General features: G+C 59.4%; 51 protein-coding genes and 2 pseudogenes (2 of these 53 cut by a window edge). 28 read left to right on the top strand and 25 right to left on the bottom strand.

Annotated elements, in window-relative coordinates; translation table 11 throughout:
• The 9 genes from ABIB95_RS28420 to ABIB95_RS28380 all read left to right on the top strand — a co-directional run.
• Position 1 carries a 1-nt sliver of an NADP-dependent oxidoreductase gene (locus ABIB95_RS28420; RefSeq protein ID WP_354244191.1) on the top strand. 944 nt of this gene lie to the left of the window's left edge, so a 1-nt sliver of its 945-nt coding sequence is all that appears in the window; its start codon lies off the left edge, out of view; the stop codon is cut by the window's left edge — 1 of its three bases falls inside, at position 1.
• Positions 2-74: 73 nt separating this feature from the next.
• Positions 75-1,061: an AraC family transcriptional regulator gene (locus ABIB95_RS28415; RefSeq protein ID WP_354244188.1), complete on the top strand. Its 987-nt coding sequence runs from the start codon at positions 75-77 to the stop codon at positions 1,059-1,061.
• Between the two features lie 184 nt (positions 1,062-1,245).
• Entirely contained in the window at positions 1,246-1,785 is a 540-nt protein-coding gene (locus ABIB95_RS28410) for a carboxymuconolactone decarboxylase family protein (protein ID WP_354244185.1), read from the top strand.
• A gap of 138 nt (positions 1,786-1,923) precedes the next feature.
• Positions 1,924-2,559, top strand: coding sequence for a nitroreductase family protein (locus ABIB95_RS28405; RefSeq protein ID WP_354244182.1), 636 nt, complete (start codon positions 1,924-1,926; stop codon positions 2,557-2,559).
• 284 nt (positions 2,560-2,843) lie between these two features.
• Entirely contained in the window at positions 2,844-3,518 is a 675-nt protein-coding gene (locus ABIB95_RS28400) for a nitroreductase family protein (RefSeq protein ID WP_502917882.1), read from the top strand.
• A gap of 152 nt (positions 3,519-3,670) precedes the next feature.
• Positions 3,671-4,216, top strand: coding sequence for a carboxymuconolactone decarboxylase family protein (locus tag ABIB95_RS28395; RefSeq protein WP_354244179.1), 546 nt, complete (start codon positions 3,671-3,673; stop codon positions 4,214-4,216).
• 92 nt (positions 4,217-4,308) lie between these two features.
• Positions 4,309-5,277 (top strand): AraC family transcriptional regulator, encoded by a 969-nt coding sequence (locus ABIB95_RS28390; protein ID WP_354244177.1) that lies wholly within the window; start codon positions 4,309-4,311, stop codon positions 5,275-5,277.
• Between the two features lie 1,367 nt (positions 5,278-6,644).
• Positions 6,645-7,436 (top strand): hypothetical protein, encoded by a 792-nt coding sequence (locus ABIB95_RS28385; protein WP_354244174.1) that lies wholly within the window; start codon positions 6,645-6,647, stop codon positions 7,434-7,436.
• A 17-nt stretch (positions 7,437-7,453) separates the two neighbouring features.
• Positions 7,454-8,653, top strand: coding sequence for a hypothetical protein (locus ABIB95_RS28380; RefSeq protein ID WP_354244172.1), 1,200 nt, complete (start codon positions 7,454-7,456; stop codon positions 8,651-8,653).
• A 355-nt stretch (positions 8,654-9,008) separates the two neighbouring features.
• On the opposite strand, the gene ABIB95_RS28375 is transcribed toward ABIB95_RS28380, so the two are convergent.
• The 10 genes from ABIB95_RS28375 to ABIB95_RS28330 all read right to left on the bottom strand — a co-directional run bounded on the left by ABIB95_RS28375 (position 9,009) and on the right by ABIB95_RS28330 (position 18,313).
• Positions 9,009-9,617 carry a glutathione S-transferase gene (locus ABIB95_RS28375; RefSeq protein ID WP_354244169.1) on the bottom strand — a complete coding sequence of 203 codons (609 nt, stop codon included), beginning with the start codon at positions 9,615-9,617 and terminating at the stop codon, positions 9,009-9,011.
• 2 nt (positions 9,618-9,619) lie between these two features.
• On the bottom strand, positions 9,620-11,341 hold the full coding sequence (locus ABIB95_RS28370) for an FAD-dependent oxidoreductase (protein ID WP_354244166.1): 1,722 nt from the start codon (positions 11,339-11,341) through the stop codon (positions 9,620-9,622).
• A 2-nt stretch (positions 11,342-11,343) separates the two neighbouring features.
• Positions 11,344-12,054 (bottom strand): SDR family NAD(P)-dependent oxidoreductase, encoded by a 711-nt coding sequence (locus ABIB95_RS28365; protein WP_354244163.1) that lies wholly within the window; start codon positions 12,052-12,054, stop codon positions 11,344-11,346.
• A 32-nt stretch (positions 12,055-12,086) separates the two neighbouring features.
• Entirely contained in the window at positions 12,087-12,923 is an 837-nt protein-coding gene (locus tag ABIB95_RS28360) for an SDR family NAD(P)-dependent oxidoreductase (RefSeq protein WP_354244161.1), read from the bottom strand.
• Positions 12,924-12,925: 2 nt separating this feature from the next.
• On the bottom strand, positions 12,926-13,639 hold the full coding sequence (locus ABIB95_RS28355; protein WP_354244158.1) for an ABC transporter ATP-binding protein: 714 nt from the start codon (positions 13,637-13,639) through the stop codon (positions 12,926-12,928).
• Entirely contained in the window at positions 13,632-14,393 is a 762-nt protein-coding gene (locus ABIB95_RS28350; RefSeq protein WP_354244155.1) for an ABC transporter ATP-binding protein, read from the bottom strand. The genes ABIB95_RS28355 and ABIB95_RS28350 overlap by 8 nt, the downstream gene beginning before the upstream one ends.
• Entirely contained in the window at positions 14,386-15,312 is a 927-nt protein-coding gene (locus ABIB95_RS28345; protein ID WP_354244153.1) for a branched-chain amino acid ABC transporter permease, read from the bottom strand. Before ABIB95_RS28345 ends, ABIB95_RS28350 begins: the two co-directional genes overlap by 8 nt.
• Before the next feature lie 6 nt (positions 15,313-15,318).
• Positions 15,319-16,221, bottom strand: coding sequence for a branched-chain amino acid ABC transporter permease (locus ABIB95_RS28340; RefSeq protein WP_354244150.1), 903 nt, complete (start codon positions 16,219-16,221; stop codon positions 15,319-15,321).
• 73 nt (positions 16,222-16,294) lie between these two features.
• On the bottom strand, positions 16,295-17,515 hold the full coding sequence (locus ABIB95_RS28335) for an ABC transporter substrate-binding protein (RefSeq protein WP_354244148.1): 1,221 nt from the start codon (positions 17,513-17,515) through the stop codon (positions 16,295-16,297).
• Between the two features lie 30 nt (positions 17,516-17,545).
• Positions 17,546-18,313, bottom strand: a complete 768-nt coding sequence (locus tag ABIB95_RS28330; protein ID WP_354244147.1) for an SDR family NAD(P)-dependent oxidoreductase — start codon at positions 18,311-18,313, stop codon at positions 17,546-17,548.
• Between the two features lie 126 nt (positions 18,314-18,439).
• Between ABIB95_RS28330 and ABIB95_RS28325 the strand changes: the two genes are divergently transcribed.
• The 3 genes from ABIB95_RS28325 (at position 18,440) to ABIB95_RS28315 (ending at position 20,391) form a co-directional block, all read left to right on the top strand.
• On the top strand, positions 18,440-19,129 hold the full coding sequence (locus tag ABIB95_RS28325; protein ID WP_354244144.1) for a GntR family transcriptional regulator: 690 nt from the start codon (positions 18,440-18,442) through the stop codon (positions 19,127-19,129).
• An 831-nt stretch (positions 19,130-19,960) separates the two neighbouring features.
• Complete coding sequence (locus ABIB95_RS28320) at positions 19,961-20,185, top strand: hypothetical protein (protein WP_354244142.1); 225 nt, start codon at positions 19,961-19,963, stop codon at positions 20,183-20,185.
• Positions 20,182-20,391, top strand: coding sequence for a hypothetical protein (locus ABIB95_RS28315; RefSeq protein WP_354244139.1), 210 nt, complete (start codon positions 20,182-20,184; stop codon positions 20,389-20,391). The genes ABIB95_RS28320 and ABIB95_RS28315 overlap by 4 nt, the downstream gene beginning before the upstream one ends.
• Positions 20,392-21,185: 794 nt before the next feature.
• Here ABIB95_RS28315 and ABIB95_RS28310 read toward each other — a convergent pair.
• Positions 21,186-21,590, bottom strand: a complete 405-nt coding sequence (locus ABIB95_RS28310) for a YybH family protein (protein ID WP_354244136.1) — start codon at positions 21,588-21,590, stop codon at positions 21,186-21,188.
• Between the two features lie 291 nt (positions 21,591-21,881).
• On the opposite strand from ABIB95_RS28310, the gene ABIB95_RS28305 reads away from it, so the two are divergent.
• The 6 genes and pseudogenes from ABIB95_RS28305 to ABIB95_RS28280 all read left to right on the top strand — a co-directional run.
• Positions 21,882-22,820, top strand: a complete 939-nt coding sequence (locus ABIB95_RS28305; RefSeq protein ID WP_354244133.1) for a hypothetical protein — start codon at positions 21,882-21,884, stop codon at positions 22,818-22,820.
• 999 nt (positions 22,821-23,819) lie between these two features.
• Positions 23,820-24,305 (top strand): Rid family hydrolase, encoded by a 486-nt coding sequence (locus tag ABIB95_RS28300; RefSeq protein ID WP_354244131.1) that lies wholly within the window; start codon positions 23,820-23,822, stop codon positions 24,303-24,305.
• 31 nt (positions 24,306-24,336) lie between these two features.
• Complete coding sequence (locus ABIB95_RS28295; protein WP_354244128.1) at positions 24,337-24,990, top strand: hydrolase; 654 nt, start codon at positions 24,337-24,339, stop codon at positions 24,988-24,990.
• Between the two features lie 128 nt (positions 24,991-25,118).
• Positions 25,119-25,418 carry a hypothetical protein gene (locus tag ABIB95_RS28290; RefSeq protein WP_212102407.1) on the top strand — a complete coding sequence of 100 codons (300 nt, stop codon included), beginning with the start codon at positions 25,119-25,121 and terminating at the stop codon, positions 25,416-25,418.
• Positions 25,419-27,121: 1,703 nt separating this feature from the next.
• The gene (locus tag ABIB95_RS28285; RefSeq protein WP_354244125.1) at positions 27,122-27,664 is read left to right on the top strand and encodes a cytochrome b; all 543 of its coding nucleotides are present in this window, start codon (positions 27,122-27,124) and stop codon (positions 27,662-27,664) included.
• Between the two features lie 247 nt (positions 27,665-27,911).
• Positions 27,912-28,474, top strand: a pseudogene (locus tag ABIB95_RS28280) (P-loop NTPase family protein); the annotation flags it as partial.
• Between the two features lie 342 nt (positions 28,475-28,816).
• On the opposite strand, the gene ABIB95_RS28275 reads toward ABIB95_RS28280, so the two are convergent.
• The 5 genes and pseudogenes from ABIB95_RS28275 to ABIB95_RS28255 form a co-directional block, all read right to left on the bottom strand.
• Entirely contained in the window at positions 28,817-28,963 is a 147-nt protein-coding gene (locus ABIB95_RS28275) for a hypothetical protein (protein ID WP_354244123.1), read from the bottom strand.
• Positions 28,964-29,053: 90 nt separating this feature from the next.
• The gene (locus tag ABIB95_RS28270; protein ID WP_354244120.1) at positions 29,054-29,500 is read right to left on the bottom strand and encodes a hypothetical protein; all 447 of its coding nucleotides are present in this window, start codon (positions 29,498-29,500) and stop codon (positions 29,054-29,056) included.
• 830 nt (positions 29,501-30,330) lie between these two features.
• Positions 30,331-30,666, bottom strand: a complete 336-nt coding sequence (locus ABIB95_RS28265) for a hypothetical protein (RefSeq protein WP_354244117.1) — start codon at positions 30,664-30,666, stop codon at positions 30,331-30,333.
• A 96-nt stretch (positions 30,667-30,762) separates the two neighbouring features.
• Positions 30,763-31,308 (bottom strand): carboxymuconolactone decarboxylase family protein, encoded by a 546-nt coding sequence (locus ABIB95_RS28260; RefSeq protein ID WP_212102412.1) that lies wholly within the window; start codon positions 31,306-31,308, stop codon positions 30,763-30,765.
• 30 nt (positions 31,309-31,338) lie between these two features.
• Positions 31,339-31,817 (bottom strand): annotated as a pseudogene (locus ABIB95_RS28255) (nitroreductase family protein).
• 1,103 nt (positions 31,818-32,920) lie between these two features.
• Here ABIB95_RS28255 and ABIB95_RS28250 point away from each other — a divergent pair.
• Complete coding sequence (locus ABIB95_RS28250; protein ID WP_354244114.1) at positions 32,921-33,607, top strand: peroxiredoxin-like family protein; 687 nt, start codon at positions 32,921-32,923, stop codon at positions 33,605-33,607.
• Positions 33,608-33,706: 99 nt separating this feature from the next.
• Here ABIB95_RS28250 and ABIB95_RS28245 read toward each other — a convergent pair whose 3' ends face one another.
• Together ABIB95_RS28245 and ABIB95_RS28240 are read right to left on the bottom strand one after the other, a co-directional pair.
• Entirely contained in the window at positions 33,707-34,753 is a 1,047-nt protein-coding gene (locus tag ABIB95_RS28245; RefSeq protein ID WP_212454489.1) for a LysR family transcriptional regulator, read from the bottom strand.
• Between the two features lie 1,356 nt (positions 34,754-36,109).
• Positions 36,110-40,945: a trifunctional serine/threonine-protein kinase/ATP-binding protein/sensor histidine kinase gene (locus ABIB95_RS28240; protein ID WP_354244110.1), complete on the bottom strand. Its 4,836-nt coding sequence runs from the start codon at positions 40,943-40,945 to the stop codon at positions 36,110-36,112.
• 393 nt (positions 40,946-41,338) lie between these two features.
• On the opposite strand from ABIB95_RS28240, the gene ABIB95_RS28235 reads away from it, so the two are divergent.
• A complete protein-coding gene (locus tag ABIB95_RS28235; protein WP_354244107.1) occupies positions 41,339-41,890 on the top strand; it encodes a PAS domain-containing protein in 552 nt (183 codons plus the stop codon).
• A gap of 233 nt (positions 41,891-42,123) precedes the next feature.
• A complete protein-coding gene (locus ABIB95_RS28230; RefSeq protein ID WP_354244105.1) occupies positions 42,124-42,690 on the top strand; it encodes a sulfite oxidase-like oxidoreductase in 567 nt (188 codons plus the stop codon).
• Between the two features lie 99 nt (positions 42,691-42,789).
• On the opposite strand, the gene ABIB95_RS28225 is transcribed toward ABIB95_RS28230, so the two are convergent.
• From ABIB95_RS28225 to ABIB95_RS28210, 4 genes are all read right to left on the bottom strand, one after another.
• The gene (locus tag ABIB95_RS28225; protein ID WP_212102504.1) at positions 42,790-43,182 is read right to left on the bottom strand and encodes a response regulator transcription factor; all 393 of its coding nucleotides are present in this window, start codon (positions 43,180-43,182) and stop codon (positions 42,790-42,792) included.
• A gap of 360 nt (positions 43,183-43,542) precedes the next feature.
• Positions 43,543-44,196: a response regulator transcription factor gene (locus ABIB95_RS28220; RefSeq protein WP_212102511.1), complete on the bottom strand. Its 654-nt coding sequence runs from the start codon at positions 44,194-44,196 to the stop codon at positions 43,543-43,545.
• Positions 44,197-44,844: 648 nt separating this feature from the next.
• A complete protein-coding gene (locus tag ABIB95_RS28215; RefSeq protein WP_354244102.1) occupies positions 44,845-46,062 on the bottom strand; it encodes an AraC family transcriptional regulator in 1,218 nt (405 codons plus the stop codon).
• Between the two features lie 669 nt (positions 46,063-46,731).
• A complete protein-coding gene (locus tag ABIB95_RS28210; protein WP_354244099.1) occupies positions 46,732-47,778 on the bottom strand; it encodes a LysR family transcriptional regulator in 1,047 nt (348 codons plus the stop codon).
• A gap of 600 nt (positions 47,779-48,378) precedes the next feature.
• Between ABIB95_RS28210 and ABIB95_RS28205 the strand changes: the two genes are divergently transcribed.
• The 7 genes from ABIB95_RS28205 to ABIB95_RS28170 all read left to right on the top strand — a co-directional run bounded on the left by ABIB95_RS28205 (position 48,379) and on the right by ABIB95_RS28170 (position 55,450).
• The gene (locus tag ABIB95_RS28205; protein ID WP_354244097.1) at positions 48,379-48,972 is read left to right on the top strand and encodes a helix-turn-helix domain-containing protein; all 594 of its coding nucleotides are present in this window, start codon (positions 48,379-48,381) and stop codon (positions 48,970-48,972) included.
• Positions 48,973-50,013: 1,041 nt separating this feature from the next.
• Positions 50,014-50,787 (top strand): heme ABC transporter permease, encoded by a 774-nt coding sequence (locus ABIB95_RS28195; RefSeq protein ID WP_212102334.1) that lies wholly within the window; start codon positions 50,014-50,016, stop codon positions 50,785-50,787.
• A 7-nt stretch (positions 50,788-50,794) separates the two neighbouring features.
• A complete protein-coding gene (gene ccmD / locus ABIB95_RS28190; RefSeq protein WP_212102333.1) occupies positions 50,795-51,568 on the top strand; it encodes a heme exporter protein CcmD in 774 nt (257 codons plus the stop codon).
• 215 nt (positions 51,569-51,783) lie between these two features.
• Complete coding sequence (ccmI, locus tag ABIB95_RS28185) at positions 51,784-52,482, top strand: c-type cytochrome biogenesis protein CcmI (protein WP_354244093.1); 699 nt, start codon at positions 51,784-51,786, stop codon at positions 52,480-52,482.
• A gap of 3 nt (positions 52,483-52,485) precedes the next feature.
• Positions 52,486-52,938 carry a cytochrome c maturation protein CcmE gene (gene ccmE / locus ABIB95_RS28180; protein ID WP_212102331.1) on the top strand — a complete coding sequence of 151 codons (453 nt, stop codon included), beginning with the start codon at positions 52,486-52,488 and terminating at the stop codon, positions 52,936-52,938.
• Between the two features lie 41 nt (positions 52,939-52,979).
• On the top strand, positions 52,980-54,977 hold the full coding sequence (locus tag ABIB95_RS28175) for a heme lyase CcmF/NrfE family subunit (protein ID WP_354244090.1): 1,998 nt from the start codon (positions 52,980-52,982) through the stop codon (positions 54,975-54,977).
• Positions 54,974-55,450, top strand: coding sequence for a cytochrome c-type biogenesis protein (locus tag ABIB95_RS28170; protein ID WP_354244087.1), 477 nt, complete (start codon positions 54,974-54,976; stop codon positions 55,448-55,450). Before ABIB95_RS28175 ends, ABIB95_RS28170 begins: the two co-directional genes overlap by 4 nt.
• An 88-nt stretch (positions 55,451-55,538) precedes the next feature.
• Here the strand turns inward: ABIB95_RS28170 and ccmB are convergent, their stop codons facing one another.
• From ccmB to hemA, 3 genes are all read right to left on the bottom strand, one after another.
• Positions 55,539-56,201, bottom strand: coding sequence for a heme exporter protein CcmB (gene ccmB / locus ABIB95_RS28165; protein WP_212102328.1), 663 nt, complete (start codon positions 56,199-56,201; stop codon positions 55,539-55,541).
• A gap of 130 nt (positions 56,202-56,331) precedes the next feature.
• Positions 56,332-56,958, bottom strand: a complete 627-nt coding sequence (ccmA, locus tag ABIB95_RS28160) for a heme ABC exporter ATP-binding protein CcmA (protein ID WP_441256822.1) — start codon at positions 56,956-56,958, stop codon at positions 56,332-56,334.
• A 464-nt stretch (positions 56,959-57,422) separates the two neighbouring features.
• A protein-coding gene (hemA, locus tag ABIB95_RS28155; RefSeq protein ID WP_354244081.1) for a 5-aminolevulinate synthase crosses the window boundary here: on the bottom strand, positions 57,423-57,671 show its end. It continues 1,110 nt past the right edge of the window; only the last 249 of its 1,359 coding nucleotides appear in the window; its start codon lies beyond the right edge, outside the window — the gene reads right to left on this strand; its stop codon occupies positions 57,423-57,425.

Here is a 57,671-nt window from a genome sequence, read left to right as displayed (position 1 = left end):
AGGACTCGGGAAGGGAGGGCGATTCTTCACCTTCCCGCCTTTCGCACGTGGAGATTAGTGAAGGTACTTCTCGTATGTCCCAAATCGACTGGCTAAGCCATCTCCTGCAAATGATGACGGTCACTGGCCAGGTGGAGGCCCGCTGCGTTTATGGCTCACCATGGCGTGTGGATTTCGCGCAGTCCGCGGCACACGAAATTCCCTACCACGTTGTGCTAAAAGGCAGTGCCATTATTGAGGATCCGGAAACGGGGACGGCGAGGGAATTGCTGGCCGGGGATATTGTGTTGTTGCCTCGCGGGTCAGCACACGCCTTGCACGATGGCAGCGGACGTATGCCGGGTCGAACCTACGAGCGCCAAGTTTCCGCAGGATGGATGCTCAGAGAGAACGATGCCGGAGGCGAGCAGCTAGACATGTTGTGCGGGCGATTTTTCGTCGGACCGCCCCATGATCGGTTGATCCGCGATTATCTACCCAAGACTCTAATGGTACGCGCCATGGCCGGTCGTGGTGAAGCGGGCATCGGGTCAGCTTCGAACCACTTGGCCAGTCTGGTGAGCATGATGCGCATAGAGTCCGCTGGCGAAAGACCAGGAGGGCACGCAATCCTCAACGGACTGACGCTAACGCTGTTCACACTTGCACTGCGCGCGGCAAGTGAGTCTGAACAGGCGCCTGTAGGCCTATTGGCACTTGCCGGCCATTCGCGATTGGCACCAGCCATTTCAGCCATGTTCGACAATCCGGCGCGCCCCTGGAATCTTCAAGATCTGGCCGACTTGTGCAACATGTCTCGCGCAACCCTCGTGCGGCACTTTCAAGACAGGCTGGGCCGTTCTCCTATCGATCTTCTGACAGACATCCGCATGAGCATAGCCGCCAACGAACTGAAGAAGCCGGGAATGTCGACCGAGTTCGTGGCCGATGCAGTCGGGTATCAATCCGTGTCAGCATTCCGGCGTGTTTTCACCGACAAGGTGGGGATGGGGCCGGGGCAATGGCGTCGCTTGGCGCGCGAGGGCGAGGACGCGTTCGCTCTCGGTGTACATCCCGAATAAAAGACCCGAATATCGAGCTCAACTCGGCGGAAAAACGTCCGCCGTCCCGCGCCTCAATCGGGCGGATCGATCGTCTCGTTGTCTTGATACTTTTAGGTCTTTTATTGAGCAGACCTAGTCTCGAAATCGGTATCGGCTGAGCTTAAAGCGGCAGGTCTTAACTGCGTGACGAGAGAGCCGAACCATGAGCCGCATCGCTATCCCCGCCGTCGAGTCCGCCACCGGCGCTACTGCCGATATTTATGCGCGCGTGAAAAAACTTTCCGGTGGGCGCGTTCCCAATACGTACGCCGCATTGGGCCACCTTATACCGGCGTCTTTGGCTGCCGTGCTCGACACCCAAGCTACATTGAACTCGGGCAACCTGAGCCGGCAAGAGCACGAAACCATCAAACTGCTAATCAGTGAGAAGACCGGTTGCGACGTTTGCGTGGCTGCGCACAGCTTCGTCGGCAAACTGGTGGGTCTACCGGTCGACGCGCTGCATGCCATTCGCGCAGGGCAGCCCACGGGTGATGCCAAGCGTGATGCCTTGGTGCGTTTCGTATCCAACCTGCATGCCACGAGCGGCACTATCAGCGACGACGAGTTCAATGCTATCCGTGAGGCCGGCTACACCGACGCTCAATTGGCGGAAATCTCGCTGACCATTGCACTCGGTATCTTCACCAATACCTTCAACCGTATCAACGGCACCGACGTCGACTTTCCGTCCGTCGAGTAAACCGCTTCGCCGGGCGGATAACGCATCGCTCAACCAAGTTTCTTCTGGCTGCTTATACAGGCGGTGAGTGAGAGCAAGTCCGCACAGAGCGAAAGCACTCGTGTACCTCAATCTATCCCGTCATCCATAGAGATAGTTGTGACCAACGCAACCACCAAGATCAATCCGGTCATCGAATGTATCTTGAGCCGCCGCTCTAGCAAATTCTACGATCCAGCCGCGACTCTGAGCGACGATCAGATTCGCGAGCTAGTGCGCATCGGCACGAGCGCGCCCGCATCCTTCAACTTGCAGAATTGGCGCTTCATCGCCCTACGTACGCCTGAAGCCAAGGCTCGCCTCAGTCCGATCGCTTGGAGCCAGCCGGCGATCATGGATGCAGCGGTCACCTTCATCGTCATTGGCAGGTTGGCCGATGCGAGCACTCTCCCTCAGCGCCTGGCACCTGTCGTGGAAGCAGGGATCATGCCGGCACATATGGTGCCGGAGAGCGAACGTCGGGCACGCAGTCTTTATGACGACCAACCGCAGCGCCAGCGTGACGAAGCCATGCGGACCGCAACCTTTGGCGCAGCGGCGATGATCTATGCCGCCCACTCCTTTGGCCTGGGTTCCACACCGATGATCGGTTTTGACGCCGACGCGGTGCACCGCGAGTTTGGCCTCGGCGAAAACGAAGTGCCCGCGATGTTGTTGACCGTCGGACCGGAGCGAGCCGGGAACTGGCCGCAGAAGCCGCGCACGCCGGTGGCCGACGTGCTTGATCTTCTCTAACCATTTGCAAAAGCGATTCCGGATGTCGCCGGGCGCGCCATAGCTGTCCAGCAGGCAGCGCCTCGCACTGTCCTGCTCCATTTACGACAATCAGTTTGATCTCTGTAACGCTAGAGGCGCGAACCGCGTGTCTGCAACTGCGCCATGCAACACGGGGGGGCGAGCGCATCGTCGGTTCGGAGAAACATGAGCATATTGAGCCTTTAATTGAGCCGAGTTCGTCTCGAACCAACTGCTGCGTGGCCGTATCTAAACGTCTCCAACACATCGATCAAAGGACCGTTATGACCACCGCCATCGCCGAAACCACTCAAACTCGCAATGCTAACGAAGGTCTCGTCATGACCAATGCAGTCATCGAAACCATGCTGAGCCGCAGTGCTACGAAGTATTATGATCCTGAGGCTGTTCTGACTGACGAACAGATCACCGCCCTAGTGGAGATCGGGACCTCGGCGCCGACCTCGTTCTACTTCCAGAACTGGCGTTTCGTTGCCGTGCGTTCACCCGAGGCGAAGGAGCGGCTACGCCCGATCGCCTGGAACCAGGCGATTAGTTACGAAGCGGCGGTGACATTCATCATAATCGGCCAGCTCGCTGATGCGAGCACCGTACCCGCGGTCTTTGGCCCGATGGTGAAAGCGGGCTACATGCCGGCAGACCAGCTTCCTGAAGCGGAAAAGGGTGCCCGCGGCATTTACGACGATAACCCCCAGCAGCAACGAGATGAGGCGATGCGCAGTGCCACTTTCGGCGCGGCCGCGATCATTTACGCTGCCCGGTCGATGGGCTGGGGCTCGACCCCGATGATCGGTTTTGACCCCGCCGCGGCGAGAAAGGAATACGGCCTCGCCAACAACGAGATCCCCGTGATGCTTCTCGCGGTCGGGCCGATGCGCGATGGGAATTGGCCGTCGAAGCCACGCCGGCCCGTGCTCGACGTCCTGAGCTTCCGTTGAACCATGGAGCGTGTCGGGAACTGGCTACAAGAACCGACTCGTCTGAGGTCGTTGACTTCATCTAATCACCCTTGAACCCGATAACGCGCGTGCCGCGTAACGCCGTTGGTGCGTCCCATAGCGGTGACGCACCAACACATACGGAGTTATTGATGTCCAGAATTACAGCACCTAAGCCGGAACAGGTCCCGGCGGATTCGAAACCGACGCTCGATGCGTTCACCAAGAATATTGGATTCACCCCCAACATGCTGGCGAGCTTCGCGCAGAGCCCGATTGCGTTCAACGCGTGGGCCAACCTGCTCGGCTCCTTGAGCAGGGCGCTTGACGTGAAGACCCGCGACAGCATCGGTCTCGCGGTCTCGGAGGTGAATGGCTGCAACTACTGCCTGACCGTGCACAGCTATACGGCCGAGCACATGGCCAAGCTGCCGGCCAATGACATCATCCTCGCGCGCCAGGGTCATGCCTCCGACCCGAAGCGTGACGCCGCCCTCCAGTTCGCGCGCAAGGTTATCCAGTCGCGCGGACAGGTCAGCGACACCGACCTGAAGACCGTGCGCGATGCTGGCTACACCGATGCGAACATCATGGAGATCATCGCCCTGGTGGCCATGTACTCCCTGACGAACTTCTTCAACAACGTGTTCGATCCAGACAAAGACTTCCCTCCCGTAAGCCCGGCTGGGTCGATCTGAGCTAGCGAGCGTAACGTTCGAGTCTGGATGCGCCTCAAGAAAAGTCGTTAAGAGCGCATCCAGGCGGGAGCAGTTAATTTTCCGGAGGAAATGTGCCCCAGGCCGATTGGCTGAGCCGGCTCCTGCAAATTATTACCGTCACCGGGCAGCTAGAGATTTGCTGCTCGTATGGTGCGCCGTGGCGTTTGGCCAAGTCTCAGTGTGCGGCACATGAGATTCCATACCATATCGTGCTTAATGGCCGGACTGTAATCGAGTTTCTTGAGACGGATACTGAAACGGCCAAAGAACTGGTAGGCGGTGATATCATCCTGTTACCTCATGGGTCGGCCTATGTGCTGCACGATGGCAGTGGAGCTCCAGCGGGGCCGACGGTTGTTCGGCAAGGTTCTGGAGGATGGGCCTTCAAAAAGAACGGTGGCTCAGGCGAGCGTCTGGACATGTTGTGCGGGCGATTTTTCATTGGACGGCCCCATGATCGGCTGATTCGTAACTGCCTCCCCGCGAAGCTGGTAGTGCGGTCCATAGAGGGGCTTGCTGGGGACGATACTGGGTCAGCTTCGAACCATCTGGCCAATCTCGTGGCGCTGATGCGGATGGAGGCAACAAGCGACAAACCGGGAGGCGATGCCATCCTTCGCGGGCTTTCCTCGGTGCTGTTCACGCTGGTGTTACGTGCAGCGAGCGAATCTGAGTCAGCTCCAGAAGGACTGCTGGCGCTGACGGGTTATTCGCGACTTACTCCGGCTATTGCAGGAATGTTCGGCGATCCGACGCGACACTGGAATCTGATCGATCTCGCTGACTTGTGCGGCATGTCGCGGGCCACCTTCGCGCGTCATTTTCAGGACAAGCTGGGGCGTTCGGCCGCCGATCTGTTGACGGATATCCGGATGAGCTTGGCCGCCAACGAGCTGAAGAAGCCGACGATGAGCATCGAAGCCGTGGCCGAATCGGTCGGGTATCAGTCTGTGGCGGCGTTCCGGCGCATGTTCATCGACAGAACGGGGACGACACCGGCGCAGTGGCGCCGTTTGGCGCGCGAGAGAGCGAGTAAATAAGTTCGCGTTCGCTGTGCTGATCGGATCAGGCGTCCGGGAGAGCATGAATTGCCCGCGGTGCTTTGATGCTTTCGGCGGGTGAACCGGTTTTTCTTCCGCCACCCTACATTTCAGCGTCGGTCATCGTGCGGCTCCACTGTGATCGCCGTTTCGCTACCTTCTGCGGTGCCTTTTCACCAGTTGACGCTAAACCAACGCTCAACGATTCGCAGCGTTGCGGACTTCTGTAAAAGGGCCGCCCGGACCGCATTTGCGGGATGAATGTCTGATTTTCTTACTCTGAGTGCCTGCTTCGCCATTTTTGCCTCAAAACATCTGATTTGAGATCCGCTACATAGCGAATGGAGCCCGCCCTTCGGCGCGCCACTGAGCGCGCGCTCGCAGTGTGCTAAGCGATTGATTTTTACTGGTGGGCCCGGCAGGACTCGAACCTGCAACCAGAGCGTCGGTCTTCAACGGACGGCTTGCAAGCCCTAGTGTACGAGAGATTCTGCCCTTGCGAGATTACCGATAAGCTTGGCCTCAAACGGAGGTCGCCGATTTTTCGAACCTCGCAACGACGCGGTGATTGAGGCCACTAGAGGCAGGAAGATTTGCCAATCGGCCCACGAGGGCCGCGATTGCCTGACGGTAAGCGTAGCGGCGAGACTTCCGGATTTGGTGCATCCCCTACCACGACCAGGGCTGGACACCCCGCCGATATCGTCCCGCACGGGCGGGGGCACGTCATCGCGGTTACCGATAACTGCACGTTTGACGCTCAATCCGATCAGCCGTACCGGGCGAGTCCGTAGGTTCGGACGACTTTTCCAAATTTTGGACAGCGGTTTCGGTAGTCTCCGCAAGGTCGCCGCCGTTGGCTGCATAACTATCTGAAATTGCTAGCGGAAAAGGCGCGTTCAGAGGCGGTGCGTTGCTGGTGCGTTGCGGTTTGATGCATAACAATTGGTGTTGGAAGAAGCGGCAAAGAGGATTTTCCAAACGGCAAACCGCGTGGGTTCAGTCGTGGTGCGTTGCTAACGGTTGACGGCTGGGAAACGGTCTTACGCTACGAGCCGGGGATATCCCGGAGGCTCACTTTCGGAGACGGGCATGGCTAAAGCCACGCAAAAGCATGAACCGACCCCAGCGAGGTTCGCGATAGGTATGGGTGGAATCCTATCCCAGTCCGAGACCGTCGTTAGAGCCTTTGGCCGGGACAGGGGGTTTATCCTCATGCTCTTTGCTGTGCTGGCCGGAGTGTTGGTGCCTCTAGGCACGCCCGACATATCGGTTGAGTAGTGGGGATAGTGGGTGATGTATCCCCTTGATCGATCCGTGTTTGATAGGTTGTCATGGTGATTTGCTGCAGCCTCTAGGGTCAGACGATGAAACCTCGCGAAGTCCGCTTGCGTGAATTTCTCAGCAACTCGAATATAGCCACCCCTAAAAGCCCGCCATGGGTCCATAGCGCCCCGTCTAGCAAGCTCATCAAGATCATCCAGGATGAGAAGCTCGTCGCCATGCAGTGCGATGTCTTCAAGGGCGAAAAGCTTTGTTACCTGTTCGTGGGTCGGGCCGCATACAAGGGCAGGGACGCGCTGAACCCGGAGGCCTGGCAGCTTCCGTCTGTGTTCGTCATGAGGTTTGCGACTCCGCCGGCCATCAAGCGCATCTATCCCTTCGATACCGGCGCCTTCGATCGCAACAGGATGCCATCATATCTGACGGCCTTCGACATGCAGAACTTCGAGCTCGGGTCCGATGATGCTTTAATCGGGAGACTGATCTCTCTGTATTTCGACACCCCACGGAGGTACGTGGATCGCAAGTCGGTCGATGAAGACAAGATCAAGGAAGAGCACGTTCTGGACATGAGCCATGCCGAAATCTTGGCTCTCGGGAAATTGTACCGCGAGGGCTCGACCAAGAACTACGATGATCGCGCCGCTGCCATCGAGGTGCAGGTCGGCGAGGACATTCCTCTTCGCAAGCAAGACCTACTCGGTGTTGTGATCCCGGAGGAGTACATGCGGACGGATGGTGTGCGTGAGTCGCTGCTCAAGCTCACAAAGTATATCGAGACCTATCGGTTGCTGCCGCTCAGCCTCAGCCAGCATTATTCGTCGATCTATGACGCCGTCGAACGAATCTACAAGAAGGCTGGAGTCAACATTTGATACCCGATGGGCTGAGGGTGACCGCTGCGCTGCGGCTTTCTCCTGCCGACTCTATCGGCGTGCCAATATTTGAGGCGGGAAACGCGATGTACGTTCCCGAGATGGACGCTGACTACAACATCAGCGCCTTCCTCCTGTATGAGAACGTGGACCATTACGATGTAGTCCGTTATCTCCCGGACGCATATCGAGACAGGCTGTTCCGTGTCGGCGATCCTGCGCCGATTATCTTCTGGCACAAACAGGCGCCCTACATCATTGAGGGGGATGCCGAGAGGGCCAGACTTACAGCCATGTTCGGGGTCGATGCGCTCACTCACCCGGTACTGCGCGATCTCGGCGAGATGCTTGATGATGCTCGTAGTGGCAAGGTTAAGGTGCAACAGGAGGAATGGTTCGCTCAGGAGATCGAGGCGTCCTACAACGACGTTTTCTTGGAGGAGCCAAGCAGAACCCGGTACTGGGTCTCCCGGTATCGTGTGGCATTGGAGAACGCGAGAACGCTGACGCAGCCACCGCACCCGATCGACGTCCGTTTGAGGCGAGCGTCCTCGAGGTGGCTTGAGCTTTATGCGACCAAGGCCGAATTTCCGATGCTGACATCGATCCTGGGGGAAGCATCACAGGGAATCTATTCCCTTAAGCAGATCACAGACATCATGTTCGCTTACATGGCTCACCGGGTCGGGGCGGTCAGCAGCGTAGAGATCACGCGTTGGTTGGAGGACGACACCGTTCGGAGCCTCTTCGGTCGCGGCCTGTACGATATGTACCTGCTTGACGGGTGGCCCCACGTCCCATTCGAATACATCAAGCCGGACTTCCTCGGCCTTCTGAAGGAACGTTTGACCCAGGGATGGGAGCGTGAAACGTGGAAGGTAGCCCGGCTCGTGTCCGTGCTGATCCTCGGAAGCAAGGAGGCCCCGAGGGAGATTGATGACCTCGCCATGGTCTACATGAGGGAGATTCTTAGGGGCTACGAGAGGGCCTTGTATCACGCGCAGAACAACTTCGGCCGCAATCCGACCTACAACGATGAGCTGCCGGTCGAAGTGGCCAAAACTATCGTGGAGAGACATGAGCAGGCGACTGACTTGAGCTGCATCATGCATGGCGACGACCGAATGAGGGGCAAGGTGCAACTCAACAGGTTCGGACTTGATGAAGAGCGAGCCAAAATGTACCGAGACTACATCGCCAATTTTCGAACGTATTAGGGAGTGCCTTGCAGTGGGCCTACGCTACGACGTGGCCTGATACGTCGTCTCTCATCCTGCTCTTCATCGGTATTAGAGCATAGCGCTGCATAGCCTCACCCTGCTTAGGATAGCACTATCGCCCGATTTCGGTGCTGGGGGACGAATGAAGATTAGGTCCGACCTGACTGAAGATTGAGGAGATCAAAAGGCACTTTTGGGCTCGATATGCACCTGGTTCGTTGCTCACATCTGTAAATCATTGAAATTTCAGAGAATGCGAACGCCCTCCGAGCGCACCACAATCCCCCATGCAATTACGTTGCTAGAGCGGATTCTCTGTTGGTCTAGGCTCCGAGTGAGACTAGCCGCAAGCTCAAACAACCGGGTGCCGCGTCGCCTGCATCGACGGCCGCACATCGAAGCTGGCGAACCATGCGGCGCATTTCGGATGGCGCGAGCGCCAGCCGAAGTCGGGGAAGCGCAGATCAAGATAGCCGAAGGCGCAGGCGAAGCTGATTGTGCCGATGTCGACGCGCTCGCCCGTGGGGGCAGCCCTCTCAATCGCGGAAATCGAGGTTTCGACCTTGTCCAACTGGCCATCGAGCCAGGGCTGCCAGAGCTTCTCGGGAGGACGGACCGCTAGCTCGTAGCGCGAGAGCAGCGCGGCGGCCAGAATGCCGTCGGCAGTGCTCTGATCGCCCAGCGCTCGCCAACGTTGCGCCTGCGACTTCGGAAACATTTTTCCGCCGGCGAGGTCATTGAGATATTCGCAGATAACGCGGCTGTCAGCGAGGGAGGTCCCGTCATCCAGCAGCATGGTCGGCACTTGGCCCAGTGGGTTATGCGCGATGATGGTCTGATCGCGGTTGATTGGATGCGCTGCGCTGGGAAGCTGCTCGATGCGGTCGGCAAGGCCAAGCTCGTGCGCCGTGACTAGCACCTTGCGGACGTATGGCGAAAAGGGCGAATAATAGATCTTCATGGTTACGCCTCATCTTGTTTTACGTTGGCGAGTTCAAGCCCGGCGATGTAACCGAAGGTCAAAGCTGGGCCGAGTGTGATCCCGGCACCCGGATACGCGCCGGCCATGATCGAGTTCATGTCGTTGCCGGAAGCGAACAGCCCCGGAATGGGACGGCGATCGTTGTCCAGCACACGGGCCTTAGCATCAGTCTTCAGACCGGCGGCCGTCCCGATGTCGCCGGGGAACACGCGCACCGCGTAGAACGGCGGTGTCTCGATCGGCCCGAGGCACGGGTTTGGCTTGTGCGCGGGATCGCCGAGATAGCGGTTATAGGCGGTGCTGCCTTTGCCGAATGCGGGATCGTTGCCGCTGGCGGCGGCATTGTTCATCTGGTCGATACTCCCGGCAAGATTGGCTGCATCGAGGCCGAGCTTGCGTGCCAGCTCGTCCACCGTGTTGGCGGCAACGAGATAGCCGCTGTCGAGGAAGCGCGAAAGCGAACGTGCGGCCGGCCGCACTAGGCCGAGACCGTAAGTGCGTAGGAAGCTGGCGTCGCAGACGAGATAGGCCGGGATCGTCGGCTCGCTCTCGTGAGCGCGATGCATGGCCTCGACGAACTCGTGATACGAGGTTGCTTCGTTGACAAAGCGCCGGCCGGCCTGGTTGACGGCGATCACACCCGGCTTCTGGCGGTCGAGGATGAGATGGGGGAAGCGGATCTCGCGGCCGTCAGGGTTGCGCATGACCGAGACCGGCGTCCAGAACGCGTTGCCGACATTGTCCGTCTCGATCGATGCGCCGGCCTCGCGTCCGAGTTTGAGGCCGTCGCCGCTGTTGCCGATCGGGGCCATCGAATAATGCTGATCGGCATTTGGCAGCATGCCGGCCCGCATCGCGGCGTTCGCGGGAAAGCCGCCGGTCGCGAGCACCACGCCCCGTCGCGCACCGATGCACAAGACGTGTCCATCGCGCTCGACTTCGAGCCCAATGACACGCGGCCCGTCCAGCAACAGCCTGGTTGCGGCCGTTCCTGTCCGCAGTGGGATATTTCGATCGAGTGCGGATTTCAGCAGCCGCGCCGCGAGCGCGTTGCCCATCAGCAGCCTTGTGCCGCGTGGGTAGCGCAGGCGGTCGAGGCCGTAGCGCAGCAGCAGCTTTGTGGAGTCGCGAAAATTGGCCCAGGAGGAACGGATGCCGAGCAGGCTGTCGATGTCCTTGCGCCCGACCATCATGCCGCCGAACACCAGGAATTCGGCGATCGGATTCCGCAGCATATTGAAATGCTCGCCGAGCTCGCGGCCATCGAACGGAGCTGGGTCGATGGTGCGGCCGCCGATCGATGCTCCCTCCAGGTTCGACTGGTAGTCGGGTGACACGGCGCGCGGGATGAAGCGCAGGGCGGTGTTGCTCTCCATGAAGCTGACCATGCGCGGGCCGGCGTCGAGGAAGGCGTCGATCATGTCGCGACGCATGCGATTGCCAAGGATGGCCTGGAGATAGGTGAGCACCGCCTCCCGGCTGTCGTCGACCCCGACCTCGCGACTGTGCGGGTTCATCGGAATCCAGACCGCTCCGCCGGACACCGCCGTGCTGCCGCCGATGCTGTCGGTCTTCTCAACGACGAGAACGTCTAGGCCGTGATGTGCCGCGGTGAGGGCCGCGGCCATTCCGCCGGCGCCGGAGCCGACGACTACGACGTCGTGCTCTTCATCGAAACCGGGCGAAAACTGAGCTGCTGACATGTCTAGATTCCCAGGCCACCGCCAAGCGATTTGCCGCCGTCGACCAGCAGGACCTGACCGGTGATGAAATCCATGCGCGGCGAGGCAAGGAAGGAGACGGCGTTGGCGATATCCTGCGGCCGTCCAGCCTTTCCGGTCGGCTGAAGGGCAAGCTGCGCCCCCAGGCGTTCGGGTGTGAGCGCCGCCAGAATCGGCGTGTCGATCAGTCCGGGCGCTATGGCGTTGACCAGGATGCCGCGCGGCGCCAGTTCCATCGCGGTTGCGCGCGTCAAGCCGACGACGGCGGCCTTCGAGGCCACGTAGTGGGCATGGTTGGTTGCGCCGAGAAAGGCGCGGGAGGCGATGTTGACGATCTTGGCGCCGGGCTGCATGCGCGCGGCGGCCGCCTGGGATAGGCTGAAGAGAGCGATGAGGTTGATCTCGTACATGCGGCGGAAGTCCTCCGCCCTGAGATCGAAGAACGCGCGCTCGTCGAAGATGCCGGCGTTGTTGACGAGGGCCGACAGTGGACGTTCCCCTGCAATCAGCGATGTGACCGCATCGTGCTGACGCAGATCGACGGCGGCTGCGCGTGACGTCACATTGGCCGTGGAAATTTCGGCGGCGCAGGCTTCGGCCGCCGCGCGATCGAGGTCGACGACGAGGACCTCGAATCCGTCCCGGGCCAGTCGGGCTGCGATCGCGTTGCCGATGCCGCGCCCGCCGCCGGTCACGAGTGCAAGTGGTGGCTGGGTTGAAGGATCTGTCATGGTTTCTTCTCCATGTTTTTTGAATTGGCGTCGGCACGCGCGAAGTCGGCCCCGTGGCGGTGGGTCAGGAAGCCGGCGGTGAGTCCGCCGTCGACTTCGAGCACGGCGCCATTGACGTAGGAGGCTTCGTCGCTGAGCAGGAACGCGATGGCCGACGCGATCTCGGCGGGTTGCGCCAGCCGGCCGAGCGGCGTGCGATCCAGCATGACGTCGTTGAGAAAGGCGGCGGGAATGCCGTCGCGGATCATCGGCGTGTCGACGCCGTTTGGCGCCACCGCATTCACGCGCACGCCGCGATGGCCCCATTCCACCGCCAGCGTTTTGGTGAGGCCGACCAGTCCCCATTTCGACGCCGCGTAGTTGGCCCGGCCCGGCTGACCGCCCTTGGCGGTGATGGAGGCGATGGTAACGATCGCGCCGTGACCTTGCGCGAGCAGCACCTCGCCGACGGCGCGGCAGGTGTAGAAGACGCCTTTCAAATTGATGTCGAGCACGTCAGAGAACGTCTTGTCGTCCATCGTTTCCGCGGCTGCAGCACGGGCGATACCTGCGCAAGGGATGGCGCCGTCTAGCCGGCCGAGTTGTCGTACGGCATCCGCGACGAAAGCGCTGGTCGCGCCTGCGTCGCGCGTGTCGAAGGCCTGAACGACCACCCGTGCGCCTGCGGCCTGCAGTGAAGCCTGCAACGCCGACAGGCCTGCCGGGTCGAGATCAGCTGCCGCGATGTCCGCACCCTCGCCGGCGAGCTGATGAGCGACGGCCTCACCGATCCCGCGTGCGGCTCCGGTTATGAGATAAGCCTTGCCGACGAAGCGTCCGGGTCGAGAGGCCATGATCAGCTCCCGAGATAAGTGCGCTTGATCGCTTCGTTCTGGCGCAACGCATCGGATGCGCCTTCGAGCACGATCTCGCCGTTTTCGAGGACGTAGGCATATTGCGAAGTGGCCAGCGCGACGGCCGCGTTCTGTTCGACCAGGAGGATGCTGAGGCCATCGGCGTGCAAGCGGGCGATTATGTCGAAGATTTTCTGCACCAGCACGGGCGAGAGGCCGAGCGAAGGCTCATCGAGCAGGAGCAGCCGCGGCCGTGCCATCAACGCGCGGGCGATCAGCAGCATCTGCTGCTCGCCGCCGGACAGCGTGCCCGCCTTCTGCTTCAGCCGCTCGCGAAGCACCGGGAAGTAGGCGAAGACGCGATCGAGATCGCTGCGGACGCCCGCGGGGTCGCTGCGGCCATAGGCGCCCATGTCGAGGTTCTCGCGCACGCTCATGTCGCGGAAAACCTCGCGGCCTTCCGGCACCTGGGAGATCCCGGCCTTGACCACGTGATGGGATTGCAGGCGGTTGAGCGGCCGACCCTGGAAGTGGATGGAGCCGCCGGTCAACGGCACCAGCCGCGAGATAGTATTGAGCGTCGTGGTCTTACCGGCCCCGTTGCCACCGAGCAGGGCCACGATCGAGCCGGCGCTCATCTTGAGGCTGACATTGCTCAGGGCCTGAATGCGTCCGTAGGCGGCCGAAATGCCTTTGATTTCGAGCAGGTCAGGCATGGGCAGCCTCCTTGCCGAGATAGGCCTCGATCACGGCCGGATCGTTGCGCACCTGCTGCGGCGTTCCCTCGGCGATCTTGGTGCCGAAGTTGAGCACCGTGACGCGATCCGAGATCGACATCACGAGCTGCATGACGTGCTCGACGATCAGCACCGTGAGCCCGTCCGTCCTGACGAGGTCGGTGAGCAGGCGATCGAGGGACGTGATTTCTCGGTTGCGTAGGCCTGCGGCAGGCTCGTCGAGCAGCAGGAGACGTGGCCGGATCGCAAGCGCGCGTGCCAGCTCAAGCAGTTTCTGGTGGCCGAAGTCGAGATTCCTGGCCTTGTGCTCGCGATAGGGGCCAAGGCCGGTGCGTTCGATGACGCTCTCGATGTGGCGCATCACCACCGGCGGCTTTGCCTGGAGCCAGTCCCTCAACGAACCGCCACAATGGACGTGCGCGCCGATCATGACGTTCTCGAGCACGGTCAGTTCGTTGAAGAGCTCGAGATTCTGAAACGAGCGAGCGATGCCGCGGCCGGCCATCTCGGAGGCCGGCGCCCGGGTGATGTCCATGCCGTCGAACACGACCCGGCCGGAGGTCGGCTGATAGAAGCGGGAAATGCAGTTGAAGGTGGTCGACTTTCCGGCGCCGTTAGGGCCGATCAACGCATGGATGGTCCCTTGCGCGACGTCGAGGCTGAAATCACTGACCGCGACAAGTCCGCCGAACCGGACGGTGACGTTCTCGACCTTGAGCAGGGCGTCAGGCACGGGCGAACCTCTTCAAATTGTCGCCGACGAATGCGAACAGGCCGCGCGGTGCAAACATCATGAAGACGATGAGGATCAGTCCGTAGATGATCTCCTGGTAGGAAGGGGCCTGGCGCAGCAGCTCGGAGATCAGGCCGAAGACGATCGCGCCGCCGATCGCGCCGGAGAAGGAGCCGAGCCCGCCGACGACCACCATGGTGAGCACCAGGATGGTGGTTTGGAAGCCGAGGCTATCAGGATGGATGTAGGTCGAATAGATCGCGAACATGGCGCCGGCCACGCCCGCGAAGAAGGCTGAGAGTGCGAAGGCTGCGAGCTTGGTGGTCCGGACCGGCACGCCCATCGCAAGTGCGGCGACCTCGGACTCGCGCACGGCCCGGAAGGAACGCCCGAGCCGTGATCGTGCAATCACGACCGTCGCCCAGATCACCAGCATGGTGATGGCGAGCACGACGGGGTAGGCCTGTCTGTCGCTGATGATCTCGAAACCATACAGGCTGGCCGGTGGAATGCGCAGGCCGTTCGGCCCGCCGGTGACCGGCGTCCAGCTCAGGAATACCCATTGCATGGCCTCGCCGAATGCAAAGGTGGCGAGCGCCAGGTAGATGTCGCGCATTCTCAGCGCGAGCGTCCCGATACACAGCCCGACCAGCGCGGCGACGAGACCCGATGCGAGGACCGACAAGGGGAACGGCCAGCCGAAGGCGGCGTTGGCAAGACCGCTGGTGTAGATGCCGATACCGTAGAAGGCCGCCTGCGCGAGCGAGAACTGGCCGGCTTCGCCGATGACGATGTGCATTCCGAGACAGAGCACGGTGAAGGTGAGCAGCAGATTGGCGAGGTAGATGACATAACCGCTGGAAACCATCGGCAGCACGATCAAGCCCGCTAACGCCGCGAGAAGGCCGATGATGCGCATGGCGGCTCAGACCTTCTTGATCACGATGCGGCCGCCGAAAAGGCCTTGAGGCCGCAGGATCAGCACCAGCATGATGGCAAGGAACGGAGCGAGGGTGATGGCGCGCGACGATACGAACAGCCCGACCAACTGCTCGACGATGCCGATGATGAAGCCGCCGACCACGGCGCCGGGCAGGCTGGCGAAACCGCCGACGATCGCGGCCGCGAAGCCGAGCGTGACGACCGTGCCCATGTCCGCCGTCATCAGCAGCTTGGGTGAAATCAGCAGCGCTGCGATCGCCGAGATCGCGCCTGACAGGCCCCAGATGATCGTGTGGATCCGGTTGAGATTGACCCCGACAAGCTGAGCCGCTTTGGGATTCATGCCGACCGAGCGCATGGCGCGGCCGAGCTTGGTGTAGCCGAACATCCAGAAGAAGGCCGCCATGACGGCGATTGCGGTGCCCAGAATCACGAGATCGAGCCGGGTCACGCTCGCCTGTCCGATCATCAGTGAATCGGTCGAGACCAGTGCGGGAAACGAGCGCGGCGTGTCGCCAAAGCCGGTCTGGCGCACGAGGCCCTTCAGCACATAGGAGAGACCGAGCGTCGCAATCACGAGGTTGACTGGACTACCGCTCGCATGGGCGACCTGGGCGAGGACGACGCGGCGGAACAACGCCGCTCCGGCGAACGCGACGACGATGGTCATCGGGATCGCCGCCCAGGCCGGCACCGCGCGAAACACGAGCAAATAGAGCGCGATATAGCCCGCCGCCATCAGCATCTCGCCTTGCGCGAAGTTCGGCACCTCGGACGTCCTGAAGATGATGACGATCGCGAGCGCCAGCAGCGCGTAGACGCTGCCGACGACGAGGCCTGAGGCGACGCCCTGTTGCAGGAAAAGGAGGGCGAGTTGCAAATCCATGAATGCGCCGTTCGAGAACCGGGTTGGGGAAGAGGATGCGAGGCCGCGCGGATGGAGCGCGGCCTCGAGCGGTTCAGCCCTTGAATTGCCAGCGGCTGGTATAGACGCCGGGCTGCAGTATCTGGTTCGTGCCGTCGAACTTGATGAAGATGGTCGACTTGTTCGCAGCGCGCTCCTGCGGGCCGAATACGACGGGCCCGGCCATCACGCCGCTGTCGAAGTTCTGCTTCTTTAAGGCGTCGAGCACCTTTTCGCGCGTCGGCTGCGGACCGGCGTCCTTGAGGGCGTTGACGATGCTCATCGCGGAGGGAATGCCGTAGGGCATATAGGCCTGCGGGTGGTCCGGCTTGGCGGCAAGGTCGGGGTAGGCCGCCTTGTACATGTCGTAGACCCATTTGATCTTCGGTCCGCCAGGCAGGTCGGCCAGGACGTCCTGCACGTAGAAGTTCTTCAGCGCGTCCTTGCTACCGACATTCTCTGCGAGCTGCGACAGGTTGGCCGTACCGGTGACGGACAGGATGATCGGCTTGTTGAAGCCGAGCTCGTAAGCCTTCTTGATCAGCAGGGCGGCGGGGCGCGCATAGGTGACGATCGCGATCGCGTCCGGATTGGCGGCGCGAAGCTTGAAGAACGGCGCGGTGACGTCGGTGATGGTTGGGCTGATCGATTCGACCAGCAGATCGACCTTGTGCGCTTCCGCGTCGGCCTTCGATCCTTCCAGGTTCCATACGCCATAGGCGTCGTCGTGGTTGATGTAGGCGATCTTCTTGGCGCCAAGGGTTTTTGCCGCGAAATCGATGATCGCTCCTCCGACCGCATATTGCGAGATCGAGAAGGCGCCGAAGATGTAGTCGGTCGGCGGATAGAGCGCCCCGTCACCCGAGGCATTCAGCATGATCAGCGGAATCTTGGAGCGGACGACATAGTCCTTTGCGGCGACGACCGCGGCCGAGCACGATCCGCCATTGAGTAAGAACACCTGGTCCTGCTCGACGAGCTTCTTCACCGCGGCGACGAGATCGTTGGCATTGCAGCGGTCATCTTCGAGGACCACCTCGATCTTGCGGCCGTTGATGCCGCCGTCCTTGTTGATCTTGTCGTAATACATTCGCGCCGCGTTCGCGACGTCGAAGCCATAGGCCATGTTCGCTCCCGACAGCGGTGCGAACATGCCGATCTTGATGGTCTTGTCGGTGATGCCTGGTTCCTGCGCGAAGCTGGCTACCGGCAGGCTCATGGCGGCAAAACATGCGGCGGCCAGTGCGGCTAGCCGGCCGGGTGCTCTGATCGACATTCTTGTTCCTCCCCTTTTTTGTTGAACCCGTTATTGCATCCGGTAGCCGCCGTTGACGTCGATGGTGACGCCGGTGATGTAGGACGCGCCCGGCGAGACCAGGAAGCGCACGGCTGCCGCGACATCGTCGGGCGTGCCGAGCCGTCCCAGCGGAATCTGGGCCGAAGCCTTCTCGTCGTCGGCGGGATCGAGCGACAGACGCAGCATCGGCGCGTCGATCAGCCCCGGCGCCACCGAGTTCACGGTGACGGTCCGCGGCGCAAGCTCGCGCGCCAAAACCTTGGTGAGACCAAGCACAGCTGATTTGCTAGCGATGTAGGACGCGCTGGACCTGTAGCCGCCGAGCTGGGCCGCAACGGACGACAGTGTCACGATGCGTCCGCCGCCGACGGAGGCGGGCAGGCGGTTTGCGAATTCCCGGCAGCACAGAAACGTCCCGGTCGCGTTGACGTCCTGAGTCGTCTGCCATTCGGTAAGGTCCGTCTCTGCGACGAAATTGCGCGAGCCGTCGGGCCGCAGCATCAGGACGCCAGCCGCGGTCACCATGACGGCGATATCGCCCAATGCATGCTGGGCGCGATCGAACGCCGCCTTGACCTGCGTCTCGTTCGAGACGTCGGCGACAATGGCGATGTGGCCGGTGCCGGCGAGTTGCGGCAGCAGGCCGTCGAGTGCGTCCCGGCTGCGGTCGAGAGCCACCACCCGCAGGCCATCTTCGGCCAGCGCTCGGCAAATAGCCGCACCAATCCCGCCGCTCGCCCCTGTCACGAGGGCGGCGCGCCGCTCCTTACCATTCACGCGTTTCGCTCCCCGGTCTCTTGATTGGATACAATCCAATGGTAATTTTGAGCAAATGTCAACAATATTGCATTGATCGCGACAATATTTTATCCAATCTTCATCTTCGCATGTGGATGAGGCCCTGTGACCAGCGCATCGGATGTCACTGAATTGCTGCGTGAGCGCATTCTGTCGGGCGATGTGCCGTCAGGCTCGCGGCTGCAGCAGATTCCGCTATCGGAAGCCCTTGGCGTCTCACGCACGCCGCTGCGTGAGGCGCTTGCGCAACTCGCGAAGGAAGGACTGCTCATCTACGAACCGAACCGCGGTTACGCGGTAAGGGCGTTCTCAACGGCCGAAATCAGCGCGGCTTTCGAGGTGCGCGCGCGGCTGGAGGCGCTGGCGTGTGGCATCGTAGCGAGACAGGGCGCCTCAGTGGAGGTGCTCGAACGGCTGCGCGAATGCGTTGCCGAAGGTGATCGCATTCTTTCGAAGGGTGTTCTAGATCCACACGATCTGATCCCCTATCGCCGTATGAACGTCGATTTTCACGAGACCATCATCCAGACCTGTGAGAACCCCTTCGTCAGCAGTTTCGTGCGGCAGTGTCACAACGTTCCGATGGCGTCAGACCGGGTTTTCATTTGGGAAGATTATCAGGTCATCGCGCGCTCCCACGACGATCACCATCGGATCCTAGATGCGATCGCTAAGCGTGAGGCCCAGCGCGCGGAGAACTTGATGTCGGAGCACATCCACTTCGCGCTCCTCGTTCTGCGCAAGAAGCTCGAAGAAGATGGCCGGGCCGCGCAATTGCACGACGACCGAAAGTAACCATCGAAACAGCGCCTTCGTCCGTACGTTGGTAGCCAACGGTAGTCCTGGCCCCGCGCATCGCGCGTAAAGTGACCTCACCGGTGGTGTATCGCGCCGATTGAGGCGATGGGTGCGCATGAGGAGCAATCGGGAAGCTGCTTTTAGTTTCGGCTTCTCATGGCGGGGCTGCCGCATGCGATGGACGGGAGAGCGCCCTACACCTTCGTATCGTTCCGTCACCCCTCTAGATGCCGGACCATTACCTACGTTCAATTGAGCTGCTTATCGTGATCGTCTTAGGCTGCATGCGTTGAAAAGGCGCACAGGCTCATCAAGTGCGACAGTGAAAGAGGATGATCGACGAACAGCTGCGATAAAGCCAAGAGGAGGCTACGATGCTCAACTGCTCCGAAAGCATTAAATCTGGCAGTGCCGCACGATGCGCAGTTTGTGAAGGCAAGTTTGGTCTCGTCCGGCGCTACTCGTGGCGAACGCCTCTTTGTTCCAAGAAGTGCGTCGATCGCTTCAGAGCTCGCAGGGAAAGTGACCGCCATTGGGTGGGCTGGCTCCAGATCACCTTCAACCAGCTGCCAGAGAACCGCGCGAGGGCTTTGTGATGGTTCAGATCTCACAACGAGGCAAGGCATATCTAGAGACAGCACGGACTTTGCTCCGCGCAGCCCAAACCATGACCGACTCAGCGATTGCGGGCCAGCTTAAGGCCCTTGCCGACGACTACGAGCGGCGAGCTGAGAAAGCTTCGCATGTTGATGCGGCCAAAGCATTCGCCCGATCGGCTGCTAGCGCTGAACGCGAATGGCGTGCATGACCGGGTGGGTAGCTTCAAACATGTTCCTCGAATTCTGTACCATTGAAGCGCTGAACCTGCGCCCCGGCTCCAAGGAGCTGGAGGCATTCAACGTCGAGCGTGTGCGAGGCTACCTCGAGTGCAATCTCAGCTGCAAGAAGAAGGAAGTGATCCACGCGCTAGGCCTGCATCTGCGCACGGTGGCCAAGGCCATCAAGATCATCCGGGCAAATGCCCATCGCAGCGATGGGGCTCTCCAGTCGTGATCAGGGTCATCGCCGTGCTCTGCAGTCTCTCCTCTCCGGCACATTGCCACGAGCAAACCGTCACCACCTCGGACTTCGCCGACGTCTCGATGCAGTCCTGCCTCATGGGCGCGCCGCAGCTCGCCGAGTGGATGAAGCTGCATCCGGCAGAACGCCTGGCGGGTTGGCGCTGCGTGATCGGCAAACAGGATGGCAGGGGAGCTTAGGGTGGAAAGGCGCGTCCCCGGATGCGTTGAACCGCTTGAAGGCTGCGATTACTGACTGGGACCGTTCGATAGCCACGAAGGCCCTGCCGATCGAGTAGGTCCTTTTTTTGCGTTGCATGAGTCTGGAAGTGGCCCATACGTCGATAAGATTCTCAAAGGCACCATGCCTTCCGTTCTGCCAGTAGAGCAACCAATTCAGTTTGATCTAGTGATCAACGTGAAGACTGCCAAAGCACTCGGCCTCGCCGTGCTGCCCTCGCTACTTATCTGCCAATCAGGGGATCGAATAGAGCCGCCGTTTGCTCTCGGCGTCAGTCCAGTTGTGGCCCATCAGCGAAGTAACTGCAGCTCTCATTGAAGTCTGCTTGGTCGGGCATAACGGACAAGATTTGTTCAGGTTGAGCTCTTCGCATTTCGACCCAAGGCGGACATTGCAGGCGGAGCTTATCGTCATGGCGCGGGCCTACTGTGCCGGTTGTCGAATCGCCATTTTATCGGAGGCTTCCGCCAAAGATTTGGGACATCTCGGCTTGGCGATTGTGCCGATGCAAGACCCCTGGGCGCTTAGGCAGCTTCATCTTTGTGCGCGCGATTTCTCCGCGCTCACGCCGCACGCCGGTTTGCTCGCACAACAGCTTATGGAGCCGAACGTCGCTATCCCTTAAGCGCTTCCGGGCGTCGCTCGGTCGGGTTCAAGGCGGCGATGGCCGCCTCGAGATTGAAGCGGCCGATCCGCGCCTCGCCCGATGGCGCCGAGAAGAGTGGCTCCGGCGCCAAGAGCTGCCGTCGCGGTGTCAGCCGGGCTTTCGTACCGCCGTCCCTTGATTGTTATCGCTTATGAACCGCCAGCGCCCATCCGCGCCGCGGCGCACGATATCGCACGCCGTGCCTTTGAGGTGCACCTTCTTGCCGTCGCGACCCGTGCCATCGATCCACCAGTCATACACGAGCTGGGCGATATCGTCGGCGACGAACACATGGCGCATCTTAGTCACGAGTGGCACGCCGGGCTTGACAAAGCGCTCGAGTCGGACGGCGATGTCTGCGTGACCAGTGACGGCTCGCCCGTCATCCTCGACGAACACGCACTTCGGGTCGAACATTTCAATCAACGCGCTGACCTTGCCGGACTTGAGTCGCTCGATCCGCGACGGGACAACGCCTTCGGGTTCAGTAGGGAGTGGAAAGGACTCGGACATCAGGGATCTCCTCTTCGGGTTGTTGAACCACAATGCGGGACGAAATTTTCCAATTGCCGGTATGTATGAGTCCGATTGCAGCTTCGGCGAATATGCCGTCGCACGTCGCAAGTAAGCTCGCTGGCTAGACGCCACAATTGGTCATTTGCGATGGGTGGGTTCGACAGGACCGAAGGAAAAGAATTACGCCGCGTCGATGGCAATCGATTCAATAACTGATGGTCATTAGACATCGAGTTCGCGTTCCTATTTTCGTCTCGCCTGCAAGGGAATTGGGAAAATTGGGTTATAGTGAAATACACAACGAGATTATTTGCCGAATTTCTTGCGGTTACCTTCGTGGGAGGAATTGGGCTTGCGGTCGATACCACGGGTATATCTCTTATCCTGTTTCCCGAGATAGCCGCTTTAGCGTATGATGTATTCACGCGCCCCCGCGGAAAATGGGCAAGCCAACCAATCAGACTGATCGCTACCCCTACGATCACCGCGATCCTGGGGGTGATGATTACTCGCCACTGGGAATACAGCGCCCTCGCAGTAACTGTTGTTGCCCTCCTGAGCCTATTTGTTATTAAACTGCTCCGATCGAACATCGGAGCTGCGATCTCTGCCGGCGTGCTTCCAATGGCCCTCGGCGTGATGAGTTGGGGTTACCCCGCCGCCATTCTCGCGGGACTCGCCGTACTCGCCATTGCGTTGACGTTCTGGAAGCGCCTTGATCCCGATAGTTACCTATCTGAGGGGGGCAAGGAGAGCCGGATTATTGAGACCGCCGAAACTCCGCCGAGAGATCGGTTCTGGATCTTCGCACTGACGGCATTCGTCTTCGCGCTGGGAGCCGTGGCTCAAACAACGGGATTGCGCTTCCTGTTATTCCCTCCGCTGATCGTCGTAGCCTATGAGTTATTTGGTCACCCGGACCTTCCTGGCTGGATGTCACGGCCGGTATTGTTTCCTCTCGTATGTTTCCTGACCGCATCCGTCGGCTTACTCTTGAGCACGGGCTTTCACACAGAATTTTTGGGCGTGACGGTTACCATGCTTTGCTCGATTGCTATTTTACGGATGTTCAAAGTCCATATGCCGCCAGCCCTCGCCGTTGGTTTAATACCGTTCGTCATCGTCCATCCCACCTTTTGGTATCCGATCTCGGTGTTCTTGGGCGCCGCCGCACTAATCGCGGCCACCGGAACATACAGCTTTATTACTAGTAGATATTTCCGCTAACGCTTCATGCTGAACCATCAGATTGCCGGTCAGTGTCTCACGTTGTTTTCGTGGGGCTGCAATCCTATTACGCTCAGAAGGCTTACTCATCCGCGTTGCCCCTTGAGTCGGCTGCACCGGACCCGAGGCCATCAAATCGGACGGCGGCGGGAGTGGCGTTGCCGGGCTTGCCGTGGCCGCTGGTCGATCGCCTGTAACGAAAATGACGTCCATCGCTTTCCTTCATCATTTTCCGTTTCTGGTTGCCCCGACCCCGCGCAATCCTTGCCGTTCTCGCGCGACATCTACGAAGTTCTCAGAACTCACCGAGCGAAGTTCGCGACGTCGTTTGTGCAAACACGACGGCATTGATTGCCGATTCAGCGACAGAACATTGGTAGTGCGAGCGTCTCTGTCTTTCCACGTTTGTCCCACTTACTCATATCATCCCCAGATCACTATGCCTGGAAAAGGTGCCCAGCAAAATTTGACAAACTTCGAAGCGATTTCGCTCGGACTGGAACCGTTAGGTGTCGTTACGAATAACTCTTGTTCGACAGTATAAAGGCTGAGAGTGCCGTTCGATATTCGGGTAGCGACGTGGGCGACGCGCTTCTCATCGCGGAACGAGTCGAGGTCTGAAACGCCCGGCGGCGCGGACACGCTCCGCTCGTTAGCGGCGGCTTCGGGCTAAAATGCGAAAAACTCCGCGCGAGGAAATCTGATTCACTCCAACCCATTAGGCTAAACCCAGAACGACGTCTCGCCACTTCGCGATGGGCCATGTGTGGGCGGCTCCGGGTTGGCAAGAAGAATTTTAACTTTGCAGCATTGGTCGTAACGACCATGAGTTCGGCCAGTTAGCGACGCGGCCGCAATAACGATCGTCTATCGACTCTATGGCTAGAGGTGATTTCCCTCGCCGACTTTACAAGGTCATCTTCCAAAGCATCGTCATACCGAAACTTTCAGTGCCGCCACCGAGACGCGATGCCGGATTGAAAAGCCAGGAGGCTCGAGTTGCAAAGCAACGAAGTAAACGCAGTCGCAGCAAATGGAAAAGAGGCCGCCTATTTCGGTGTGCCGTGGGAAGATGCTTATGGATACGCGCAGGCGATCAAGGTTGGTGACACTATCCATGTCTCCGGCCAGCTCAGCCACGACGAGAAGGGGCACCTGATCGCGCCTGCTTCTCTCAACGAAACCGGCAAGCCGGCCGAGTTCTCGATGATGGAACAGCAGATGCGCGCAACCTACGCCAATGCCGTCAAGCTTTTGGCGCGCTTCGGGGCAACGCTGGACAACGTCGTCGAAGAGACGCTCTATGTACTCGATGTCGACGCTGCATTCAGCGCCGCGGGCAAGGTGCGCAAGGATGCATACGGCACGGCACGACCCCAGTGCGCCAGCAACTTGATCGGTGTGACGAGACTAGCCTTTCCTGAACAGCTCATCGAGATCGCCTTCAAGGCTGTGCTGTCGGGAGCAGAAGCGAAGCGGCGGTGATAAATCCCCGATATCCGGAGTTAACGAAATCATGACACAAGGACCTGGAACCGCGAGGGCAACGCCCGACATCCCGATCGAGCCGAAGGATTGCGCCTTGGTGCTGGTCGATCAGCAGGCCGGACTTGCTTTCGGCGTGGGATCGATCGATCGCCAAATGCTTCTGAACAACGTGATCGCTCTGGCGCGCACTGCCACCGTTTTCGGCATGCCGATCGTGGCGTCCACGTCCGCCACCAAGGTCTACAGCGGTCCCCTGATGCCCGCGATTCAAGCCGCGATTCCCGAAGTCGTGGCGATCGACCGCCGCAACATGAACATGTGGGAGGACGACGCTGCGCGCGACGCGATCGTGGCGACTGGACGGCGGAAACTGATCTTTTCGGGGCTGCTAACAGAAGCTTGCGTGACTTTTCCGGTGCTCTCCGCGCGCGCGGCGGGGTACGAGGTACACGTCGTCGGCGACGCTTGCGGCGGGCTCACTCCGGTCAGTCACGATCTGGCGATGCGACGAATGGAGGCAGCGGGGGCGAAGCCGACGTCGTGGATCCAGCTCCTTCTGGAACTCCAGCGCGACTGGACCCGCGCCGAGACCTATGAGGGGGCGCGGGCGATCGTGGAGGCTCACGGCGGCGGATACGGTATCGGCCTGGCCTATGCGCGGGATATGATCAATCCCGCGTAAGAAACGCGCCGATTATCCGTCGGAGTTGTTCCTGCGCCCCGAGCGCTGGCGCATGGGGTTAGGTTCACAGCGTAGGAAATCGTACTGCGAATATTTCATCCTGAGATCCATTTGACAGGAACTCTACGATGACCGATGTCAATGCTAATGCTAGCAACGGTAGTGTAGGTATGCGGCTCCTGCTTTCATTTTTCATTGTGGTGCTGATGTCGTTCGGTGGGTACGCCGCTTTCGTCTCCGCTCCCGCGACACGGGCCAACGCGAAAATCCAACTCGATCGTGAGATCGAAGTTGAAGATCTCGCATTCTGTGAAAAGCTCGGAATACGCGCTGACACGAGCGGCTTTGGTGTGTGCAGCCAACAGCTCGCGCTTGTTCGACAAAAGCAAGCCGACCGGGACAGTGCCGCAGCTGCAGGTCTTCCCTAAATTAGCGGACGCGAAGTGGACGGCCATCTCTGGGAGCCCGACCTGAGGCGAGGCTTGCGCTCAGCCCCCTACGAAGTCGGCCAGAAGCGCAGCATCGTGACTACGCCCTTCCTTCAGCTCGTCCCAGTCGGCGAAACGCCCGATCAAGACACCGTTTACGAGTTCAAGAAGGTGACCAACGAAGAGCCGAAGCGCGCGCTTCCCGTCGAACTACCTCGCGACCGACGGCTAGGGGCAGCCAGGTGTTTATCCTGTCGCAATTGAGGGACTGGAAAAGATAAAAGCACGGCATTTTCCAACGCCTGCACGAAACCTCCAAACGACAAGGACGGACGGCTCGGGTTGGCACGCGCAACTTCGATTGGTCCAAGGACGACAACTGGTTTAGAAGTCTCTCTGCAGACGCAGCTGCTGGCATTCCTCGCTACAGCATCACGCGGCGCGGCGACAATAACGATCGTCTATCGGTTTTATGGCGCGAAGTGATTACCTTTGCCGGCGTTGCAAGGTCATATTAGTCGGTGGCGGATAGGCATGTTTAACACGAACTGGATCTACCCTGAAGATTCAAGTCGGCAGCCTCGCAATTGCTGTCGCTGTGGCCGCCACGGCCTACTGGTCTGCTGTGCCCATCAATGGCACGTCGATCAAGGCGGCGGTACCAGCCGTGACGATGGACGTGCGCTCTCGGTGCGATGTCGTGCCCGTATCCCACCTATGGCTCGTATTGCAGCTATCCGACCTATGACTATCCCGGCTTCTCTTACGTCTGGTGGTGACTACAACTGGTAGCGACGCCAAAGCTTGGCAGCGTGCGGCTCCCTCGTGAGATGGAAGTAGCCATGGAAAAAATGAGGATGCATGCCGAAATGAACAATCCTGCCGAGCCTCGGCCGGTCAATCCACGGGCTGTCGCATGAGCAATCTAGCGAACTGGCTATACCTTATCGGATCACTGTGCTTTGTTCTTGGTACAGTGATCAACATGCTTCCAGTTTGAGGAAGACCAACATGTATTTGAGAGATTTTAGGCGTTCCTGGGTCATGCGTACATCGCTCTTGGGTCGTGTGTCACGAGCATCGCCATGAGTACCGGTGATGCGCAACTGGACGAGAGATGAAGGAGGGCTCTTCGGTTCGGCAATCATCTCAAGCCACCGCAAGCTGTTTGCGGTCAAGAGCCGTGATGGTGAGCGTTGCGGAGAAGCCAGGACACGGTTCCGACGGGCACGGTCGAGAGAGGCGAGCGCAAGTAAACCACTGCAGAAGTGTCGAAGACCGATTTGGGCGATGTCAGAACTGGGGGGACGCTTCCTTCGGGATCAGCTCGGGGGATGCCTGGTCCGTTCCGAGCGACGTCCGGCATGTGGGCGGCGCGAAGCTCGACCAGGCTGTCATATGGAACGTGAGAGCCTGTGCTCCGTTGCGGCGATGGCGCGAAGGGAGAAACCACAAGCGGCTCCAACCGCTAGGGCGAGAGTACCGCTGCGGAGCCCAGGGTCGGAGCAGCCCGTAGGTGCGAAGAGTCTGCAATGGAGCTGGAGCGAAGGGGCTGCGTTGTTCAGCGTTTCATTAGCTAACTGGAAACGGGAGAACTGTTGGTGGACAAGGCAAAGCCGGGCAAGACCACTAAGCGCTCAAATCTCTGGCGACGCGCCGCCACCGTTCATCAACCGCTGCGGCGGGCTTAAGATCGGAGTTAGATGATCGGTTTGCGCAGCACTTCCTCTCGCTACGGCGCCGGCGCGCAGGCCTTCCATTGGCTGACCGTCATGCTGGTTCTGGCCGCATATGTGCTCAGTAGGGGCGACGGCTATTCACTCTATTCCGCCGCGGCGGACGGGCTCCGCAGGATTCACGAGACGCTCGGGCTGCTCGTCTTCATTGTCGTCGTGCTGCGGCTGCTATGGCGGCTGATCGACCGCCCGCCGGCGAAGCAACCTATGTCGCGATGGATGACTGTAGCCGCGAAGCTCGTCCAGTTCGCGCTTTATGCGCTCCTCATCGCGATTCCAGCGACGGCGGTGCTCGGTACCTGGCTCGAGGGGATTCCCGTCACCCTTCCCGGATTCGACATCGCCCCCCAGATCGCCAAGGCGCATGGACTGGGGCAGCTGATCATGAAAATACACGCCACTCTCGGCAACGTCATCCTCTGGGTTTCCGGCGTGCATGCAGCGGCGGCTCTCTTCCATCACTTCTATCTTCGCGACGAAGTCTTTCGGTCGATGGCTCCGGGCGCATGAACGATTAGATCGAATTAGTCCGAGCTACTGCGGCGAGGCGTTATTCCTCTGAAACCGGCGAGGTGGCCGGCAGAATCACTCGGTTTCATGTCGCGCTGCCAAACCCGATAATTGCATTGTTGCACCAACACTCTTCCTGCCTTTTCTAATCATCCCCATCCGATGCCGCTCGAAACGGCCTCATTTGTTGAGGACGGCGGTGGTACATCATTTCATTCAATCGGAAGCGATTTCGCGTGGTGCTCACATGCTGCGCACCACGTTTGGTGCCGCTATCGCTTGCTTTCTCGAAGATTCGACCGTCGTCGAGGTAATGCTCAACCCTGACGGGCGATTTTGGAACGACCGGCTGTGGAGTAGCTTGGCAGATACGGGAGAAATGGTGCCCCCTCCAGACGGGGAGCCCATCGTCCGATTGGTTGCCCACCATGTCGGTGCCGAAGTCCACGCAGCCAGCCCGCGTGTTTCGGCCGAACTTGCTAGGGACTGGAGAGCGTTTCGAGCGACTTTTGCCGCCGATAGCTGCGGCTCCGGTGTTCGCGACCCGAATGCCTACGGTCGCGGTGTTGACATTGGATGACTGCGTGGCAACAGGCGTTATGACCTCGAGGCAAGCCGCTGCTTTGAAATGCGCGGCCGAAGCGCGCAAGAAATCTTGTGACCGGCGGCACCTTCAGAGCCAAGACGACGCTGATCAGCGCATTGCGAGCTGAGGTAGACAAGGCTTCAGATCCAGTTGTTCTCATCGAAGACACCAGAGAGCTCCAATGTCCATGGCATGGTGTTCTCCCTCGAATCGTCCCAATCCGAATAAATCGTAACCGCTGAAATCACTCACCCCTTTTTGGATCAGCAAGGCCAGGTCAGTATCACCCACAATCCAACGCGCGGCGTCGTCGGCGGCCCTGAACTCTACAGCCCGGATCAAATGTTGCCGATGACGTGACGAGGTTGTCGCACGACTATGGGTCAGAGCTCAGCGCTGGTGACGACAAAACTGCTAGCTGCCGTTCATCGTGATCTAAGAGCATATGCCGAAGTGCTAAAACGAGAGGTGGTCATCCGCTTCCTTGCAAAGCACCCCACACGGTTTCGCGACGGTCGCCGTGCGTTATACCGGGGCGCCGCTCGCGACCTTCGGTGTCGCAGCTGTCAGGCGACCTCCTCGATCACGAGCTCTCTTCCGTTGAAGGAGATCGCGTCACCGTCGCGCTTGCCCTCCAACTCAACATAGATCGGGGACTGGGTGGAGATGCCCATGATCTCGCTGCCGTCGCACACAAACTTGCCTGTCGACACGACAATAGCAAAGGCCGCCGTTTAGCTTCACCACTGAGCCTTCCTCGAACTCGCTCTTAGGTCTGTAGTCGATCGCCGCGAGTTCCTCGATTATGTCGGAGTGCGAGTGAACGGTGTCGTCGAATGATTCGGAGAGGTCGGTCGCGAGCTCTGCTTGCGCTTGCTCGATCGTCTTCTTCGATCGGCCCACCTCAGCGCGTTGAGAACTGAGGTCGTCAGCGAGACCGCAGCGACGAGAACCGAATAATACCAGGCGGCAAGCCCAGTGAAATGGAAAGCGGTGGGGGCGGTGACCACACCTAAAGCGCCGTCCATCCAGAGATGCAGCCAATTAGGGATGACCGGGACGAGCCCCGTCGTGTGGTCCGTGAGAGCCGGCAGCAGTAGTGTCGTGGCGCGGGTCACCACCGAAAGCCACAGCCCGACAGGACCGCCTTTGCCTAGCTTCAGCAGGAATGGCGCGACCATCAAGACGATGATAACAGGATAGTCGATTAGGTAGGTGTGGATGGATTTTGCGATAAAGCGAAAGGGCATGGCGTAACTCCTGCATGCTGGGCTGCTCGATCGAGTTCTTGGGGCATCGAGAGCAGGGGCTGCGCACACGAACGGCGGATCGACCGCTTTGTGAACGATAGGACGCGTGCTGCCACCAAGTATCGATGAGATGGATAAGGAGAGTATTCCGGCCTGCGCGCCGTTAGAAATGTTAGATCGTTATCGTTTTCATTCTCTCCGGCACCCGCGTGTAAAGCTTTCCGACGCTAACGCCCCCGTGCAGGAGGTGAGAGCAAGCGATCGAGTAGGAACCTCTTCCATTAGAACGCTCCCGGTTTGTCATCCGAACTGACGCCTACGCAGCGCCGGCGGAGCGAGGGCCTTTCGTCCCATCGAATGTTTGAGTGAATCTTGCTCTGAGCCCGTGTTCACAGTTCGTCCAAAGTAGCGTGAATCTGCGCATTGTTCTTGCCATGACCCAATTGCTCGGGGACGCCGTCCTCTTCGATCTGATACGAACGAAGACGCGTTTCGCTTCTGACCGATGGTTTGAAGGGGCGGTCTCTAGTGCGTCCGGAAGGTTCGAGTGAAGCTGCTGCGGCTCTGTTACCCTGCGTCAAGTGCACCTAACTCGATGGACCATACATTGGTATCCGGCATTCCGCATGCGAAGACGGTCAGATGGACATAGGCGAGTCACCAAATGTGCGGGTGGATCTCGCCATGAACGCCGAGCCAACCCTGCCGATCTTGCGCGGGGTTTGAACTCTGAAGTCCGCCGTGCGACGTGATGCCATGTCGGTGCATGCGTTCGCTATCGGCGGGTCATTCAATTGCGAAAAGCGCTCCACCCATGCTTTTTGCAGAAGTCAGACTGCGACGTCGAGCGGCGACAGGCGCATGTGTCGGCCAATGGCGGCGAACGCGACCGTGACGACGGCGCTGCCGACGAACACGAGGCAGCCGCCTAGGCTCGACGCGCCGAGCACCTTGGTTTTGCCTCGCGCGCAGCCGGCCTTAGGCTCGGATCCGCTAGGCTGTGGTGGGGCAGGATCAGGGACGCGCTGCTCACGACCTAATCCTGAGTTAGGTCGCGCGATTCGCGGCGTGAGCTCATTGAACAGCAGCCCGAAGCCGCGCCGCCGTGTTTGTTTGCGGATCACTCCTTGCAACATCAATCCAATCTCAGGCAAACTTGTTCCCAAGAACCTTTCTCGGGTGCGTCTGGACTTTGGCGCTACGCTCGCATCACATGACATCTCCGAGGATCCTCGGAGATGGCCGTTGCGACCGGGTAAAGTTCAGATCGAGCCAGCCAGCGCAACCACGGGAAAGTCCATCTGGGGATCGAACACGTTATTGAGAAAGTTCGTCAGGGAGTACATGGCCACGAGTGCGACCATCTCGATGACGTGTGCATCCGTGTAGCCGGCATCGCGGACGGCTTTCAGATCGGCGTCACTGACCTTGCCACGGGTCTCGATGACTTTGCGCGTAAACTGGATGGCGGCGTCCCGCTTCGGGTCGCTAGCATGGCCTTTCCGAGCGAGAATGATTTCATTGGCCGGCAGCTTGGCCATATGATCGGCCGTAAAGCTGTGGACTGTCAGGCAGTAGTTGCAGCCATTCACTTCGGAGACAGCGAGGCCGATGCTGTCACGCGTCTTCACGTCGAGCGCCTTGTTCATGGAGCCGAGCAGGGTGGCCCATGAGTTGAATGCGATTGGGCTTGCCGCGAAGGTTGCCATCGTATTCGGGGTGAACCCGATGCTTTTGCTGAATATATCGAGGGTCGATTTCGAATCGACCGGCACCTGTTCCGGCTTTAGAGCCGCAATTCTGGGCATCACAATCCCCGCAAGTTACTGGTTCCCCAATTAAACGAGATCCAACACATCGGCGACAGGACGGCGCGGCTTCTGTGGCCAGTTTCCCGGACGCTGCGCCTCTACGGGCAACAGCATGACCGATACCTCGTCCTTGGTCAGTCCGAACTCGCGGAGCGCTGCGTCGGCATCAAAACCGATCATCGGCGTCGAACCCAAGCCTAGGGAGCGGACCGCATAATTCATCGCCGTCGCCAAAGGTACGTACTGCCTCGTCGCGCTGGCGCTGCGGGTGCTCCATGTACAGGTCGCGCGCGGGGATTTCCCAATCCAACACCATATTTACCCGCATGATGCCCGCTTCCACCACCGACGCCAGACGCTCTGGCACTGCGCTGGAATCGGCCAATTCGTACCAGCTCGCGAATTTTCGCGTCGCTCAAGGTGGCGGCAGTGTCATAGTACTTAGCGGCGCTGCCGCTCAGGATGCATTCGATGACCGCGTTGGTCATTGTCATTTCGTTGGTCATGTGATCGACCCCAGCTTGCCCTGGGTTACCCGATGAAATCCGCGACACTGGTGCACTGGTGCACTGGTGCACTGGTGCAGGGATCCCCATTGGTCGCAGCGCAGGACGAAATTTTCCAATCGCCGGTATGTATAGTTTCCATAAGGGCGGGGAATGCCGCTGCGACATCCTCGCTGCCATTTGTAAATCATGGCAAATTGGGCAGGCCGGCGATGGCTTCACGCCGCGCGGCGCGCCGGTAATAACGATTGTCTATCGATTCCATAGCGAGAGGTGATTTCTTAGTCGAGGTTCGACCGCCAAGGTGTGAGATCGCTGTCACAGCAACCCAAAACGAGACCGCAAATGACCAGTCCTAAAAACCAGAGACGGGAGCATGTCGCTACGAGGCGCAGCGGTTTGTAGAGCGTTGTAGCCGTGGCGTTATCGATGCAGAACCATGCGCGCGAGAGCTCGGGTGGGAAGCGACCCGCCGGCGCATGGTGATCGCGGCCTGGGTGCTTGCGTCGTGGATGGCGTTCATCGATGGGACAGCGCTGCCGGAGCTGGGTACCCGACCCGGAATTCCTTCCAGTCATCGCTTTAATAGACGTCTCTTGCGAATGTAGTTTTCATCTGTCGCCTTCTTACAGTTTTCGATACGAGATCCTTCGTTGCCGCATGCATCTCGCGGCCAGAAGGCGTGCCTGTCGCCGTTCGCGACCAGAGGTGACGTGACGCCCAAAACATGTGCCTGACAGGCGATGTTGCCAGCTGGAATAGAGGGCGCGAACGGTCAGGCGCACACTCAGGAAAACGACTGGTCAAAGTCTGGACCTACCGCATTCAAGCCTCTACGGAATTCAGTCCGGCTTCGCGATATCGTTTCACCTTTCCTGCGACGCCTACCATCTTCCATCGGCCTCCTCTTCGGAAGCGGCGCCTAGTGCTTGGTCTGAACCGCAGCACATCGCGATTTTGGAGCCGCCGACTATCCCTAACGGTTATTCGCAAACGACCACCATTCCAAACTTGAATTGTCGTTTTCCAGAGCGCGCTGTCACCATGCAAGAAACATACGTGGTCCTGTACCGCGAGGGGTACCACTTGGGGGAGAAATTAGAATGGACGATGAAGTCTCGAGGGGGCGCCCGGAGAGTACGCCGATCGAAGCCTCCGCAGGGACGTTGAGCGGCTTTCGCACGCTGGACATCCGAACCGACCGGCTGATTTCCTCGTGGCTCCGAGATGCCGGCGTTCCTGGCGGCGCCCTGAAGGCGAACGAACCTGCCCCCGATTGCCTTCTCCCTGAGGCAAATGGAACGCTCGTTTCATCCTTTGAATTGCGACAAGCTGCGCCGTTGATCGTCACCTTCATTTACGGGACTTGGTCTCCATTGTGCGCAGCTGTGCTACGCGCTCTTCACGGAGCCACCTTCGGCATCCGCGCTGTCGGCGCTAGAGCAATTGCCATAACGCCCGAGACTGGACACTTGCCGCGCAGTTTCAAACGCGCTCACCAACTCGATCTGGAAATCCTCTCCGACCTAGATCTTGGGGTAAGCCTTTCGTTCGGACTGTTGTCCGTGGTGCCGGCGCATTTAAAGCGCCGTCTCTTGCGGCACGGCTTTGATCTCTCCGCGCTCCATGGCTTCTCCTTTTGGATGTTGCCAATACCTGCCACCTATGTCCTCGACCAACGAGGGATCATCCGTCGAGCGTTTGTCGGGCCGGACTTCATCACGGGAGCGGCGACCGAAACAGTGCTTGCTGCCATGTCCGAATCGGATGGGCCCAAGCCTCGCCCTTAGAGCCTGACGGGAAATGACGCGAGTCAATTCAAGTGGTCACGCGTGGGGGACTGCAACTGCGACGCGGCCGGGCTTGTCCCGGCCATCCACGACTTCGCGTCACTTCAGCAAACGACGGTTAGATGTCCGCGACAAGCTCGGACATGAGGAGGCGGGACCGGGGTCCGTTATTTGGATCAAGGCGCCTGCACCTTGTGCATCAGCCTTGCGAGCATTGTCTTTGTTCGACGCAGGGGCAGATGCGCGGCGGAGTTTGTCCAACGCACTCGTCCAGTCGCAAACACGAGCAACCTTGATAAAGGCGTCAAGTGCCGGCGAATACTGCCTCCCCGCCACGGCCAAAAGCTGCACCTCGCGCCGGACGGGGTCGCCCTCAATTGGAATAGCGGCGAGCGACGGTAGCCTGGGAGCGTGTTCTGGCACCAGGATGGCCCCAAGACCGGCGGACGACATTTGCTGAAGATGGCTTTCCTGAGCGCTCCTGTGCACAACTTTAGGGCCTGGATGGTCGGCAAAACAAGCCTGTTTGAATCGGCCTGCGACGTCGCATCCGACCCTTTCGAGAAATACCGCCTCATGCAAGTCTTGGGGCGGGATAACGGTTTGCCTCGCCATCGGATGTTTCTGAGACAAGGCGAGCACGTACCGCTCCTCGAACAGCCGCCAGCGGTCGATACGCTCAGGTAGCTCCACGGCGTCACCGACGAGCGCGGCATTGATCTCGCCATCCAAAAGCATTGCAACGAGCCCGTTGGCATCCGTCTCGTGCAAATCGACTCGAAGGTCAGGGATGGTCCTGGCGAGCTCCAAGAGCAATTCCGTGATGAGTGCGGCGGAGACTGACGGCACCAGCCCGATCTTGAGCGGGGCGATTGTCTTCTTTTGATAGCCTCGCGCCTGAAGCCGTACGGCCTCCGTGGCGGCAAATATTTTCTCCAGCATGGGCAGAATCATCTTGCCCAACTCGGTGAGCTGGGTGAAGTGACGTTCACGGTGAATCAGCGCGCCACCGAGTTCTTGCTCCAGCTTGTGAACGGCCTTTGTCAGCGCCGGCTGGGTCACATTGCATTGCTTCGCGGCTCGCGTAAAATTGAGTGTCCTTGCTAGGGCTAAGAAATATCGCACCTGATGAAGCTGGAGCTGCATACTCATACTCGAAAGATTTGCCGCGATTCGGACCGTTCCAGTTCGTTGCCATAGACCATCGCCGACATCCCTCTTATGGCGATGGCCGTGAGGTTTATGGTCTCCATCGTTCTCTTCCCGGCAGGACTTGTTACCTAACGCGACGCCAAGCTGCGGAGTCACTTTGTGCGGCAAAGGATAGAACAGGGTCCCGTCATCCTTCTTGGCGCTGGCGATATAGAAGTAGACGCATTTGCTCTTTTACTCTTACTTTTGCGGTCGGAGCTCTTCGCTCATGATGATTGAAATTGTATGTGCCCACCCCATGGCATAACGATTGGTGTCATTGACGCTCACATCGGCGCCATTAGGCGATGCAGTTGACGCTCGGATACGCCCATCCTTGTTCTCAATGACGCTGCCGTGCGACTGATGTTCTTGCAAAGAAATAGAGCGGCTTGGTCGCGGAGTTAAGTGCAGTTCTTGTTACGGCGTTCTCATTCTTGCGGATTTGTTGAGTGAGTATTTCGCGGCGCTTGCGTCTGTAGTGTGTCCAACACCTCAGTGGTCTGGACCGCTGGATCAACCGAAGTAGGCTCGAAGGATCCGCCGTGCTTTAGAGGTCAGGATCGGTTGCGCTAACTCGGACTGCGAAAGTGGCTCTCAACGACGGCTTTCGCTGAGGTTCCGACACGTTAGTCATATCCGTGGTCAAGGAGCACGGTTTGCACTTCGCCAAGTTGACCTTCGGCGCACACGTTGACCGGCCGTAACGAACGCAATCAGCCACAGACCGAAACGCACCCGTCCAAATCGGCGAATGTCACGGGGAGCTTGGAGACGAGCTGATACTCAGGACTTTCATCGACTTAGCGGCATTTTTTCCGTCGCAGGTGAGCCCATCCTAAAGTCGTCTCCCCGAACAACCACTATTTCCGCTGGCGCATTCACGAAAGCCCGCCAGCTATTTCAGCGCTCGTTAAGGCGACGGGCCTGAGCACATATGGATCGAAATTCGCGACTCTGTGGCGGCGATCGTCCCGTCGAAATTCGTGAGCTCGCTGACATAGGCTTTATTGAATACTCCAACGACAGCCGGGATCATGCCGACGCTTGAGCTCGAAGTTCAGCTCGATGGCTTGAGCCTTTCCATGGTTGAGGGGCAGCTGTCATTTTGAATTGTGAAACCAAAGCGGGCCCCTGCGCCTTCCAGATCGCCACATCTCATTGCATCAAGCCTGCTCAAGGGCGAATTTCATAGTCGGTGTGAATCGGTCACGGGGCGATGGGCGCGTGCTTGAAATCGCAAAACTCCAAGAGTCATATCAACATTCCGTAGCCGTCCGCTCCGCTGCTGACCCGCTGCAGGATGTTCATTCACGCCGCCTGATTTGGCTGTCCAGGCAGCCTGAATTGAAAAGTTGTGCCCTGAGGTTGGTCGGCGGTGGCCCGCAGTTGTCCTCCATGTGCTTCAATGATGGAGCGGCAGATCGATAGACCCATCCCCAAGCCGCCGGGCTTCGTCGTGTAAAAGGCCTCAAAGATGCGCTCGAGGTCCAGTGAGCTCAGACCTGGACCCGAATCCCGCACTTCGACGAGCACGCCGTCCGGCTCGCCCTTACCAGTGGTGATCACCAACTCTCGCGTTCGCTCGCTGACCGAGCTTAATGCTTCGACGGCGTTGATGATCAGGTTCATGATCACTTGTTGCAGCTGGACCCGATCCCCTTGAATGAGCGGCAAGCCCTCCACGAGGTGTGACTGCACCGAAATGCCATTCCTCGCGACTTCGCCACGGGTCAGGGCTATGACCTCGAGGATTGCTCCATTGATGTCCACGTCTTCCTTGCGGAGAGGTGCTTTCTTAAATAGCGCGCGCATGCGGCCGATGACTGCGCTGGCGCGATTGCCGTTTGCAAAGATCCGGTTGAGAGCCTGTCGAGCTTTCTCCAGATCTGCCGGTTCGTTGCTCAGCCAGTGCAAGGCCGCAGAGGCATTGTTGAGCGCCGCCCCGATCGGTTGGTTGACTTCATGGGCAATCGAAGCCGAGAGCTGCCCCAGTGTTGAGACTCGGTTCGCGTGCACGAGCTCCATCTGCACCTCGCTGTAACGCCGCTCGCCTTCGCGAATTTCCTGCTCGGCCCGCTTGCGCTCGGTTAAGTCGACCACGAAGGCCACGCCCTGGTCGTGACGCCCACCGAACGTGGCTGCCCCGACCAGCACCGGCACGCGGCCCCCGCTTTTCAGGAAATACTCCTTCTCATAGGGTTGCGTGATTCCGGTCGCCTCCAAATCCGCCACACGTCGGTCGTCGGCATCGCGCCATTCGACGGGCGTCAGATCCCGCCAGCGCAGTTGACCGGAGATGAGATCGTCGCGGCCGTATCCGATGATGCGGAGAAAAGCTTCGTTGGCATCCATGATCCGACCGTCAGGATCCCAGACAAAGATGCCGATGATGTTGGCATCCACGAGCCGCCGAATCCTCGCCTCACGCTCAGCTAGATCGCGGTACAGGCTGGCGTTCTCTATTGAGATAGCCGCCTGGGAAGCGAGTAGTGTGAGGACCACCATTCGAGCAGGAGTAAACGCGGCGGTCGTAAGGTTGTTCTCCAAGTACAGCATCCCAATCAACCTGGTCTGCTTAAGTATCGGCAGGCAGAGCACTGACCGTGAGCGGCGGTCGCGAATATAGCCATCCGCTGAAAATGAGCTCTGACTGGACGCGTCGTGCAGGAGAACGCATTCTTTTGTCCGAAGGACGTAGTGAAACACAGACTTCGGTAGATCTGCGGCCGTGACGGGTGCCTGTCTCAGGACCACGTTAACGTTGTCACTGCCGGTTGTGGCCTCTGCTTCTATTTGGTACTCGTCGCCTCGCGGAAGAATCAAGAGACCTCGATCGGCGCCCGCGTGTTCGATTGCCAAACTCATGAGGGTGTTGATTAGCTTGTCGAAAACGATCTCGCCTGACACTGCTTCCGAGACTCTGATTACGGTAGCTAAATCGAGCTGCTCGATGGGTGTCACTATCGTCGCCGTGGAATCCGGGATCGACTTGTCCACATTGAGGTGCGGATAAAGCTCCTCGAGTTGGCGAACCTTTCCGTCGGCTCCCCAGCGCAGGTAGCAGGCCTGCGCGGCCCGCAAATAGGTCGCCGCGATCTTCTCGTGACCGCGCTTCGCGTAGAAGCGCCCGGCAATCTCATTGGCAATCGCCTGGTTGTGCACGAACCCGTATTTGTGAGCCGCGCGGATGGCCTTGTCGTACAGCGCCTGAGCGTTCAGTACCACGCCCTCAATGCGGGCGATCTCGGCTCCGACCAAGGCAGCGCGGTCTTCGAAGGTTTCGGGGTTGACCTCCGCCCACGCTTGGAGCTGCCGGTGGTGGTCCAGCACAGAATCGAAATGCCTCGGTCTCTGCTCGGGTGTGGCGTGATCCCACACCGCCGCATGCGCCAGCGCGCTATAGAGTCGATACTCCGCTGACTCGAACATTGCCGCCGACGTCCAAAGCAGCGGTTCTGCGCGCAGCGAGGCGTCGACCGCCGACGCAAGGTCTCCGGCTAAAAAGTGCGCTTGCAACTTTCGCGTCCAGTAGTAGAACTCGGCGAGTAACAGATCGGGGCTGATGGCCAAGCGGCGTTCGGTATCGAGTTCGCTGTATCCCTCATGATCCAGGCACCCGAACGTAGCAGTCAGCCCGCGCAAGGTGAGGATCAAGCCGAGTTGTGCTCCGAAGCGCTCGATGACCAGGCCGAAACGCACCCGCCTAGCAAATGCCAGGCCGTTCTCGCATTCCTTTTGCACTTCCGCGAGTGGATCCCCGGCGGCGAGGCCAACCGTGACGGTCAGCAGCTCGCACTCGGCTGTCATATACTCGATCGAGAAGATGAGCTGGCGATTACGTTCCCAAGTCTCTTCTTCTAGAAGGGCTCTGCCGGCCCTGAGATACTTGAGCGCCGAGTCGTATGCTGTCGAGAGTTTCGCGCGCCGGCCTGCGATCAAATTCAGTGCTGCGACGCGCTCGCGATCCTCGACAAAGGTGATGAGGTGGGAGCCCCGGTTGAGTTGATTGACGATCTCAAATATCGCCTCCTCACGTTTTTCAGCGGGCGTGTGCTCGGCGAGGAGTATTCCGATGCGTAGGTGGGCCTCGGCACGCAGCTCCTTCGGGATAAGCGAGTAGGCCGCTTCCTGCACGCGGTCGTGCAGGAAGCCGTAGGAATTGTCCGCACGAAAGATGAGGCCCGAGCGCACGGCTTCCCAGAGATGGTCGTGCATGTCCTCGACCGAGCCCTGATACCCCATCCGCAGCATCTCGAACTCTGCACTGTTGCCCATGCAGGCGAACTGCTGGAGTACCTTCTGCGTCTCTGGCGGAAGGCGCTTCAACTTCTCGACCATCAGCTCTACAACATTGTCCGTGAAGCCTTTGGCACGAATACGGAGCAGGTCCCATACCCAACGCCGCTCGCGGTAGTCGAATGTCAGCAGGCGATCGTCCGCCAGAGTGGAAATGAACTGGATTGCGAAGAACGGGTTGCCCGTGGTCTTTTCGTGAATCAAGTCTGCCAGTGGGGCGGCGCGCTCCAGTTGGCAGTGAAGGGAGTCCACAAGCAGTTTACCTAGATCGTCGCGACTGAGTGGTGTGAGAACGATCTCCTGCACTGCCCCTCCAGCCTGACGGATCGCTTCTAGCTTACGTACCAGCGGGTGGGCGGCATTGACCTCGTTGTCCCGATACGCACCGATGAGCAGTAGGTGCTGCAAATCGTCGCGGGTCAACAGATCTTCGAGGAGGTCGAGTGTGGCAACATCCAGCCACTGCATGTCATCGAGGAAGAGCGCGAGCGGATGTTCAGGTCGCGCAAACACGCCGATGAACCGTCGAAATACGATCTGAAGACGTCTCTGCGCTTCCTGCGGTGGCAACTCGGGCACTGGCGGCTGCTCGCCAATGACATACCTCAATTCCGGGACGAGATCGACGAGGAGCAGTCCGTTCGGACCCAGCGCCTCACGAAGTGCGTCTTGCCATTTGCGCAGGTCTTCCTCGTTCTGGCTGAGGAGCCGCCGGATGAGGCTCTGAAGCGCCTGGGCCAGCGAGGCATGCGGAATGTCGCGCTTGTACTGGTCGGATTTGCCTGACGCAAACAAGCCGTGTGGCGGCACGAGCGGTTTATGAAGCTCATTGACGACCGCCGATTTGCCGATGCCGGAGTATCCGGAGACGAGCACAAGCTCCGCTCGGCCACCGCCAACGATGCGGTCGAAGGCGGTGAGCAGAGTGTCAACCTCGCGGTCCCTCCCGTACAGCTTCTCGGGGATCAAGAGGCGATCGGGGGTGTCGCGAGCGCCAGGCGCGAAGTCATCAATCCACCCCTGGGACTCCCATTGGGACAGGCAGCGCCGAAGATCGCTCTCAACTCCCACCGCTGTCTGATACCTCTCCTCCGCGGTCTTGGAGAGCAACTTCATCGTGATCGCGCAGACCGAGGCCGGCACGGTTCCCACCCGCTCACTGGGTGCGGCTGGTTGTTTCGCGATGTGACAATGCACCCATTCCATCGGGTCGGAGGCCGTGAATGGAAGACTCCCGGTCAGCATTTCGTAAAAAGTCACTCCGAGCGAGTAAAGGTCGCTCCGTGAATCGATCGAACGGTTCATTCGTCCCGTCTGCTCGGGCGCCATGTAGGCGAGCGTTCCCGAGATGAACTCGGGAGGTTCGGGCAACTGACGCTCGCGCGGAAGTTGGGATGCAATCCCGAATCCGGTGAGCCACGCGTTGCCGGCGTCGTCGACGAGGACATTCGCAGGCTTGACATCCTTATGTATGAGGCCTCGTTGATGGACTTGACCGAGTGTTCTTGCCAACCCAATGGCGGTGCTAAGGAAGCGAGTCAGGTTGAGCGGCTGCCCCCGGTCGCGCGCAAGAATCCGATCCAGCGGCTCTCCGCCAGGGTCCTTGAGTAAGAGGATCGTCCGCTCTTCGTGACGAGCAATGGCCAGAGGTGTGGCAGCCCACGCGATATCGAGTTCGGCTGCGAACGAGTATTCGTGCATGAGCCGCTTGATACTCTGAGGCGATGGCTGTTCGAAGAGTGCGATAGCCAGGACTGGCGAGGGGTCGTCGTGCTTTCGGCCGCGGTAAAGGGTAAAGTCCGCGCTTTCCCGCAGGGGCACCAGCACGTACCCCGAGATAGGTGACATTCTTTTTGCCACGGCATCACGACCTCGGAATGATCATTTGGGCAGGACGCTAGAAAGGTGTCAACAGGGACGAAATATCAATGGCCGCGACGGCCGTAGAGTTGGTTCTGTTCGGCTTAGAACGGTAAACTGCCCCCCGCGATCTTCACGCTCCGTCGAACGTACGCGCTATCCTCGTTCTCGTCGCCCCCATCATCTGGCTCATAGTCCCGCTATCGGAAATGAGGCGGCGAGTTTCCGCGAAGCCCGTTTTCTCAGAACTTGAAGACGTGCTGCCGCCGCTCCAGCAGATAGCACGCCCGCTTAAGACAGCCTCGCTGCCCAACTATTGTATGAGGGAACGAACTTGCTGCCCCATCGTTTACTAACTCTTTCGCGCAAAGGAGGTTGAAAATGGCAACCAGCGTGACAGATAGTGGCTTGGCAACAAGCACGATGATTTTGGATGGCGACTTCGACAAAATCGACTTCCGAGGAGAACTCGTCGACGGGCACCTCGTCGCGAAAGGAATTCTTGCAGACCAAGCGGCGATGGATTCTATGCCAGTAGGGATATACGTTCTCGAAAAGGATGCCACTGTCGTCAAATGCAACAAAACTGCAATCGCGGGCTGGGGACGCACGCCGTCTCTAGGAACCTCGGAAAAGTATTGCGGGTCACACCTTCTTCGTTACCCCTCAGGAGAAGTGATGCCGCACGAACTTTCACCATCTTCCATGGTGATCAACAACAGCGGCACCGTTCGAAACGCCGATGTGATTTGCGAGCAGCCCAACGGTAATCGTCTTCTGGCGCTCGTTAATGTCTTCCCAATTCGCGACGATGAGGACGAGGTGATCGGAGCCGTCAACATTTTCCGTCACAATACCAGCAAGACTGTTCCTGGCTTACTCTCAGAGCCTGCAAGTAGTTCTAACTCTGAGACCTGTGAGGGGAAAGAGTGAAGCTCGCCCTTCGCCGCTTCGGGCTGGACTAGGACCTTGATAGGTCGTTTCTGGGTGTGGGGTACCAGAAGCCCAATGTTTGGTTATGTCCGCCGCAACGCGGCTGACGGCATTTTAGGCCCCGAAGATTTGCGACGTTTGCCAACTAGGCCGCGCCTATACTATTGCGCGCGCTATACTTTGCAATGGAGCTATTTGTGCGATCGAACGAGCGACGCGAACGAGAGCGTGAGATGCGTGCCGCTGGACGGCTGCCCCCGGGACAGTCGCTGACGCTCAAGTGGCCGGTGCTGCATGTGGGCTCGGTGCCGGTGTTTGCTCCCAGGACGTGGGATTTTCGCGTGTTCGGCTTGGTAGAGGAGCAACTGCGGCTTTCGTGGGAAGAGCTATCCAATTTACCGCAGAGCGACGTATTCGCGGATATGCACTGCGTCAACGGCTGGAGCCGGTTCGACAGCCATTGGGGAGGATTGCTCGCCACAGAATTGATGAAGCGAGTGAAGTTGCGGCCAGGGGCCCGGTATGTGATGATTCATGGTGAGAACAACTACACGGCAAACCTGCCAATCTCGGATTTTCTGCGCCCGACGACGATGTTGGCCCTGCGGCATGGCGGCGAACCCCTTTCGCCTGAGCATGGCTACCCATTGCGCCTCGTCGTGCCAAACCTCTATGCGTACAAGAGCGTGAAGTGGGTGCGCGGGATCGAGTTGTTGGATCGCGAGTCGCCGGGCTTATGGGAATTTAACGGATATCACATTTACGGCGACCCGTTCAAAGAGCAACGATCTTCGGGCTGAGCATCGGGACGCTGGAGATATGAGTCGGTGTCAAGTATGGTTGCTCGAACCCAATCTTTAGGCTATTTCACCTGCAGGCACCGGCAGCTGATTGAGCGGTCATGACGGACTTTCATCCGATTTGCCGCGCCGCAGAGCCGATTCGACGCATGCGAGCAGAACCTCCTCGTCGATGGGTTTTGTCAGGTAGCAAACGACGCCCCGACCCAGAGCCCGAGCTCGCGCGCTGTCATCGGGGTAAGCCGTGATGAGAATTGTTGGTATGTCATAGCCAGATCCTACCAAGCGGCTATGCAGTTCAGTCCCAGTCATGCGCGGCATGTGGACATCAACGATCAAACAGGAGGTATGGCTGACGTTGGGAGACGCCAAAAAATCCACGGCGGATGGGAAAGCCTCAATCGTGAAACCTATTGCCTGCATGAGATCCGCTAATGCCGCGCGAGATTGCTCATCATCATCGATGATCGAAATCTGAATTTCGCTAGACATATCCCCGCCCTCACTGCTGGGGATGGGGTCCGCCGCATTTCGCGTTTCGTGTCCATCTCAAGACGCGCACTGCGCGGCTATCCAATCAATCGCACTGTAACGACAAGAGGCTGGACTGGCGATTATATTGTGGACGGGCGATGCCACACTTCGGAATAATCGTTGATATACTTTGGAATAATTGATGCAGAACTTCTGAATAGTTCAGCCCGGTTTGGGCCACGTCCGAACGCGCGCCGATGCCAAGTCGTTTGCGCTCGACGCGGAGCGGCGCCCTTCCGGCAACCGATTAAGACCATCAGTTGGTTCGCGCAAACAACAACGTTTTCGCGGATGGTGCCACGGGCCATCACGAAGCGATTAGGACCGCGGCGACTTTATGCCAAGCGTCTCCGCTATTTTGACAAGCTCGGCGAACGATTGCGCACCCATCTTCTGCATCACATGGCCACGGTGCGCCTTCACAGTGATCTCGGCTATGTCTAGCTGGAAAGCGACCTGCTTGTTCTTTAAGCCAGTGGTCACGAGAGCCAGAACCTCTCGCTCGCGTTGGCTCAAACGCTCGAGACGCGACTTCAGGTCCGTGAGCCGCTGCTCGGCCTTCCGTCGCGTCCGATCGCGTTCCAGCGCGATCGTCACTGCATCCAGCAAGTCTTGATCGCGGAACGGCTTGGTCAGAAAATCCACAGCGCCTGCTTTCATCGCCTTGACCGACATCGGAATGTCGCCGTGGCCGGTCATGAAGATGATGGGAATGGAAGCGTTCATTTTCGACAGCTCGGTTTGAAAATCGAGACCGCCCAAGCCCGGCAATCTGACGTCAAGTACGAGGCAGCTCGCCACCGGTAACAATTCGTCTTCAAGCAGCTCCGCGGCCGACCCAAACAACTTGACCTTGAAGCCGACCGAGTTCAACAGACCTCCGAGTGAGTCGCGGAAGTCCTCGTCATCGTCGACAACGGCGATAGTTGGCTCCTCGGCTACCGCACGCTTTTGAATAGAATGCTGCGCCACGAGATACTCTCCCAACTTCAAAATATCACCTTCACGAAGGCCGTTCAACACGTGACACCGCGCGAGTTCCAGCGTGGAACGCCCTGGTTCGTTGCCGCGAGACGTTCGCCAGGTCGATGGCCCTCAGCACCCTGCTGTAAGCCGGCCGATGAAATCCCTGTTCATCTTCACGCTCTATTAGCAGCGACAGATTTACCGAACGCCCTTAGGATCGCTCTGTGGTCTTTCGGCGGGGCCGTTCCCCTTGCGCCGCTTCAGCTTTCGGTCGCTTTGTTGAACTTGTGCGGCGGACTTTCTGCTTTCGTTGCCAAGATTCTTCCGGCTCGTGGAGCCAATATGGCAAAGTCAGTCTTAGCCGGTTGCCAGTGGGCTATGGGAGCATCGAGTCGGCCAGATCTCCGAGTTTCCGTCGTTAACGCGTTCGGCGGTTTAAAGACCGAAATGATCCGTTGACGTGCGACACCATGCTCACCACTAAGCTCGCGAGAACGGATGCCGCCAGGGCCGCCACTCGTAGATGCATGTCTTCGTCAGGCTTGTGAGCTGCTTTCCTAGCGCGCACCGAAAGCCGATCGTCCTCATCGCAATGTGAGGCGGAGATGTCCACTTTCTGAAAAGCAAAGCTGGTCGCGACGTCGCAGGTCATTCTTATGTCATAGGGGGAGCCACGCTTCGGCGGTAATCCGCGGGGGCAATTCCCGTCGCCTTCCGGAACGCCGTGGCGAACGCGCTGCGACTGCTGAAGCCTACCGCCAGACCGATTTCCGTCATCGAGCCCGCGCGGTTTGCCAGCAGCAACTTGGCGTGCTCAACACGACGGTTGGTCTGGTACCGATGTGGCGGAATTCCGAGAGATTGTTTGAATACCCGGCAGAAATGATACGGGCTCAGACGAACGAGCTGCGCCAACGCGACGATCGGTATCCGCTCATTGAGATGTTCCTCGATATAGGCGGTGACGATTCGTTGCTGCCACGGTGCAAGGCCACCTTTGAGTTGCGGTTGAATGCTGGGCGTTCCGGAAGTGAAACGCACGACTTCATGTATGAGCAGAGTACCGAGACTTCCGAAGTAGATTGGGTCACCCGCGGAGCTCTCGACGAAAGTCTTCAGCTTGAACGCGGTGTGCCATAGCGTTTCGTCCTCGAATAGTAGGCGTGGAGCGTCCGTTAGGTCGGTGATGCCATGCTTAGAGAGAGCCTTCAGCTTTTCAGGTTCGAAGTAGAAGTACATCAGCCGCATCTGCGACCCGCGCGGCTCGTGCCAATCGTGAAATTCGCGGCCAGCCGGCACAAATGTCAGCTTCCGCTCGAGGTTCCGGAGCGCTGATCGCGGCAAACCTTCCACAAATGTCTCTCCGTCGCGGCGCTCCCCCTTCTCGTACATTACGAGCATGTGCATTGGAGCACGATAATGATGTTGGATTGCGCTTCGGCTGGTGGATTGCACAGATTCGGCGGCCATGCCGTGCCCTGTTACGGTGAGGCGTGCCACAGCCTCGCAAGGAGAGATTTCAACGACAGGATGGATCGCATTCGCCGCGACGAGACCGTCCAATTGGCGAGCTGGATCAAAAGTGGAGAATTCATGGTCGCCTCCAATGATCGGGGATATCGGAAACAACACTTGTGATCTTGAACGTTGTTGCAGATATTCGGGGCCATGCCGCGAATAGCGTGGCTTCGGCAAATTCTCGCGTAAACCGACTTGCTGGAGTTGGCCTCGCAGCGTCGAGGGCGAAAGTGGTGGGAGGCCGTTTGCCATCGCGTCTCTCGTTCGTTTGAATTGGAGTTGTGCCGTCAACTGGTCATCATCGGCTAGGCGCATGGGGTCGAACTCCGGATTCCTATTAAGGATTTCGTTCATCTATTCCGTTGCGCGATTGCGGTGCCCGTGCTGAGGGCCCGCATCAGGCCGAGCGGCAGTTTCCTTCGCCCGAAAGCTGCTACAAGCCATGCGAGGTGAGCTTGCCCTGCGACACGCAAGTCCTCAATTGCACTCGCATTTGTACGTCTGACAGGAAGGGCGAAGCCGGGTTAGACTTTGGCCGAGCCGGGCTGCGACTTTTGGATATCCCGGCTTCGACTTATTTGGCGCGGAGCGTCACTTCGCCGGTTCCGACGCGCACGCGGACCGAGTTTGATCAGGTCTTCCTCAATGTCGCGCGCGCATGCTACAAGGCGCCTGTCATAAGGCCGGAAGGCCGGCCGCCGGTCCCGCCCGCTACGACTCTTCTTCCACCGCCTGTTATTCGGCCTGCAATATTCGCTCTGACGCAATTGTGGTGTAGCTTCGCCTTTTCTGCGCCTAGTCTGGCCTGAAGCTAATCGATTTTTCCACGCCCCTAAATGAAGCCAATACATCGTCGGCGATGTGGTGAAGATCTGGCGCCCGCATAGAGCGGCGTCGCGGCGGAAGCGCCCGCCTCGCCCTTAGAGCCTGACCGGAAATGACACGAGTCAACTCAAGTGGTCACGCGTGGGGGACTGCAACTGCGACACGGCCGGGCTTGTCCCGGCCATCCACGACTTCGCGTCACTTCAGCAAACGACGGTTGGATGTCCGCGACAAGCTCGGACATGAGGAGGCGGGACCGGGGTCCTTTATTTGGATTAAGGCGCCTGCACCTTGTGCATCAGCCTTGCGAGCATTGTCTTTGTTCGACGCAGGGGCAGATGCACGGCGAAGTTTGTCCAACGCACTCGTCCAGTCGCAAACACGAGCAACCTTGATAAAGGCGTCAAGTGCCGGCGAATACTGCCTCCCAGCCACGGCCAAGAGCTGCACCTCGCGCCGGACGGGGTCGCCCTCAATTGGAATAGCGGCGAGCGACGGCAGCCTGGGAGCGTGTTCTGGCACCAGGATGGCCCCAAGACCGGCGGACGACATTTGCTGAAGATGGCTTTCCTGAGCGCTCCTGTGCACAACTTTAGGGCCTGGATGGTCGGCAAAACAAGCCTGTTTGAATCGGCCTGCGACGTCGCATCCGACCCTTTCGAGAAATACCGCCTCATGCAAGTCTTGGGGCGGGATAACGGTTTGCCTCGCCATCGGATGTTTCTGAGACAAGGCGAGCACGTACCGCTCCTCGAACAGCCGCCAGCGGTCGATACGCTCAGGTAGCTCCACGGCGTCACCGACGAGCGCGGCATTGATCTCGCCATCCAAAAGCATTGCAACGAGCCCGTTGGCATCTGTCTCGTGCAAATCGACTCGAAGGTCAGGGATGGTCCTGGCGAGCTCCAACAGTAATTCCGTGATGAGTGCGGCGGAGACTGACGGCACCAGCCCGATCTTGAGCGGGGCGATTGTCTTCTTTTGATAGCCTCGCACCTGAAGCCGTACCGCTTCCGCGGCGGCAAATATTTTCTCCAGCGTGGGCAAAATCATCTTGCCCAACTCGGTGAGCCGGGTGAGGTGACGTTCACGGTGAATCAACGCGCCACCGAGTTCTTGCTCCAGCTTTTGTACCGCCTTTGTCAGTGCCGGCTGGGTTATATTGCATTGCTCCGCAGCCCGCGTAAAATTGAGTGTCCTTGCTAGGGCTAAGAAATATCGCACCTGATAAAACTGCAGCTGCATACTCATACTCGAAAGAGTTGCCGCGCTTCGGACCGTTCCGGCTTGTTGCCATAGTAGGCAGGGGCGATGGCTAAGCGGCTTGTCGCGGAGTTTCCGCGGAAACAGATATTGTGGGCGAGCTCGGAACTGTCGACCCGCGTCTTGCGGATAGTGTTCTTACCGATGCTGTCGCCTAATAACGTCGCCGTTGCGTAGAACATCATAGGCGCGACCAGTTAAGTGTCAGGGTTTGCAGAGGGATCGGTTCGACCATCTTCATCAGACGTTGTTCTCTGCTCATTTAGGATCTCCTAAGGGCTTAGTTCTGGACCGCTGGAATGGGGGCCGCTGCGAGCGCGGCATGCTCACGCTCGTCAAGGAGGTTCCCACCTTCTGCCCAGGCCGCACCGTCCGAGCTATAAAGCAGTACCAAGATTTGCAATTATCCTGGCCCACGACTAGGTCACCAGCTCAATTCGAGGGTCCGAAACACATGCCCGACCGTCCGAATCTTGCATCGCCTCGATCCGATCTCGATGTGCTGATGGCAACCTTGGATGTCGACGTCATTGGGCTCATTGCGAGCGTGTCCAGCGATTCGTCGCCGGGGACGTGGATCCGATGCTCATGCTGATCTGCGGGTACTTTCGCGCCAGTTACGGCTCGTCGATCGATCTCTTTGCAAGCCTTTCCACGCCGATTGTCGAGCGCTTCGAACCCGCCGATGAGTTGGGGCCAAAGTTGCAGGCCGCGTTGGCAGAAATCAGCGGCCGGCAGGTTGGAATGCAGGCGATGACGACCGCCATCCTGAAGCAGGTACTCGTCACGCTTCTCCGTCGGAGTCTGAATTCAACCAGCGTTTGGCTCGAACGCTTTTCAATCTTACACGACCGTCAAATCGCTCTTGCGTTCGCCGACATGCTGGCGCGGCCATCGGCCGATCACTCCGTCCTGTCCTTGGCGCAGAAGGCCTGCTTGAGCCGATCCGCATTCATGGCACGCTTTGTGCGCGCGATGGGATGTTCGCCAATGGTCGCGCTCCGGCGAATACGGATGAAGCGGGCGGCCGATATGCTCGCGGCGAGGACATTTTCAGCTGAGCAGATTGCGCGGGCAGTCGGCTATAGGAGCTACAGCAGCTTTCTCCGCGCATTTCGTCAAGTGCATGGATACGCTCCGCAAAAATCAGAAGTAGCTGGACCGAACTCCGATTGAAGATGCGGCGAGGTGGTGACAGCAGCCGCAGTGGGCAAGGCCGCTGCGCTGCGATCGCATTGCCTGCGACGGTGCCGGTTACAGGACCACTCACGGCGGATGCTGAGGCCGATCGACATCTGGCGGAGCCAGTATCTGAGCACATCGAGGAGGACCAACGGCGCATTAAGCGCTTGATCCGGTCCATGATCGGCTTCAAGTCGATGACCTGTGCCCCGACGATCCTTTCCAGCGTCGAGATGTGTCCACATGATGTGCAAAGGAGAAGCGAGGCACACTTTCACTCCAGCAATTCGGGCTTCCGGAACACTCCCGTCTCCGAGACAACTGTCATCGTGATGGGTTGGCAGCAGAATCGACGCGCAAGCTTAGCCGCTCTCGTGCCGCGGCACTTCGCGTGCTTGGCAAAAGCCAGTCCATTACTGCGTTCGAAATGCGCTCGGAACGGCTATCGTCAAGCTGATAGACGCCGCCGTAGGCGAGACCTGGACTGGCGCATAAGCACTTCAACCAGCAAACATTCGGCGTCATGCAGACGCGCCTCCTCCGATGTGAGTGCAAACAACTCGACAAACTGATCCGGCGTCGTGTCGTCGCCAACGCGACGCAGATCATCAGGCAACTGATCTATCAACCGTTCCAGGATGTCTCAGATCTCACAGTCAGCCATCTGGCACTCCTGGAGCAACTCCTTGGTGCTCTCGACAATAGTTCGCCTGAAATCTGTAGGTCGTTGGCTGGGACGACGTCGCAAGGCTTTCTCTCGTGGGGGCGGGCCGAGTAGTTGGGCGTCGTCCACGGTCCGGTGCGTCGGACGCTCGCGTCTTCAGCTGTCTTATCATCTGCCTCACCACGCGATGGAGATATCGAATCTCTAGGCGCCGACTGGCATCGAAACGATAACTGACGGTAATTTGCGAAATCGTCTCCGGCGTGATGCGATACTCATCGGCTCGCCGACGGCATGGTCCTTCGTCGCGAGAAGCATTCGGAAGTAAGCGAATTCCCTGCCTGCGAGTTGGCTTCGAGGAGATCGGAAATTTGAAGCTGAGCTTCACCGCCTACAGCAATCCTGGTAATTTCCTGCGCATCGCCGCAAAGCTGCTGCCTTGGCTCTGGGGGTCGACAGCCTTCGCCTTCGCACTTGGTCTCTTCGGAATATTCGCCGCGCCACCCGACTACCAGCAAGGCGAGACAGTGCGCATCATGTACATTCACGTCCCTGCGGCGTGGACAGCGATGCTTGCCTTTACGCTCATGGCCGTATCTGCGCTTGGATCCTTAGTTTGGCGTCATCCGCTTGCCGATGCAATGCAAAAGGCGGCTGCGCCGCTTGGCGCAGCTTTCACCTTCATCTGCCTCGTCACGGGCTCCCTCTGGGGCAAACCTATGTGGGGCACATACTGGGTCTGGGACGCACGGCTTACCTCCGTGTTGGTTCTGTTTCTCATCTATCTCGGTCTGCTCGCGCTCTGGCAGACCATTGAGGACCCGAGTAGGGCGGCACGGGCAGCTTCGATCATGACCCTGGTGGGGTTCATCAACATCCCGATCGTGAAGTTCTCGGTTGATTGGTGGAACACTCTCCACCAGCCAGCGTCGGTATTTCGGATGGAGGGCTCGGCGATTGTTGGCTCCATGTTATGGCCGCTAATTGTTATGGCGCTCGCATACACGCTTTTGTTGGTGACTCTCCAGGTAATGGCCGTCCGCAACGAGATCATGCGACGCCGAGTCCGGCGGCTTGCGATCACGCTGGCGGCTGCGGGCGAACCCGCAACGGCTCGCATGTTGCCTGCCAAAGTGGCGTTCTGAGCAGATCATGATGCAGCATGGCGGATTCATTGCGGCAGCTTTTCTGGTGACGAGCACCGTGCTAGCCGGGATGATCGCGGCGGTCCTCATCGACTATCGCGTTCAGCTCCGTACCCTGCGTCGCTTTCTACTTGATCATTCGGATCCGCGCGGCCGTATGAGCAACATCCCCGCCTCGATTCAAGTCCCAGCGAGCGCCACGGCCCCTCGACGCGCACTGGGCCGCCTGTGGGTGATTATCCCGCTTCTGGTCTTCTTCGGAATTGCGGCATTACTCCTGGTGCGGCTCGGCGCCGGAGACCCGTCGCTCGTGCCCTCGGCTCTGATCGGCAAGCCAGCGCCGCACTTTGCGCTGGAGCCACTCGATGGGCTTTCGACGTCCGGTCCACCTGGCTTGTCGAGCGCCGATCTGCGGAGAGGGCACGTGACCATAGTGAACGTGTTTGCGTCATGGTGTGTCGAGTGCCGGGAAGAACAAGCGGCGCTGATGGCGTTGGCGAACGACCGGGAGTTGCAGCGACAGGGGGTGAAGCTTACCGGCATCGTTTACAAGGACGATACCAGAAGTGCGCTAGCCTATCTCGCCGTCAACGGGAACCCTTTCGCGCAGGTTGGCACAGACCGGTCCGGTCGAACGGGGATCGATTTCGGCGTCTACGGCGTCCCCGAGACCTATGTGATCAAGGGCGATGGCACAATCGCCTATAAGCTGGTTGGTGGCATCTCGGACACGAGTCGATCTGCTTTAATGGCGGCAATTGCCGAGGCGGAGCGTCCATGACGACCACCTTGCAGGCTCCGCATCCCCGCGCGACCGATACAAAAAAGCGTGTTCTCGCTTCGGCAGCGTGGGATTCCGTCCACTTACATTATTCAGCAGTGATCGATCTGACCATGGAAGCGACACACCCAGAAGCGGTCCGAGTTTCAAGGGCGGCGGATGGCCGACGATGTGGCGCGTTACGCAGTGTAGAAAGCGGACGGAGGACTTGAAACATGGTGTGGGCCGTCTTCGCAATGATGACTTCCGCAGTCGTGCTAGCGCTGGTCCGGTCTCTCTCTGAGCGTTGCGAGGGCTTTGGCGCTCACGATTCCGATGTGACCTTCTATCGCGACCTTCTAGCCGAGGCGGATGATGACGTCCGCTGCGGACTGGTAGCACCAGAGGATGCCGTGGCGACGCGTGCCGAGATCGAGCGCCGGGTGCTCGCGTCACTCAACTCAGCGTCGGAGAGTCGGCCGGGTGCGCCGCAGAGTCGACGGCCGAGACGCGCCGCGGCGGCCTTGGCTATCGTCGTAGTACTGCCGCTCGTTGCGCTTGCGTCGTACCTCAAGGTCGGCGCTCCCAACCAGCCTGACATGCCAACCGTATCGAGGCGGACGGGTAAGGACTTCACCCTCGTTGCCGCGGCTCCTGACATCCATGCTGGCGAAGCCCAGGCTGACGTCGCCGAACTTCCTCCGGAGCAGCGGGGTGACGCGATCCGCGGGATGGTAGAAGGTCTCGCCGAGAAGCTCTCGAAGAACGGCCATGATATTCAGGGATGGCTGCAACTGATTAGGTCTTACATCGTATTGGGTGAACGTCAGAAGGCCGTGGCGGCGATCGCAAGCGCGCGTGCGCAGTTAGTAGGCGATGCGCAAGCGCCGGCACGCATCGATGAACTCGTCAGGCAGCTTGGTTTGAAGGAGTAGATCTTGACCAGAAAGGGGAGGCGCCTCGTTATCATCAGCGCAGCAGGCTTCACTTTGGCCATCGCGGTAGGGCTCATTCTGTTTGCATTGCGCGACAGTATCGTCTTCTTCTACGGGCCGACCGAGATGGCCGAAGAGGCGCCGCCGCGAGGAACCCGTCTGCGCATCGGTGGCCTGGTGAAAAGTGGCTCACTTGCTTATGGTGGATCGGCGACTGTCGTCTTCGCGGTGACCGACCTGAAGCACGACATCATGGTCAGCTACACCGGATTGCTGCCGGATCTCTTCCGTGAGGGGCAGGGCGTCGTGGCCGAGGGCACGGTGGAGGGGCCAGGCCTCTTTCATGCCGATACCGTGCTCGCCAAACACGACGAGCGATATATGCCGAAGGACGTAGCCGACAAGCTCAAGCAACAAGACTCTTGGCGCAACGAAAGATCCGCGCGAGCGCAATAGCGTCGCCTTCACGAAGCATCGCAGCCGATGGGATCGAAAGAATGATCGTCGAAACCGGACATTACGCGCTCGCTCTGGCTCTCGCCGTCGCGCTGGTTCAGTCAATTCTGCCGCTCTGGGGGACCCGCAGCGGTGATTCTGGACTCGCTTCCACTGCAGTCCCCGCGGCGATCACCCAATTCCTATTGCTGGGATATGCCTTCGCGGCACTAACTTACGCCCATGTGGTGTCCGACTTCAGTCTCGTAACAGTCGCCGAGAACTCGCTGACCACCAAACCACTTGTATATAAAATCGCCGGCGTCTGGGGTAATCACGAAGGATCCATGCTGCTTTGGGTTCTGATCCTCGCGGTCTTCGGAGCAACAGTGGCGTTTCTCGGGCGCGGTATGGCGAGGGAACTGCACGCCAATACGCTAGCGGTCCAAGGCTGGATATCCGTTGCTTTCCTCTGCTTCATCCTGTTCACGTCCGATCCCTTCATGCGACGGTTTCCGGCGCCCTTCGAAGGTCAGGACCTCAATCCGCTGCTTCAAGACCCGGGCCTTGCGATACACCCGCCGCTCCTTTACCTCGGTTATGTCGGGTCCTCGATCGTGTTCTCGTTCGCGGTGGCGGCGCTGATCGGAGGCCGGCAAGACGCCGCTTGGGCGCGCTACGTTCGACCTTGGATACTGATTGCCTGGATCTTTCTGACGCTTGGTATCGCCATGGGCTCGTACTGGGCCTATTACACCCTAGGCTGGGGCGGGTTCTGGTTCTGGGATCCGGTCGAAAATGCGTCGCTGATGCCCTGGCTCGCGGGTACCGCGCTCCTGCATTCGGCTGCCGTCATGGAGAAGCGCGAAGCCCTCAAGATCTGGACACTGTTCCTTGCGATACTTACTTTTTCACTGTCGTTGCTCGGTACCTTCCTGGTGCGCTCAGGGGTGCTGACATCCGTCCATTCCTTCGCCAACGATCCGGCGCGCGGAGTTTTCATTCTGGTCATCCTGACCGCGTTCATCGGCGGCTCCCTCGCGCTTTATGCTTGGCGCGCACCCTCCCTGAGCCAGCGTACTCTCTTCGCACCCGTGTCACGTGAGAGCGCGCTCGCAGTCAACAACCTGTTGCTTACCGCCTGCTGCGCTACGGTGCTGACCGGCACGCTCTATCCGCTCGCGCTCGAGGCTTTGACCGGAGACAAGATCTCGGTAGGCGTACCGTTTTTCAATTTGACGCTCAGTCCGCTTGTAACGCTGATCGTTCTGCTGATGCCGCTCGGTCAGTCGCTCGCTTGGAAGCGAGGCGATTTGCTCGGCGCAGCGCAGCGGGTCACGGTCGCTGCCTTCGGGGGCCTCATGGCAGCCCTTGTGCTCGTGTCTGTCATCCGCGGCGGCCCCATCCTCGCCGCGGTCGGTCTCGGACTCTCCGTCTACCTCATCGTCGGTTCGTTCACCGATGTGGCGTCGCGTGTCTGGGCACGTGGGCAGCCCGCTCGGGTGATGCTGGCCCGAGGAATCGGGCTGCCGCGCTCAGCCTGGGGCGCGGCGATCGCTCACGCAGGCTTTGGCGTAACACTCATGGGCTTGGCGGCGACCGGTTGGGGCGTGGAGCGGATCGTGGCCGTCAAGCTGGGCCAGGGGATCGATCTAGGCCCTTATCAAGCCACTATCGAGAATCTTCGATCGCGACAGGGCCCGAACTATTCCGAAGTCCTGGCCCATACCGTCATCAGCAGGGGCGACGCAACCGTGGCCACCGTCGAGCCCGCCAAGCGTAGTTTTCCCGCACGACAGACCACTGTCACCGAGGCAGGCATCGTGACGTTGGGTTTTGGCCAAATCTACATTTCGCTCGGGGACCAACACCCCGATGGTTCGATCGATGCGCGCATATTCTGGAAGCCGCTCGTGACGGCCATCTGGATCGGAGCTGTCATCATGGCGTTCGGAGGGATCGTGTCGTTGTCCGATCGACGCCTTAGAATCGGCTTCGCGCGCCGCGTGGCGAGCGTCCACGCCGCCGCCAACCCCGCAGCACCGCAGCCCGCCGAATGACTTCGCTTCGTCGCGTTCTCCTGCTTTCGATCTTAATTGCGGGCTTCGCGCCCAGCTTGGCAAGGGCGGTACAGCCAGACGAGGTCCTGCCCGACCCGAAGCGTGAGGCGCGCGCGCGGACTATTTCCGCCGGGTTGCGCTGCCTCGTCTGCCAAAATCAGTCGATCGACGATTCGAATGCAGAGCTCGCGCGAGATCTCCGACTGCTGGTGCGCGAACGCCTTAATCTCGGCGAGAGCGACGAGCAGGTCCGCGCCTTTCTGGTGCAGCGTTACGGAAACTTTATCTTGCTGAAACCACCACTCGAGTTGGAAACAGCCCTCCTTTGGGGAATGCCGGCTTTGGTGCTCGTAGCGGGCGGGATTGCTTTCCTGTTCGGATTGCGCCGTCTCCAATCCACGCCGGAGGTGCCCTTAAGCCAAGCCGAGCGGGATCGGCTCGCGACTGTGTTGGACGCCGATACTCCGCTATAGGCATCTCCTGATGGTCAAGCCATCTTACCTTCGGAGCGGAGTCGTTCTACGGCCCCTCGAACCAAATCCTTTACTCTGCATGCGCTCGTCATTCTCCCGCGCCGCGAAGTGCTGCAGCCGCGGCAATTGGGGCGAGGGCGATGGATGCGAGCCCGAGCGCGCAGAGGACCAGAAAGGGCGTCAGAAAGGGCACTGTGCCATGCTCCGCCGCGGAGACACCGAAGATCAGCACCGGTACGCCTAGCGGCACGACGAGGATCGACAATAAAAGACCGCCGCGCCGCAGCGTGACGGTAAGGGCTGCACCGATCGCTCCCAGAAAGGTGAAAGCCGGCGTACCAACCAACAACGTCGCCGCCACCGCCCGGAGCGCCGGGCCGTCCAAATCCAACATCAGGCCAAACAAAGGCGAGAGCACAACGAGCGGCAGCCCCGTGACAAACCAGTGGGCAACGCACTTCACCAGAACAATGAGTTCTAGGGGCGCCGGGGACAGCAACATCTGGTCCAGCGAACCGTCCTCGTGATCCGCCTGAAACAGACGGTCAAGGCCCAATAAACTCGCGAGGAGCGCTGATATCCACAGAATGGCTGGACCGATGCGCGATAGCAAGCGCAGGTCGGGTCCGATCGCGAAAGGCACGACCGTCACGAGACTGAGAAAGAAGACCAGGCCGAGAACCCCGCCTCCACCGATGCGGCGCCCCAGCATGAGGTCGCGAAGAAAAACGACGAGGAGAATGCGGGTCATAGGCCCCGTCCGGCGTTGCCATCGCGTTGAGACCGCTCCGGGGAAATCGGAAGAGCGAGGTGACGTCTTCGCGCCCGACCGTGAAACAGAAGGCTACGGCGGTGCCGACCGCACCCCAACGGGACGACCCTCACCTCGCTCCGAGCCTGACTTGGATTGTCTCCGGCAGACCGAGCGGTTCGTGGGTCGCGGCGAGGATCAATCCTCCGCTTCCGAGATGGTCGGCGACAATCCCCTTCAGCAAGGAACGTGCGTGCCGGTCGAGTGCGGTTAGCGGCTCGTCGAGAAGCCATAGAGGGCGATCGGCAATCAGGAGCCGGGCCAATGCGACACGGCGACGCTGTCCCGCGGAGAGATAGGCGACAGGCAGATCGAGAACGCGGGCTAACTCCATACGGTCCAGCGCCTCTAACGGGGTTACCCGACCTCGCCCCAAAATTCCCAGGCCGATCTTGAGGTTTTCGCGGGCGGTCAACGCCGATTTCAGCCCGTCGAGATGGCCCACGTAGTGGAGGCGCTCTGCCAGGGGCGCCGTATCCGTTGCTTCGGACTCCACCCATGACATGCGGCCGGATCCCAGTGGCAAGAAGCCGGCGATCGCGCGCAATAGTGTGGATTTGCCCACGCCATTGGGACCTGTCACTTCGGCGATTTCGCCCGAGTCCAGTCGCAAAGACACCCCGCCGAACACCATGCGCTCGCCGCGCACGACGGACATATCCTCGATCAAGAGATGGCACCGCCGCGTGATATCTATATTCATTTCCGGTTGTCCGTTGCCTCGCTCGGATCGTTTTCGAACGCCCGCTTGGAGGGCTCGTCGAAATGAACGATTCTGGAACAGCGTGCTCGAACGAGAGGCGGCGCCGCAGGCGAGAAGCGCTCAGGATGAGGAAGTTCAGTTCTTCGCGGCAGCCCACCAGGAGGATGCGAGCCCGATTGTGAACGATGGCAGCAAGATGTGCCACGCGATCACCCGCGCAAACTGGCAGCCTGATAGAAGGACTGGACGGGGGCGCATCACCTCTTCTATCCGGAAGCGTGTCAAAAAGACGTGGGTATGCCGTCGAACGGCTTTCTTTGGATGGTTCATCGTCCCAACTTGGCCGCCTCCGCCGCAACCCGAGACTCGCGACGCCTTCCCAGCATGATCTGCGCCCTTCGGGTAGCCGACGCCCCTTCGGCAGGCGCTCGCGAAGAGGGCGCTCCCAAGCACGGCTCTCAGGCAAGAGAGAGGGTGTCCCAAGTCTCAGCGAGCGCAGCTGCGAGCTCCGCTATGTGGGTATTCCCGTGATATGGCGACGGCGTGATGCGCAGACGCTCCGTCCCGCGGGGAACGGTCGGATAGTTGATCGGCTGGATATAGATGGCGTGCCGCTCTAGAAGACGATCCGCTGCCGCCTTGCATAATTTCGCATCGCCGACGATCACAGGCACGATGTGGGTAGCGTTCGGGAGGACCGGAAGACC

The organism is Bradyrhizobium sp. LA2.1 (assembly GCF_040547725.1).
GTDB classification, from domain to species: Bacteria; Pseudomonadota; Alphaproteobacteria; order Rhizobiales; family Xanthobacteraceae; genus Bradyrhizobium; species Bradyrhizobium barranii.
Note: the sequence above shows the minus strand (reverse complement) of the source record. Positions and strands in the feature narration are given on the sequence as shown.

Bases quoted from the DNA above. Each gene is read 5' to 3' on its own strand.
- ABIB95_RS28415 (WP_354244188.1), top strand. From the start codon at position 75: ATGTCCCAAATCGACTGGCTAAGCCATCTCCTGCAAATGATGACGGTC.
- ABIB95_RS28410 (WP_354244185.1), top strand. From the start codon at position 1,246: ATGAGCCGCATCGCTATCCCCGCCGTCGAGTCCGCCACCGGCGCTACT.
- ABIB95_RS28400 (WP_502917882.1), top strand. From the start codon at position 2,844: ATGACCACCGCCATCGCCGAAACCACTCAAACTCGCAATGCTAACGAA.
- ABIB95_RS28395 (WP_354244179.1), top strand. From the start codon at position 3,671: ATGTCCAGAATTACAGCACCTAAGCCGGAACAGGTCCCGGCGGATTCG.
- ABIB95_RS28385 (WP_354244174.1), top strand. From the start codon at position 6,645: ATGAAACCTCGCGAAGTCCGCTTGCGTGAATTTCTCAGCAACTCGAAT.
- ABIB95_RS28375 (WP_354244169.1), bottom strand. From the start codon at position 9,617: ATGAAGATCTATTATTCGCCCTTTTCGCCATACGTCCGCAAGGTGCTA.
- ABIB95_RS28370 (WP_354244166.1), bottom strand. From the start codon at position 11,341: ATGTCAGCAGCTCAGTTTTCGCCCGGTTTCGATGAAGAGCACGACGTC.
- ABIB95_RS28360 (WP_354244161.1), bottom strand. From the start codon at position 12,923: ATGGCCTCTCGACCCGGACGCTTCGTCGGCAAGGCTTATCTCATAACC.
- ABIB95_RS28355 (WP_354244158.1), bottom strand. From the start codon at position 13,639: ATGCCTGACCTGCTCGAAATCAAAGGCATTTCGGCCGCCTACGGACGC.
- ABIB95_RS28345 (WP_354244153.1), bottom strand. From the start codon at position 15,312: ATGCGCATCATCGGCCTTCTCGCGGCGTTAGCGGGCTTGATCGTGCTG.
- ABIB95_RS28340 (WP_354244150.1), bottom strand. From the start codon at position 16,221: ATGGATTTGCAACTCGCCCTCCTTTTCCTGCAACAGGGCGTCGCCTCA.
- ABIB95_RS28335 (WP_354244148.1), bottom strand. From the start codon at position 17,515: ATGTCGATCAGAGCACCCGGCCGGCTAGCCGCACTGGCCGCCGCATGT.
- ABIB95_RS28320 (WP_354244142.1), top strand. From the start codon at position 19,961: ATGTTCCTCGAATTCTGTACCATTGAAGCGCTGAACCTGCGCCCCGGC.
- ABIB95_RS28310 (WP_354244136.1), bottom strand. From the start codon at position 21,590: ATGTCCGAGTCCTTTCCACTCCCTACTGAACCCGAAGGCGTTGTCCCG.
- ABIB95_RS28295 (WP_354244128.1), top strand. From the start codon at position 24,337: ATGACACAAGGACCTGGAACCGCGAGGGCAACGCCCGACATCCCGATC.
- ABIB95_RS28290 (WP_212102407.1), top strand. From the start codon at position 25,119: ATGACCGATGTCAATGCTAATGCTAGCAACGGTAGTGTAGGTATGCGG.
- ABIB95_RS28285 (WP_354244125.1), top strand. From the start codon at position 27,122: ATGATCGGTTTGCGCAGCACTTCCTCTCGCTACGGCGCCGGCGCGCAG.
- ABIB95_RS28270 (WP_354244120.1), bottom strand. From the start codon at position 29,500: ATGCCCTTTCGCTTTATCGCAAAATCCATCCACACCTACCTAATCGAC.
- ABIB95_RS28260 (WP_212102412.1), bottom strand. From the start codon at position 31,308: ATGCCCAGAATTGCGGCTCTAAAGCCGGAACAGGTGCCGGTCGATTCG.
- ABIB95_RS28250 (WP_354244114.1), top strand. From the start codon at position 32,921: ATGGACGATGAAGTCTCGAGGGGGCGCCCGGAGAGTACGCCGATCGAA.
- ABIB95_RS28245 (WP_212454489.1), bottom strand. From the start codon at position 34,753: ATGCAGCTCCAGCTTCATCAGGTGCGATATTTCTTAGCCCTAGCAAGG.
- ABIB95_RS28240 (WP_354244110.1), bottom strand. From the start codon at position 40,945: ATGTCACCTATCTCGGGGTACGTGCTGGTGCCCCTGCGGGAAAGCGCG.
- ABIB95_RS28235 (WP_354244107.1), top strand. From the start codon at position 41,339: ATGGCAACCAGCGTGACAGATAGTGGCTTGGCAACAAGCACGATGATT.
- ABIB95_RS28230 (WP_354244105.1), top strand. From the start codon at position 42,124: ATGCGTGCCGCTGGACGGCTGCCCCCGGGACAGTCGCTGACGCTCAAG.
- ABIB95_RS28225 (WP_212102504.1), bottom strand. From the start codon at position 43,182: ATGTCTAGCGAAATTCAGATTTCGATCATCGATGATGATGAGCAATCT.
- ABIB95_RS28215 (WP_354244102.1), bottom strand. From the start codon at position 46,062: ATGAACGAAATCCTTAATAGGAATCCGGAGTTCGACCCCATGCGCCTA.
- ABIB95_RS28210 (WP_354244099.1), bottom strand. From the start codon at position 47,778: ATGCAGCTGCAGTTTTATCAGGTGCGATATTTCTTAGCCCTAGCAAGG.
- ABIB95_RS28205 (WP_354244097.1), top strand. From the start codon at position 48,379: ATGCTCATGCTGATCTGCGGGTACTTTCGCGCCAGTTACGGCTCGTCG.
- ccmD (WP_212102333.1), top strand. From the start codon at position 50,795: ATGATGCAGCATGGCGGATTCATTGCGGCAGCTTTTCTGGTGACGAGC.
- ccmI (WP_354244093.1), top strand. From the start codon at position 51,784: ATGGTGTGGGCCGTCTTCGCAATGATGACTTCCGCAGTCGTGCTAGCG.
- ABIB95_RS28175 (WP_354244090.1), top strand. From the start codon at position 52,980: ATGATCGTCGAAACCGGACATTACGCGCTCGCTCTGGCTCTCGCCGTC.
- ABIB95_RS28170 (WP_354244087.1), top strand. From the start codon at position 54,974: ATGACTTCGCTTCGTCGCGTTCTCCTGCTTTCGATCTTAATTGCGGGC.
- ccmB (WP_212102328.1), bottom strand. From the start codon at position 56,201: ATGACCCGCATTCTCCTCGTCGTTTTTCTTCGCGACCTCATGCTGGGG.